This is a genomic window from Aquimarina sediminis (genome assembly GCF_002895435.1).
Lineage (GTDB): Bacteria > Bacteroidota > Bacteroidia > Flavobacteriales > Flavobacteriaceae > Aquimarina > Aquimarina sediminis.
Genome location: NZ_POYJ01000012.1, coordinates 115,343 through 173,013 on the forward strand (window position 1 = coordinate 115,343; position 57,671 = coordinate 173,013).

The 57,671-nt window shown below is 33.4% G+C and carries 45 protein-coding genes (2 of these 45 running past the window's edge); 26 read left to right on the forward strand and 19 right to left on the reverse strand.

From position 1 onward, the window contains the following. Together C1X07_RS20700 and C1X07_RS20705 are read left to right on the forward strand one after the other, a co-directional pair. On the forward strand, nucleotides 1–87 hold the 3' portion of the coding sequence (locus tag C1X07_RS20700) for an amidohydrolase family protein (protein ID WP_103071954.1). It extends 1,248 nt beyond the left edge of the window; the window shows 87 of its 1,335 coding nt (coding positions 1,249–1,335); the start codon falls outside the window, past its left edge; it ends in the stop codon at nucleotides 85–87. Nucleotides 88–244: 157 nt separating this feature from the next. Further along, on the forward strand, nucleotides 245–436 hold the full coding sequence (locus C1X07_RS20705) for a cold-shock protein (protein WP_034244160.1): 192 nt from the start codon (nucleotides 245–247) through the stop codon (nucleotides 434–436). A gap of 78 nt (nucleotides 437–514) precedes the next feature. On the opposite strand, the gene C1X07_RS20710 is transcribed toward C1X07_RS20705, so the two are convergent. Continuing rightward, on the reverse strand, nucleotides 515–1,897 hold the full coding sequence (locus C1X07_RS20710; protein WP_103071955.1) for a glycoside hydrolase family 71/99-like protein: 1,383 nt from the start codon (nucleotides 1,895–1,897) through the stop codon (nucleotides 515–517). 622 nt (nucleotides 1,898–2,519) lie between these two features. Between C1X07_RS20710 and yaaA the strand changes: the two genes are divergently transcribed. The 4 genes from yaaA (at nucleotide 2,520) to C1X07_RS20730 (ending at nucleotide 6,484) form a co-directional block, all read left to right on the forward strand. Beyond that, nucleotides 2,520–3,281, forward strand: coding sequence for a peroxide stress protein YaaA (yaaA, locus tag C1X07_RS20715; RefSeq protein ID WP_103071956.1), 762 nt, complete (start codon nucleotides 2,520–2,522; stop codon nucleotides 3,279–3,281). 134 nt (nucleotides 3,282–3,415) lie between these two features. After that, a complete protein-coding gene (locus C1X07_RS20720) occupies nucleotides 3,416–3,919 on the forward strand; it encodes a TRAP transporter small permease subunit (protein ID WP_103071957.1) in 504 nt (167 codons plus the stop codon). Beyond that, nucleotides 3,919–5,265: a TRAP transporter large permease gene (locus tag C1X07_RS20725; protein ID WP_103071958.1), complete on the forward strand. Its 1,347-nt coding sequence runs from the start codon at nucleotides 3,919–3,921 to the stop codon at nucleotides 5,263–5,265. The genes C1X07_RS20720 and C1X07_RS20725 overlap by 1 nt, the downstream gene beginning before the upstream one ends. Before the next feature lie 88 nt (nucleotides 5,266–5,353). Further along, nucleotides 5,354–6,484 (forward strand): TRAP transporter substrate-binding protein, encoded by a 1,131-nt coding sequence (locus C1X07_RS20730; RefSeq protein ID WP_241507299.1) that lies wholly within the window; start codon nucleotides 5,354–5,356, stop codon nucleotides 6,482–6,484. 96 nt (nucleotides 6,485–6,580) lie between these two features. Here C1X07_RS20730 and C1X07_RS20735 read toward each other — a convergent pair whose 3' ends face one another. Beyond that, nucleotides 6,581–7,420, reverse strand: a complete 840-nt coding sequence (locus tag C1X07_RS20735; RefSeq protein WP_103071959.1) for a hypothetical protein — start codon at nucleotides 7,418–7,420, stop codon at nucleotides 6,581–6,583. A 480-nt stretch (nucleotides 7,421–7,900) separates the two neighbouring features. Between C1X07_RS20735 and C1X07_RS20740 the strand changes: the two genes are divergently transcribed. The 7 genes from C1X07_RS20740 (at nucleotide 7,901) to C1X07_RS20775 (ending at nucleotide 19,112) form a co-directional block, all read left to right on the forward strand. After that, nucleotides 7,901–11,353 (forward strand): pyruvate carboxylase, encoded by a 3,453-nt coding sequence (locus C1X07_RS20740; RefSeq protein ID WP_103071960.1) that lies wholly within the window; start codon nucleotides 7,901–7,903, stop codon nucleotides 11,351–11,353. 107 nt (nucleotides 11,354–11,460) lie between these two features. Beyond that, nucleotides 11,461–12,180 (forward strand): tetratricopeptide repeat protein, encoded by a 720-nt coding sequence (locus C1X07_RS20745; protein ID WP_103071961.1) that lies wholly within the window; start codon nucleotides 11,461–11,463, stop codon nucleotides 12,178–12,180. 150 nt (nucleotides 12,181–12,330) lie between these two features. Next, nucleotides 12,331–13,839 carry an SGNH/GDSL hydrolase family protein gene (locus tag C1X07_RS20750; protein ID WP_128755344.1) on the forward strand — a complete coding sequence of 503 codons (1,509 nt, stop codon included), beginning with the start codon at nucleotides 12,331–12,333 and terminating at the stop codon, nucleotides 13,837–13,839. Continuing rightward, nucleotides 13,826–15,106: a GDSL-type esterase/lipase family protein gene (locus C1X07_RS20755; protein ID WP_103071963.1), complete on the forward strand. Its 1,281-nt coding sequence runs from the start codon at nucleotides 13,826–13,828 to the stop codon at nucleotides 15,104–15,106. The genes C1X07_RS20750 and C1X07_RS20755 overlap by 14 nt, the downstream gene beginning before the upstream one ends. Beyond that, nucleotides 15,099–16,757 carry an MBOAT family O-acyltransferase gene (locus C1X07_RS20760; RefSeq protein ID WP_103071964.1) on the forward strand — a complete coding sequence of 553 codons (1,659 nt, stop codon included), beginning with the start codon at nucleotides 15,099–15,101 and terminating at the stop codon, nucleotides 16,755–16,757. The genes C1X07_RS20755 and C1X07_RS20760 overlap by 8 nt, the downstream gene beginning before the upstream one ends. A 606-nt stretch (nucleotides 16,758–17,363) precedes the next feature. After that, nucleotides 17,364–18,017: a uracil-DNA glycosylase family protein gene (locus tag C1X07_RS20770; protein ID WP_103071966.1), complete on the forward strand. Its 654-nt coding sequence runs from the start codon at nucleotides 17,364–17,366 to the stop codon at nucleotides 18,015–18,017. 159 nt (nucleotides 18,018–18,176) lie between these two features. After that, entirely contained in the window at nucleotides 18,177–19,112 is a 936-nt protein-coding gene (locus C1X07_RS20775) for a zinc metalloprotease (RefSeq protein ID WP_103071967.1), read from the forward strand. 148 nt (nucleotides 19,113–19,260) lie between these two features. On the opposite strand, the gene trpA is transcribed toward C1X07_RS20775, so the two are convergent. From trpA to C1X07_RS20825, 10 genes are all read right to left on the reverse strand, one after another. Next, nucleotides 19,261–20,025: a tryptophan synthase subunit alpha gene (trpA, locus tag C1X07_RS20780; protein ID WP_103071968.1), complete on the reverse strand. Its 765-nt coding sequence runs from the start codon at nucleotides 20,023–20,025 to the stop codon at nucleotides 19,261–19,263. A gap of 43 nt (nucleotides 20,026–20,068) precedes the next feature. After that, entirely contained in the window at nucleotides 20,069–21,253 is a 1,185-nt protein-coding gene (gene trpB, locus C1X07_RS20785) for a tryptophan synthase subunit beta (protein ID WP_103071969.1), read from the reverse strand. Nucleotides 21,254–21,266: 13 nt separating this feature from the next. Beyond that, nucleotides 21,267–21,914 (reverse strand): phosphoribosylanthranilate isomerase, encoded by a 648-nt coding sequence (locus C1X07_RS20790; protein WP_241507300.1) that lies wholly within the window; start codon nucleotides 21,912–21,914, stop codon nucleotides 21,267–21,269. After that, nucleotides 21,911–22,699 carry an indole-3-glycerol phosphate synthase TrpC gene (gene trpC, locus C1X07_RS20795; protein ID WP_103071971.1) on the reverse strand — a complete coding sequence of 263 codons (789 nt, stop codon included), beginning with the start codon at nucleotides 22,697–22,699 and terminating at the stop codon, nucleotides 21,911–21,913. Before trpC ends, C1X07_RS20790 begins: the two co-directional genes overlap by 4 nt. Nucleotides 22,700–22,739: 40 nt before the next feature. Next, nucleotides 22,740–23,261: a hypothetical protein gene (locus C1X07_RS20800; RefSeq protein ID WP_103071972.1), complete on the reverse strand. Its 522-nt coding sequence runs from the start codon at nucleotides 23,259–23,261 to the stop codon at nucleotides 22,740–22,742. 18 nt (nucleotides 23,262–23,279) lie between these two features. Then, complete coding sequence (gene trpD, locus C1X07_RS20805; RefSeq protein WP_103071973.1) at nucleotides 23,280–24,275, reverse strand: anthranilate phosphoribosyltransferase; 996 nt, start codon at nucleotides 24,273–24,275, stop codon at nucleotides 23,280–23,282. A gap of 94 nt (nucleotides 24,276–24,369) precedes the next feature. Next, nucleotides 24,370–24,942: an anthranilate synthase component II gene (locus tag C1X07_RS20810; protein WP_103071974.1), complete on the reverse strand. Its 573-nt coding sequence runs from the start codon at nucleotides 24,940–24,942 to the stop codon at nucleotides 24,370–24,372. Between the two features lie 48 nt (nucleotides 24,943–24,990). Then, nucleotides 24,991–26,388, reverse strand: a complete 1,398-nt coding sequence (locus tag C1X07_RS20815; RefSeq protein WP_103071975.1) for an anthranilate synthase component I family protein — start codon at nucleotides 26,386–26,388, stop codon at nucleotides 24,991–24,993. A 224-nt stretch (nucleotides 26,389–26,612) separates the two neighbouring features. After that, nucleotides 26,613–27,179: a YceI family protein gene (locus C1X07_RS20820; protein WP_103071976.1), complete on the reverse strand. Its 567-nt coding sequence runs from the start codon at nucleotides 27,177–27,179 to the stop codon at nucleotides 26,613–26,615. Between the two features lie 28 nt (nucleotides 27,180–27,207). Continuing rightward, nucleotides 27,208–27,693, reverse strand: a complete 486-nt coding sequence (locus C1X07_RS20825) for a MarR family winged helix-turn-helix transcriptional regulator (RefSeq protein ID WP_241507301.1) — start codon at nucleotides 27,691–27,693, stop codon at nucleotides 27,208–27,210. 213 nt (nucleotides 27,694–27,906) lie between these two features. On the opposite strand from C1X07_RS20825, the gene C1X07_RS20830 reads away from it, so the two are divergent. The 4 genes from C1X07_RS20830 to C1X07_RS20845 all read left to right on the forward strand — a co-directional run bounded on the left by C1X07_RS20830 (nucleotide 27,907) and on the right by C1X07_RS20845 (nucleotide 29,932). Next, nucleotides 27,907–28,428 (forward strand): TlpA family protein disulfide reductase, encoded by a 522-nt coding sequence (locus tag C1X07_RS20830; RefSeq protein WP_103071977.1) that lies wholly within the window; start codon nucleotides 27,907–27,909, stop codon nucleotides 28,426–28,428. A 34-nt stretch (nucleotides 28,429–28,462) separates the two neighbouring features. Next, nucleotides 28,463–29,089 carry a thioredoxin family protein gene (locus C1X07_RS20835; RefSeq protein ID WP_103071978.1) on the forward strand — a complete coding sequence of 209 codons (627 nt, stop codon included), beginning with the start codon at nucleotides 28,463–28,465 and terminating at the stop codon, nucleotides 29,087–29,089. Between the two features lie 123 nt (nucleotides 29,090–29,212). After that, nucleotides 29,213–29,527 carry a rhodanese-like domain-containing protein gene (locus tag C1X07_RS20840; RefSeq protein WP_103071979.1) on the forward strand — a complete coding sequence of 105 codons (315 nt, stop codon included), beginning with the start codon at nucleotides 29,213–29,215 and terminating at the stop codon, nucleotides 29,525–29,527. 9 nt (nucleotides 29,528–29,536) lie between these two features. Then, nucleotides 29,537–29,932, forward strand: a complete 396-nt coding sequence (locus C1X07_RS20845; RefSeq protein WP_103071980.1) for a rhodanese-like domain-containing protein — start codon at nucleotides 29,537–29,539, stop codon at nucleotides 29,930–29,932. 85 nt (nucleotides 29,933–30,017) lie between these two features. On the opposite strand, the gene C1X07_RS20850 is transcribed toward C1X07_RS20845, so the two are convergent. The 5 genes from C1X07_RS20850 to C1X07_RS20870 form a co-directional block, all read right to left on the reverse strand. Continuing rightward, the gene (locus C1X07_RS20850) at nucleotides 30,018–30,929 is read right to left on the reverse strand and encodes an ROK family protein (RefSeq protein ID WP_103071981.1); all 912 of its coding nucleotides are present in this window, start codon (nucleotides 30,927–30,929) and stop codon (nucleotides 30,018–30,020) included. Between the two features lie 202 nt (nucleotides 30,930–31,131). Further along, on the reverse strand, nucleotides 31,132–32,037 hold the full coding sequence (locus tag C1X07_RS20855) for an ROK family protein (protein WP_103071982.1): 906 nt from the start codon (nucleotides 32,035–32,037) through the stop codon (nucleotides 31,132–31,134). 110 nt (nucleotides 32,038–32,147) lie between these two features. Beyond that, nucleotides 32,148–35,114, reverse strand: a complete 2,967-nt coding sequence (locus C1X07_RS20860) for a GH92 family glycosyl hydrolase (protein WP_103071983.1) — start codon at nucleotides 35,112–35,114, stop codon at nucleotides 32,148–32,150. A 176-nt stretch (nucleotides 35,115–35,290) separates the two neighbouring features. Beyond that, on the reverse strand, nucleotides 35,291–36,967 hold the full coding sequence (locus C1X07_RS20865) for a RagB/SusD family nutrient uptake outer membrane protein (RefSeq protein ID WP_103071984.1): 1,677 nt from the start codon (nucleotides 36,965–36,967) through the stop codon (nucleotides 35,291–35,293). 25 nt (nucleotides 36,968–36,992) lie between these two features. After that, the gene (locus C1X07_RS20870) at nucleotides 36,993–40,148 is read right to left on the reverse strand and encodes a SusC/RagA family TonB-linked outer membrane protein (protein ID WP_103071985.1); all 3,156 of its coding nucleotides are present in this window, start codon (nucleotides 40,146–40,148) and stop codon (nucleotides 36,993–36,995) included. Between the two features lie 467 nt (nucleotides 40,149–40,615). On the opposite strand from C1X07_RS20870, the gene C1X07_RS20875 reads away from it, so the two are divergent. Further along, the gene (locus C1X07_RS20875; protein WP_103071986.1) at nucleotides 40,616–41,077 is read left to right on the forward strand and encodes an Lrp/AsnC family transcriptional regulator; all 462 of its coding nucleotides are present in this window, start codon (nucleotides 40,616–40,618) and stop codon (nucleotides 41,075–41,077) included. Between the two features lie 144 nt (nucleotides 41,078–41,221). Here C1X07_RS20875 and C1X07_RS20880 read toward each other — a convergent pair whose 3' ends face one another. Continuing rightward, nucleotides 41,222–44,704 (reverse strand): basic secretory protein-like protein, encoded by a 3,483-nt coding sequence (locus tag C1X07_RS20880; RefSeq protein WP_103071987.1) that lies wholly within the window; start codon nucleotides 44,702–44,704, stop codon nucleotides 41,222–41,224. Nucleotides 44,705–45,215: 511 nt separating this feature from the next. Next, nucleotides 45,216–47,465, reverse strand: a complete 2,250-nt coding sequence (locus C1X07_RS20885; protein WP_103071988.1) for a S9 family peptidase — start codon at nucleotides 47,463–47,465, stop codon at nucleotides 45,216–45,218. Between the two features lie 812 nt (nucleotides 47,466–48,277). Here C1X07_RS20885 and C1X07_RS20890 point away from each other — a divergent pair. The 8 genes from C1X07_RS20890 to C1X07_RS20925 all read left to right on the forward strand — a co-directional run. Further along, nucleotides 48,278–48,787 carry a UpxY family transcription antiterminator gene (locus C1X07_RS20890; protein ID WP_103071989.1) on the forward strand — a complete coding sequence of 170 codons (510 nt, stop codon included), beginning with the start codon at nucleotides 48,278–48,280 and terminating at the stop codon, nucleotides 48,785–48,787. Between the two features lie 42 nt (nucleotides 48,788–48,829). After that, nucleotides 48,830–49,816 carry a 2,3-diaminopropionate biosynthesis protein SbnA gene (gene sbnA, locus C1X07_RS20895; RefSeq protein ID WP_103071990.1) on the forward strand — a complete coding sequence of 329 codons (987 nt, stop codon included), beginning with the start codon at nucleotides 48,830–48,832 and terminating at the stop codon, nucleotides 49,814–49,816. A 30-nt stretch (nucleotides 49,817–49,846) separates the two neighbouring features. Then, nucleotides 49,847–50,818, forward strand: coding sequence for a 2,3-diaminopropionate biosynthesis protein SbnB (sbnB, locus tag C1X07_RS20900; RefSeq protein WP_103071991.1), 972 nt, complete (start codon nucleotides 49,847–49,849; stop codon nucleotides 50,816–50,818). 180 nt (nucleotides 50,819–50,998) lie between these two features. Beyond that, nucleotides 50,999–51,991: a TauD/TfdA family dioxygenase gene (locus tag C1X07_RS20905; protein WP_103071992.1), complete on the forward strand. Its 993-nt coding sequence runs from the start codon at nucleotides 50,999–51,001 to the stop codon at nucleotides 51,989–51,991. Between the two features lie 81 nt (nucleotides 51,992–52,072). After that, nucleotides 52,073–52,906 carry a phytanoyl-CoA dioxygenase family protein gene (locus C1X07_RS20910; RefSeq protein ID WP_103071993.1) on the forward strand — a complete coding sequence of 278 codons (834 nt, stop codon included), beginning with the start codon at nucleotides 52,073–52,075 and terminating at the stop codon, nucleotides 52,904–52,906. Between the two features lie 39 nt (nucleotides 52,907–52,945). Next, nucleotides 52,946–54,874 carry a cyclic peptide export ABC transporter gene (locus C1X07_RS20915; RefSeq protein WP_128755345.1) on the forward strand — a complete coding sequence of 643 codons (1,929 nt, stop codon included), beginning with the start codon at nucleotides 52,946–52,948 and terminating at the stop codon, nucleotides 54,872–54,874. Nucleotides 54,875–54,928: 54 nt separating this feature from the next. After that, the gene (locus C1X07_RS20920; RefSeq protein ID WP_103071995.1) at nucleotides 54,929–57,313 is read left to right on the forward strand and encodes an ABC transporter permease; all 2,385 of its coding nucleotides are present in this window, start codon (nucleotides 54,929–54,931) and stop codon (nucleotides 57,311–57,313) included. A 120-nt stretch (nucleotides 57,314–57,433) separates the two neighbouring features. Next, nucleotides 57,434–57,671, forward strand: partial view of a type I polyketide synthase gene (locus C1X07_RS20925; RefSeq protein ID WP_103071996.1) — the 5' end (the start) only. The gene runs 6,116 nt beyond the window's last position; only the first 238 of its 6,354 coding nucleotides appear in the window; the start codon lies at nucleotides 57,434–57,436; its stop codon lies beyond the right edge, outside the window.

The window sequence follows — 57,671 nt, forward strand, 5'->3', positions numbered from 1 at the left end:
ATGATTAAGGGCAAATGGTTGCCAAGAAAAAAGTTAGATGATATGTTAAAAGATGTAGAAAATAATTGCAGCTCACAAAAAAAATAAATACCTAAATGTCAATAGAAACAGATGTTTAGTGTTTTTTTAAGGGCATTATGTCTGTGTATAGAGAACATTAAAAAAAGGTTACTAAGAACTTTATTTTGAAATAAATAGAAATTTATAACGAAATAATAGTACCTTCGCGTTTTAATATTTTATAATGAACAAAGGAACAGTAAAATTTTTCAATGACTCCAAAGGATTTGGATTCATTACAGAAGAAGGATCAAACAAAGATCATTTCGTACACATTTCAGGCTTAATTGATGAAGTTCGTGAAGGTGACGAAGTAGAGTTTGATCTTAAAGAAGGTAAAAAAGGAATGAACGCGGTAAACGTGAAAGTATTATAATATACATTTTGACTTTTTTAAAACACAAGCCTGTCTATTTTTAGACAGGCTTTTTTTGTTTTCACCCAAATTTATAATTTAGTAAAATCTATCAATGGCTTTTAAAACTTTATCTGCTCGTTGCATGTCAAGTTGTTTTATGTATTTATATGCTCTATCGATTATTGCTTGAGCTTCTTCGTTGTTTTTAAAATCTTTTCTCATATGATATAAGTCCAGTGCCACTTGCAAATCCTGGGTTGTATGTGGTACTCCGGTATACTCTTGCAGATACTCCAGATATGTAAAACCAAACTCTTGTGTTGGCTCTATCATAGTACCTTCTCCAAAATCATTCCATGTGATGATTTGTAGAAAATCTGAGAGCTCATGATGATTATAGTTAAGTGTTTCTATAAAGGTGTTTCCGTTGTTAAGGTTTATAGTCCAATCATTTATGCCATCAGACCACCCACCTTCTGTATAAAAGCTCTTGAATCCCGGATAAGATGAGCCTACAGTGATTTTATTGCTTGCCTGGTATGTGTTATAGTAATGCTCATGAGCAAGTAAGTGATCTTGATCAACCCATAAAAATTCTCCACTAGCGTTAGCACCAACATAATTACTAGCTCCCCATAAGGTTAAGAAATCAGGGCGATTAGTGGTTGGTAAAACATCAAACACCTGGTTCCATTCTGCCTCTGTATTTAAATATTGAGGACCAAATATAAAGAGCATGTTTTTGCCATTGTATTGCATGTATTCGGGGCTAGAAAAGTATTTTTGATTAATATATAAGAAATCTTCCTGAGCTGCTTCTATTACTGTTGCAGAAAGGGATTGCTCTTTTGCTTGTTGAGCCACTCTGTCTTCATACATAATTGAAAAATTCATTCCCAAATCTTCTAGGGTGTATATAAAGGTCTCTGTAGCTTGTTTGATTAATCCATAATCATATAGATCTTTACTTCCGTACCAATCAAAGATTACGCCATCTACCCCAGATAGTTTCATCATTAGGAAATGGTATTCGTGTAAATCAGGGTCAGAAGAAGAGTAGGGACCGATTAGCGGATAATAATAGGATGCAATTTGTGCGTTGCCATTAGCGTCTTTGATATCGGGATTTTGATTGGCCATCGTCCAGTGTTGACCCCAGTAACCATCAAAATCTTTACTTTGAAACCAGGGCATATAATGTACATATACTTTTTTTGGGTTTTCTTTTACGATTTCCATCCCAGAAGCCTCTACAATTTTCCCTTGCTTTTCAAGCTCTATATAATCTAGTTCCTCTTCTAATACCTTTAGTAATTCAGCATCGGTATAAGTAGAGTCCTGAACAACTTCTGGTTTAGATTGTTGTTCAACCTGTTGTTCTTCAATCGAAATGATATCATCCTTTTCGCAAGAAGAGAATAAAACAATAATAAAAAAAGTAACAATAGCAATAAATAAAGTAGTCGTAGATTTTAACATATTAGTAGGTATTTAAATTAAACGTCAAATAAATGTCTAAGGAGAGAGTTTTGTAAAAAAGAAAATTTGTGTGTAATAACGTAACGTATTCAAATACAGACAGGTAAGAGAATTTAAGTTTTTTGTAACGAAAGTAGGGGTAGACCGTCGAAGGGATGCGTTATTGAAGTTAAAAGTAATCAAAATCTTTCTTTTGTAAAAGAAAAATGTTGTTTTTTTTGATCGTTAAATGTTGATAATCAAATAATTACGTTTTTACCGTAATCGTTTTACGGTTGATTTTTGTAAGTCAATTTTTGACAAATATGAATTATAATTCAAATAAAAAATGATATAAATCATTGGACTTGGATAGTTTATTGTTTAAGAAAAGATTTGATAAACTGGTTTGCATTCTACAAATTTGAAAGCGTAAGAAATAAAAGAGCAGTATCAGAAAAACGCCAGAAATATGAAACAAATCTCTTTTGTAGTATTTTCCTTGTTTTAGGTTTTATGAGCGAATAGAAATTACTTTAAACCTAAATAGCTTTTGTAAATACCAATATAGAGAATTAATAGACCTACAGATTTTAATTCTCAATAGACAATTGTATTTTTGAAAAACAAAAACAGCATCTACATGAAAATTGTAATATCTCCAGCCAAATCATTGGATTTTGAAACCGAATTACCTACTCAGCAGTATACAACTCCTAACTTTCTTACAGAAATAGAAAAGTTAAATGGAGTGCTCAAGAAAAAATCACCAAAAAAACTTTCTGAGTTAATGAGTATCAGTGATAAACTGGCACAGCTCAATTGGCAGCGTAATCAAGAATTTAGTCTTCCGTTTACAAAAGAAAATGCAAGACCAGCTGTGTATTCATTCAATGGAGATGTATACGTAGGATTAGATGCGTATACTATACCCGAGGATAAATTGGATGCGTTACAAAACCAATTAAGGATACTTTCTGGATTATATGGGATTCTAAGACCTTTGGATTTGATGCAGCCATATCGTTTAGAAATGGGAACCAAGCTTAAAGTAGGTCGTAACAATAATTTGTATGAGTTTTGGAAAAAGACAATCACACAGCAACTAAATGATGAACTTCAGGATGATGAGTTGTTTATCAATCTGGCTAGTAATGAATATTTCAGCGCTATTGATAAAAAAGTACTAAAAGTTCCTGTGATTACTCCTCAATTTAAAGATTGGAAAGGAGATAAACTTAAAATGATTAGTTTCTTTGCCAAAAAAGCGAGAGGTATGATGGTAAGATATATTATTGATACCGATGCTAAAACAATAGAAGATTTGAAAGGGTTTAATTATGAAGGGTATGGGTTTAGTGAAGAATATACTACCAAACCAAATGAATTGGTTTTTATACGCTAAGTAAGCTAATATTAGATGTTTTCTTAAGCGGTAAATTCGAGAATTAGGTTCTGCTAACAATTGAGAACTTACATTTTCTAATGTTTCTAATTTTAGTATCTTCAATCCCTAATATTAGAAACATAACTCTATAAATGCAAAAAGCGATCAATTTCCTTGATTGGATTGGTGAAAAAACGGGTGTTATAGTTGGCTGGATAGCTGTGTTATTAGCAATAATAATAGGCATGGATGTCATTATCCGTTACATTTTTCAGTTTACATATGTATGGATGATCGAAATAGAAATCTACCTGTTTGGGATGCTTTTTTTATTAGCTTCTGGATATACGTTTAAGTATGAAAAACATGTACGGGTCGATGTATTCTATACCAAACTTTCTAAAAAAAGAAAAGCTTGGATAGATCTGTTAGGAGGAGTTTTTTTATTAATTCCATGGTGCTATGTTGCAATTGTTTCTTCTTGGTATTATGGAGCTTTTTCATTTATGATTGGTGAAAGCTCGCCTCAACCTGGAGGCTTACCCGCTTTATATATACTTAAATTTTGTATTACTCTTGGTTTTGTTTTTTTATTACTTCAAGGAGTATCACACATCTTAAAATCAATCCAAATTATTTTTAATAAAGAGGAGTAATGGAATATCTGGCAATACTATTATTTGTAATTATTTTTATTCTTATCCTAAGAGGATATCCGGTTGCTTTTACACTTGGTGGAATTTCGGTAGCCTTTGCTTTTGGGGTGTCAATTTTTGCTCCAGAGCAATTTCAAATGTCAACATTTTATTTGCTACCATCTAGAATTATGGGAGTGGTAAATAATTATGTCCTTATGGCTGTTCCTCTCTTTATTTTTATGGGAATCATGCTAGAAAAATCAGGACTGGCCCAAAGTTTATTAGAAACAATGGCAATGATGTTTGGTAGGGTTCGTGGTGGTTTAGCAATTTCGGTAGTGATAGTGGGTGCATTGTTAGCTGCTTCTACAGGTATTGTAGGAGCTACGGTAGTTACAATGGGATTAATAAGTTTACCAACAATGCTTAAACGTGGCTATAAAACAGAGCTTGCTACAGGTGTAATTGCTTCATCAGGTACATTAGGACAGATTATTCCACCATCAATAGTTTTGGTTTTATTAGCAGATACAATTAATAGCTCATCCAGAGGAGCTGCTTCAGTAGATGTAGGAGCTTTGTTTTCTGCAGCTTTATTACCTGGTTTGGTATTGGTTGGGCTATATATTGGTTACATTTTGATTAAATCTTTTATACATAAAGAAGATGCTCCAAGTATTCCTGCAGAAGAAATAAAAGAATTTAGAGGAGCTAATTTTACAGCAAAAATCCTTAAAGTCTTATTCCTGCCTATACTATTAATTGTACTTGTACTAGGATCTATTTTTACTGGTATAGCCTCGCCAACAGAAGCATCTGCAATTGGAGCGATTGGAGCAACAATACTAACCGTAATTCAAAAAAAGTTTTCGTTTAAGATTCTAAAAGAAGTGGGGCAAGAGACCATAAAACTAACGTCAATGGTGTTTTTTATTCTTTTAGGGGCAACAACGTTTACCTTGGTGTTTAGAACACTGGGAGGAGATATGTATTTACAAGAATTAATTATTTCTTCTAATCTAACACCTTTAATGTTCCTGTTGTTGGTGATGCTTGTCATCTTTGTAGCTGGTTTTTTTATCGATTTTATTGAAATTGTCTTTATTATAGTGCCTGTAGTTACACCTATTTTTAATGTTTTTGAGATGGATATGTTATGGGTAGGGATTTTGATAGCCTTAAATTTGCAAACATCTTTTTTGACACCTCCCTTTGGATTTGCATTATTTTATCTCAAAGGAGTGGCACCAGAAAACGTAAAAACAAGTCAGATTTATAAAGGGATTATTCCTTTTATAATCATACAATTGATCATTGTAGGGATTGTAGTATTTTTTCCCGAGATTATTTTTATGTCAAAATAAAAAATAGATTACACCTTTTCTTTGAAGTATGTAAAACAGTTTATTAGACTATATAGAGCAATATTGAATAACTTATATTTATGTATACATGAAGTTTTTTAAAAGTCAAAATCACAAAATAACCAGATTTGCTACTATGATAGCGGTTGTATTATTGTTTATTTCTTGTTTAGGAGATCCACCAGCAAGTATGAGTACTACTTCTTATGATGTAAGCAAACCTGACAAAATATTTTATTGGAAAATGACAACCACCTGGCCCCCTAATTTTCCAGTGGTGGGCGAAGTAGCAGAAAAATACTCAAAATGGGTAGATGAATTGTCTAATGGTCAAATTAAGATTAAGGTTTACGGCGGAGGAGAATTAGTACCCCCTCTTGAAGCTTTTGATGCTGTATCTCAAGGAACAATCGAGATGGGGTGTGGCGCAGCGTATTATTGGGCAGGAAAAACTCCTGCAGCACAATTCTTTGCAGCAGTACCTTTTGGGATGAATAGCCAGCAAATTACTTCGTGGTTAGAAACAGGAGGAGGTTATGAGTTATGGAAAAAAACATACGCCAAGTTTAATCTGGTTCCTTTTATGGGAGGAAATACAGGTGTGCAAATGGGAGGATGGTTTAATCGAGAGATTAATTCTGTCGAAGATTTTAAAGGATTAAAAATGAGACTTCCGGGGATAGGAGGCAAAGTAATAGAAAAAGCAGGTGGAGCTGCAGTTTTGGTTGCTGGTAGTGAGGTGTATACAAGTTTAGAGCGAGGAGTTATTGATGCCACCGAGTGGATAGGTCCATATCATGATTATAAGATGGGGTTTCATAAAATTGCAAAGTATTATTATACTCCTGGATGGCACGAAACAGGCTCGCAATTAGAGTTTTTTATTAATAAAAATTTGTATGATGGATTACCACCACATCTACAAGCTGTATTAGAAGCTGCCTCCAAAAGAGCGCAAGTATGGGTTTTAGCAGAGTTTGATAAGCAAAATGGAATTTATTTGGATAAACTGGTAAATGAAGAAGGAGTTGAGATTCGAGAATTTTCTAAAGAAACCCTAGAGACTTTAAGAGGATATACAGATGAAGCCATACAAGAGTTGATAGGTGATGACCCTTTGTCAAAAGAAGTATATGAAAGCTATTCTGGTTTTCAAAAAAGAATTTCGAGGTGGTCTGAAGTAACAGAGAAAGCTTACTATAACAAAATACAGAAATAAACATTGTTAGGAATAGAAAACCGTTTCAAAAGAGACTTCAGAAACGGTTTTACTATCAATTAGGACGCGTTTTTTGTAAAACGAAATGTCGTTTGTTTACAGAACAAAGTTTTCTTCTATACTTAGGTCTATTGTTGTTTCGTTTCCGTCAGCATCAGTAAGTATTGCGATATTATCACAAGTTCCATCACCATACTCCAAAGTAGAAGTTGACGAATCTTCGGTGGTAACGATAGTACCACTAACTACATATTCACAGCCACTTTCTAATCGTAAAGGAGTTGTAGTTTTAGAAGTAAATACACTACCATTGTTAAATTCTGAAGAGGTATCTAAGGTTACAAGCGTATAAAAATCAAAAGTATCCTGATTCATTACAATTTCTACGGCGGTTGTGTCTTTACTGGTAACTCTAAGACCATCACTCCATGCAAATAAGTAATCAGAGGTCGAAACAAATTTTTGACCTCCTTGCTCACTAATGGTAATAGTTGCTACAGAAGTTCCACTAACTGTTATACCGTCGAAAGAAAAGTTTTCTAATGTGTAATTCATCTGGACGATCGCCCCAGACATTTCTTCTTTTACAGTGAAAGTTACAATGATTTTACCAGAAATCGGTTTTCCGTCTGGTGATTGGCAGTCGGCGCCAAAATTTATAGTAATAGTACCTCCATTACCTGAACCTACAGCTCCTTCTACAGTAGTACAATCATTATTTTTGCTAATAAAATTACGACTAGTACGAGATGGATTATTAAAAGCCCCTTGTACCACCGAGTTAATTTCGCGATTAGCTGATTTTACATCCTTGTATCTTTCTGCAGAAACCACTCCTTCTGGAGCTGCAGGTGTGTTGTCGTCATCACTGCTACAACTTAATATTAAAGTTGTTAGCATAAGCGTGCTTGCAAAAGCAATAATTCTGTTTTTCATGTTTAATAATTAAATGGTTTTATATAAAATTTACTTGAGGTATTGACTGGCAAACTTAACTATTGGGAGTAACTGCAGATACTAACCCTTTGTTAAAGTTTCATGATTTTTTGACCTTTTTGTACGGTTGCAAAAAGCATTCCAAAGAAAATTTTTGGGACGTTTTGATCAATAAAAAAATCTGTTAGCAAAATCCTATTTCTCATCCTAAGTGGTTTTGACAAATACTAGTAAAATGTTCTAAATCTATTAAAAGAACGATAGATGATAGAAGAACGGTATAAGAGTTAAGTTAATTAATGTTAATTTTATGTTACCACAAGTTTGATTTATTGTTAAGCGTGTATTTGGTAATGTTAAGAATATCACAGATTTAAAATATGTATATGAATTTTAACATTTCTGTTGTACAGTATGGTTCTTATCAATATCTTCGTAGCGAATGTTCGCTAAATATGGTTTTAACTCACAAATTTTATCATGCAAATTAAAAAGGTTTTAGTCGCTAATCGAGGAGAAATTGCAATCCGAATTTTTAGGGCTTGTACAGAAATTGGATTACAAACAGTAGGAGTGTACACCTACGAAGATAGGTATTCATTACATAGATATAAAGCTGATGAAGCATATCAGATTGGGGAAGATAATGAGCCTTTAAAGCCATACCTAAATGTTGACGCAATTGTTAATGTAGCCAAAAAAAACAATGTAGATGCGATTCATCCTGGATATGGGTTTCTTTCTGAAAATGCAGATTTTGCACAAAAATGTATAGAAAATGACATTATTTTTATTGGACCAAAAGTTTCAGTATTACGTTCTTTGGGAGATAAAATTACAGCAAAAAAGGTAGCTATTGATAATGATATACCTATCATCCAAAGTAATCAGGAAGAACTTACAGATGTAAAAATAGCTTTAAAAGAAGCTCAACGTATTGGTTTCCCTGTGATGCTAAAAGCAGCTTCTGGCGGAGGAGGTCGAGGAATGCGTGTCATTAGAAACGAAGAAGAATTAGAAAAAGCATACCCAGAATCTCGTAGAGAGGCTCTTAATGCCTTTGGAGATGATACTGTGTTTCTTGAAAAATTCGTTGAAAACCCAAAACATATCGAAATACAAATTGTAGCCGATCACCATGGTAATATGGTACACCTTTTTGAACGGGATTGTTCGGTACAACGTCGTTATCAAAAAGTGATCGAATATGCACCTTCTTTTGGAGTATCAGAACAAATAAAACAAGACCTGTATAATTATGCCCTTAAGATTTGTAAAGCTGTAGATTATAATAATATTGGTACCGTAGAGTTTCTGGTAGATGATGATGGAAGTATTTATTTTATAGAGGTAAATCCAAGAGTGCAAGTTGAGCATACAGTTACCGAGATTGTAACAGGAATTGATTTAATTAAAGCACAAGTGTTTATTGCCGGAGGATATAAATTATCGGATAAACAAATCAAAATAGAAAGCCAAGAAAGTCTTAAAACTACCGGTTTTGCATTACAATGTAGAATAACAACAGAAGACCCCGAGAATGATTTTAAACCAGATTATGGAACTATTACAACATATCGTAGTGCTTCAGGGTTCGGAATAAGGTTGGATGCAGGAAGTGTGTATCAAGGAGTAACCATTTCTCCGTTTTTTGATTCGATGCTGGTTAAGATTTCTGCAAATAGTAGAACTCTGGATGGGGCATGCAGAAAGATGTTAAGAGCGTTATCCGAATTTAGAATACGAGGTGTAAAAACCAATATGCCTTTCTTAGCTAATATCCTTAACCACGAAACGTTTAGAAAAGGAGAAGTAACAGTTAATTTTATTCAGAATACCAAATCATTATTTGAGGTCAAAGAGTCTCGTAACCGTGCTACCAAATTAGCAACTTTTTTGGGCGATATTATCGTAAATGGTAATGTTGATGTTAAAAAGATTGACCCAACTAAGACTTTTGTGACACCTGTAGTTCCAAAATTTGATGAGAACGCCGGATATACAAAAGGGACTAAAAATATATTGACAGAGTTAGGACCCGAAAAGTTTTCAGAATGGTTAAAAAATGAAAAGAAAATTCATTTTACAGACACTACAATGCGTGATGCGCATCAGAGTTTACTGGCAACCAGAATGAGAACATATGATATGCAAAAAGTAGCAGAAGGTTTTGCAAAAAATCACCCCGAAATCTTTAGTATGGAAGTATGGGGTGGAGCTACTTTTGATGTTTGCCTTCGTTTTCTGAAAGAAAACCCTTGGGAAAGATTACGCTCTTTGCGAAAAGCAATGCCTAATCTATTGCTTCAAATGCTTATAAGAGGATCTAATGGCGTTGGATATACAGCTTATCCAGATAATTTGATAGGGAAATTTGTAGAACAATCCTGGGAAAATGGCGTAGATGTTTTTAGAATCTTTGATTCATTGAACTGGATGAAATCTATTGCTCCTTGTATAGAGCATGTACGAACAAAAACACAAGGGCTAGCGGAGGGGTCTCTGTGTTATACAGGAGATATTTTGGACCCCAAAAGAACCAAATACACGCTAGAGTATTATATTCAATTAGCCAAAGATATAGAGAATGCAGGAGCGCATATACTTGGTATCAAAGATATGGCAGGGCTATTAAAACCATATGCAGCCTATGAATTGGTCTCGGCATTAAAATCAGAGATCAACATACCTATCCACTTACACACGCATGATACTTCTTCGGTACAATCGGCAACATATCTTAAAGCCATTGAGGCAGGAGTAGATGTTGTAGATGTTGCTTTGGGGGGATTATCAGGTTTAACTGCGCAGCCTAATTTTAATGCAATCATAGAAATGATGAGGTTTCATGAACGAGAGAATGTAATGAATATTCCCAAATTAAATGAGTATTCTAATTATTGGGAGACCGTTAGAGATTATTACTATGTTTTTGAATCAGGACTTAAAGCCGGAACAGGAGAGGTATATCAACATGAAATCCCCGGAGGACAATATTCTAACCTCAAACCACAGGCACAAGGATTAGGGTTGGCAGATCGTTTTCATGAAATCACCAAAATGTATGGAGAAGTAAATGAACTGTTTGGAGATATTGTAAAGGTAACGCCAAGTTCTAAAGTTGTTGGAGATATGGCGCAATATCTGGTAAGTAATAATCTTACTATAGAAGATGTAAAGGAGAGAGGAGATACCATTTCATATCCGCAATCTGTAGTCAGCCTGTTCAAAGGAGAATTAGGACAACCGGTAGGCGAATTCCCTAAAGATCTTCAAAAATCAATATTAAAAGATCAAAAGCCATTTACAGACAGGCCAAATGCACATCTAGAACCTGTTGATTTTGAAACAGAGTTTACGGATTTTGTAAAAGTATTTAAAAAAGGTATGGGAAGAGAGCTTGATATTACAGATTTTCTTTCTTATAAACTATATCCTAAAGTGTTTACAGGTGCCTATAATCATCACTTAAAATACGGAAACGTGATGACCATACCAACCAAAAACTTTTTTTATGGAATGGAACCTGGAGAAGAAATCATTATAAAACTTGAAAAAGGAAAAATTTTACTTATAGAGCTGATATCTGTAGGAAAACCAAATTATGAAGGTAAAGTAACTGTTTTCTTTAAAGTAAATGGACAAACAAGAAATGTAGATATACAAGATAACTCTATAAAAATAAATAAAGTAATACATGTAAAAGCTGATAAAGGAGATGCAAAACAGATAGGAGCCCCTCTGCAAGGATCCCTCTCTTCTATCTTAGTGAAGACAGGTCAGGAGGTTAAGAAAAATGAACCTTTGTTCATTATTGAAGCTATGAAGATGGAGACCACTATCACAGCAAATGAAGATGCAACGGTAAAGAAAATATTGCTGAAAGCAGGAACAATGGTTAATGCAGATGATCTAGTTGTAGCTATGAAGTAATACAAGTTTATGGACCTACCTGAATCAACTTGAGTAGGTCTTTTATAAGATAGTATGTGTGATACTTATATCTTCAAACCTAAGATCGTTTTGCTTACTTTTGCACTATGCAGTACTTTTTAATTATCGCCTTACAAGGGTTTTGTGTATATCACGCAATTAAGAATAAAAATAATTATTATTGGTTTTTTGTAATTATGCTTTTACCAATCTTAGGAAGTATAATTTACCTTGTTACTCAAGTGTTTAGTAAAAAGGACTTGGATTTGGTTCAAAATGAGATTGTAAGTGTTATTAATCCCACCAAAAAGGTTCAGGATTTAAGAAAGCAATTGGATTTTGCAGATACCTTTCAGAATAGAGTATATCTTGCCGATGCTTTAGTAGAAATAAAAGACTATACAAATGCTATACAGGAGTATGAAATAGCCATTAATGGTAATTATACCGATATCGGTGTGGTTAAAAAACTGATTGGAGGGTACTATCAGCTCGAGGATTATGAAAAAGTAATTTTTTGTGCAGAAAAAATACAAGACAAACTTGATTTTAAAGGGTCAAGGAGTCAGTTTTTGCATGGATTGTCCCTCGAGAAGATAGGTGCCGTAGAAAAAGCAGAAGAACATCTAAGACAGATTGATCAAAGGTATTCTAATTATGAAGAGCGATATATACTTGCAAAATTTTTAATTGAAAAAGGGAAAATCGAAGATGCTAAAGAAATCTTATCAGAAATTCTGGCAAAATCTCAACACATGTCAAAACCCAACCGAAGTAAATATCGATCTGTCGTTAATGAAGCACAGAAATTAGTATCTTCTCTTTAATGCGTTTTTATGATAACTTCAATCACATTAAGAGAGTTGATTTTCTTTTATTATAAATTCAAAGTATACAAGTATAACAACTTGCCAAACTGCTTTGTAGTTTAGAAAATCTTTCTATTTTTACAATACATTAACATTTTCCGGGAAATATTGAGAATTAAACCTATCCAAATATCACTATTCATTCTATTCGTTTTAGGAGGTTTGTTTGGACTTATGTTTTTAAGTGAAAAAGGAGGAGTAGAAAAAGCTCAAACACAAGATGATGGGTTTTCTTATCAAGGAGCTTCTATAAAATATCCTACCTATACTACGTTTTTGGGATTAGAAAAAGATTCATCCTTAACTCGACAGGATGTTCTGGAGGTTACACAAATAGTCACACCTCTAGATATTGAAACTACAGAAAGTAAAAGTGATAGTACTACCACAGGAGATATTAAACAGTTGCCTGACTTTACTAAAATTGATACGACTCGACTTGTTAGGATAAAATACCCAGAGAGTAACCCGGATTTTGCAAATGAACTAAGAGAAAAACTATCCTCTAGATCCTGTAGGATTATACATTATGGAGATTCTCAGATCGAAGGAGATAGAATAACGGGCTATTTGCGTAATAGACTACAACTTATGTATGGAGGTAGTGGGCCAGGATTTATTCCTGTATTACCTGTATACAGGCAAATAAGTGCAGTAGTAGAACCAAGTGAAAATTGGCAGCGATATGCATTTTTTGACCCAACACAAAAGAAATTCTCGCATAAAAAATATGGAGCTTATCTATCAGTCTCTCGTTTTACAAACTATCAGAAAGAACTTCCCGATAGTCTTGCTATTGATACATTGCCGATCGTTAGGGCTTCTGTAGTAATAGGTAAATCGAAAAAATCCTATGCAAAATTTAGACGATTTACCAATATTGGGCTACATTATGGTAATTGTAATTTTCCTGTAAAAATATCAGTATTTAATAATGGGGCATTAATCCAGGAAGATAACCTTATTGCCGATGGCAAATACCATCAATATAAAATCAGAACGGCCGTAACTCCTACGAATTTAAAAATTGAAGTAGAAGGTAAAATTAGTGCAGACTTTTATGGATTAACATTAGATGGTAACTCAAAGGTGCAGATTGATAATGTTGCCATGCGTGGAGCATCTGGAACCATTTTTACCAATGCCAATGCTGCTATTTATAGTCAGATGATGAGGCAGTTAAGTTCCAAAATTGTTATTATGCAATATGGGGGAAATACAATGCCGTATCTCAAGGATTCGACAGATGTAGAAAATTATACTAAACGAATTGCTTATCAAATAAATTGGATTAAAAGACGAGCAAAAAATACTAATGTTATATTTATTGGTCCTACAGATATGTGCCTTCCGGTAAATGGTAAAATGGAAACCTACCCGTTATTGCCATATCTTAATTCTAAATTGTCCGAGACCTGTATGCAAAACAATACTGCCTATTGGAGTATGTATGACGCGATGGGAGGAAAAGGAGCAATGAAGTTATGGGTAGACGAAAAACTAACTGCCAAAGACTATATGCACTTTACCTGGAAAGGAACCAAGATTATTTCAGAATTATTTTTTACAGCCCTATACCTTGATCTTAAAGAACCTGAAACCGATGATGATACGTAGAAAATTGTTTTTTTGCTTATGGCTTTTGTCTTTGCCTTTAATAGCTCAGACATACGTTGTAGACTCCATACAAGATAAATACCCCTTTGTAAACTGGAAAGCCAATACTATTAAAATGGCAAAAACCTCTCCAGCTTTTAAGGCACTTTTTAAGAAACTAGATACTATTGCCAAAGGGGGAGAAGAGAAATTACATGTTTTTCATATAGGAGGGTCTCATATTCAAGCAGATATCTACTCAAATCGTTTGAGATCTTATCTGCAGACAATGAATCCTAATACAAAAGGGCAAAGAGGATTTATCTATCCTTTTAGTATGGCCAAAACAAACAATCCAGGTAATTATAAGGTAAAATATGATGGGCTATGGAAAGGATATCGATGTTCGGTAAGAAGAGATAGCGTAGCTTGGGGACTATCTGGAGTTACCGCCGTATTTAAGGATACTGTATCTAATGTAAAAATAACGGCTAATGGTAATAACTATCACGAAAAGATGTACGATTTTAATAAAATCAGAATCTTTTATGATAATTGGAGTACGGATTATGAAATATCGTTTAAGGACGATTCATTAATTTCTAATGTTGAAGAAAATAAACAAGCACATTTTATAGAGTTTACTTTTATTAAAACAGTAGAAGAAATAGAGTTCTGTATTCGTAAGGTAGAAAATACTCCTGATGCCGAATTTTTGATGATGGGTATTGAGTTAATGAATGATAATAATGGGATAGAATATACTTCTATTGGAGTCAATGGAGGTAGTTTTTCCTTTTATAACCGATGCCGTTATTTTGAAGAACAATTACTTCTCTATACTCCAGATCTATTTATAATCTCTATTGGAACAAATGATGCTTATCACCCAGATTTTAAACCAGAAAAGTATAAAAAATATTATACCGAGTTTATAAAATTAATACAAAAAGCAAATCCCAATTGTGCAGTATTGCTTACCGTACCTAATGATTCGTATTACAAAAAGAAATTTCCAAACCCAAGAACACGAATTGCCAGAAAGGTAATTTATGAGGTTGCCAAAGAGCAAAATATGGCTGTTTGGGATTTTTATGAAATCATGGGAGGTTTTAATTCTTCTCAAAGTTGGTATACTAATAAGTTAATGCCCAGAGATCGAATTCATTTTACGGTCAAGGGATATCGAATTAAAGCAGATCTTTTGTTACAAGCATTAGCGAATTCTTGGGAAAACGAATTAGAGCTAGAACCAAATTATATTTTGAATCAAATTATTAATGAATAGACTTATTGACATATTTTCTTTTTCAGAGGATTCACCATTAATATTTACACAAGCGAATTTTTGGATATTCTTTGCAGCCTTATATTTTATCTATTCGATAGTGTATCGCAAAAAGGGCTTGAGAAGTGCATATCTTTTTGCTGTAAGTCTATTGTTCTATTACAAAACTAGTGGACTTTTTATTGGGATTTTACTGTTTAGTACTGTCAATGACTTCTTTCTTGGTAAAGCTATTTATAATAGCCGGTCCGTACTAGTTAAAAAAACGTTGGTAGCAATAAGTGTGATTATCAATTTAGGAACACTTTGCTATTTTAAATATGCTTATTTCTTTACAGATTCATATAATTATCTTTTTCAGACGGATTATGAGGTTATTAATTACTTGGCGCAATGGGCTAATACATGGGGAGGAGTTGATTATTTTACTATAGACAAAATTATTCTTCCCGTAGGGATTTCTTTTTATACTTTCCAGACTATTAGTTACAGTGTAGATATTTATAGAAAACAGATTAAGCCCCTAAAATCAATTATAGATTTTGGTTTCTTTGTAAGTTTCTTCCCGCAATTGGTAGCAGGACCTATAGTGCGGGCAGCAGATTTTGTACCTCAGATAAGAAAAGAGATCAATATTACCAAAGAAGAATTTGGAAGAGCTTCTTTTATGATTCTAAAAGGATTGATAAAAAAGATGCTATTTGCTGATTATATCGCTGCTAATTTTATGGACCGTGTATTTGATGTACCCGAGATGTTTTCTGGATTTACCAATATTATGGCGATGTTTGGGTACTCCTTGCAGATTTATGGTGATTTTTCTGGCTATACAGATATTGCCATTGGGTTGGCATTACTAATGGGATATAAGCTCCCTGTTAACTTTAACTCGCCATACAAAGCAATCCATTGTGGTGATTTCTGGAGACGATGGCATATTTCGTTATCCAGCTGGCTTAAGGATTATCTATATATTCCTATAGGAGGGAACCGTAATGGGACTATTTTTTCATATGCTTTTATACTGATATTTACCTTTTTAGGAGTCTTTGCTGTGTATGATTATGCGATCGCTCTTTTGGCAGCTTCAGGAGTGGGAGGGATATTGATTATCACTTTGTTTTCGCCAAAACTGGCATGGCATTTTAATAGAAATGTAAACATTATGATTACTATGCTAATAGGAGGACTATGGCATGGAGCTTCATGGAAATTTGTCATCTGGGGAGGTCTTAATGGATTAGGTGTAGTAGCCTATAAATATTGGCGTAAAATAAGCCCATATGAGAACTCAAAAGCATGGTATGCATTACTATGGAGAATTGCATTAACCTTTGTGTTTATCACCTTTACCCGTATTTATTTTAGAGGAAATAGTATGGATCATATTGATCGCTTTTATCAACAAGTGGTTACCAATATGGACTGGCAAAATGCTTTGGCTGTACTTTGGGAGTATAGAATAGTTTTTATTGTTATGCTTTTGGGATATATCACACACTGGTTGCCATATAGTACCAAAGATTGGATAGAAAACCTATTTATCAAAAGTAATTTGGTGATAAAGGCGCTGGTGGTTATGGTAGTGGCAATTATTTGTTATCAAACCTATGCCGCCGATTTTCAACCTTTTATTTATTTCCAGTTCTAAAATACTCTTTTCTAAAAGTAAATAGAGCTTAGATAGGGATTTAAGTCACAAACTATTGGAAGCAGTGGGAGGTAAGTTGAATGTTAAAAACCAATTTAGTTTTGAATTTGAATTTTGATATATATATATATATATATATATATATAATTCTTTTAATACTTGGTATAGTGGGGGCTATTTATTTTTTTTCGATTATGAACAGAAGCTTTGATTATACTAATGAAAAATTTCTTCAAGGAATGTTTTCCAATAAAAAACTTAGTAGATTGAATCAAAATCAAAAAGAAAATGTTCAAAAATCCAGGAAGTTTTTAGTATTGTTTGTTGTCTTTTGTATTGTTTTTATTGTAGCATTGAATAGTTTAATATTGCATTCTGCGTAGAGAAAAGCGATCGCAGGTGTGTTGTTTTGTCAATTTTCCCAGTTGAATAGTCTGTCTCCCATGTAGGATAAATTGTCTTTCGTGTTGGATAGATGTTATGAATCCAAAGTATGATTATACCCTCAGATTAGTATAGCTGGTATAAAACTCCTTTTTGATTTTAATAAACTACATTTACTTTCGTCTTTAAAACATTAGTTTACTATAAGAATACAGATCTATTATGTTTCAACATATTCATCCCTATGAACCATTTTTTCCAAAAGGAGCTTCAAAACTTATTGTAGGTACGCTGCCACCACCGCGTTTTACAACAGGAGATTTAAATAAAAAAGATGTTAACTTTTGTTACGGTAGCAGTAATGGGTTATTGTGGCCGGTTTTGGATCGGATATTTGATCTGAATTTGGTTTTTGAAACTACAGAATATGCAATTAAACAACGAAAAGACTTCTTAATATCTCGAGGTATTGGAGTTTGTGATATCGTGCATAGCTGTGAACGCCAAAAGATTGATGCTTCTGATTTAGGAATGCAAAATAGTAAGTTAAGAGATATAATTGGGTATCTGCGACAATACCCCAAAATAGATACTTTGATATTTACCGGAGGGAATAGTAAAAATGGTCCCGAATATTTTTTTAGAAAACACCTTAAAGGATACGATATGAAACTAGAACTGGTGTCTAATGATATTCCTAGAATACATAAATTTAATTTAGAATCTAGAGTTGTCAAAACTGTATCCCTAACAGCTCCATCTGGAGCAGCAAACAGATCTATTGGTAGTTTACAAGAATATAAGTCGATGAAAATTAAAAATCCCCAATTTAATACCATGGATTTTAGAGTGATGCAGTATCAAGAGTTTTTTTAGGAGCTATAGAATATATTTCTACTTGTAATATTTAATAAAACTTTGGGATTTTTCGATACCCGATATAGTTATTTTTGCCTTACGCTGCGCTCTAAATTGAGATCTGGTTTATCGTAGTAAGGGATATAAAAATAAGTATTGGATTGTAAGGGATTAGGTATGATTAAACAGAGGTTTGTTGTTGTAGCAGTACTATTGGCTACATTTTTTTATTCATGTAGTGAAGATGACACTAATTTGGTCGAGGTACCAGAAGAAGTTCCAATTGTACCACCTGAAGAAATCATTAGAATCCCTGTAGTTATACATGTTATTAATCCTCCGTCTTTTCCATTTGTTATTAGTGACCAGAAAATACATTCTCAGATTGATGTACTTAATCAAGATTTTAGAAAGAAGAATCCTGATCATGTAAAGACACCAGATGAGTTTAAGGATTTGGTTGCTGATGTTGGTATTGAGTTTTATATCGCCACAAAAGATCCAAATGGTCAACCAACGACGGGTATTACTAGAACTGAATCTGATATTTCGGGTTTTTCTGGGGACGATATAACAGGAGAATTACCAATTGAGGAATATAAACTTTTCTTTACCAACAAAGGAGGTAAGGATATCTGGCCAAGTAATAAATATCTTAATATTTATATAGCAGACTTGTCTGATAGGTGGGGACGGCTTGGTTTGGCAGGGTATGCACATTTTCCGGATAAAGATCCCAGGGTTAATGCAGTAGTAATAGACCCTAGAGTATTTGGTACTTTACAACCTCTTGAATCAGAATATACTTTGGGTAGAACTGCAACTCATGAAATAGGACATTGGTTAAATTTAAAACATATTTATGGTAGGGATGGTAGTTGTGACGAAGGAGACGAGGTTGATGATACTCCCGATCAAAAGAGTCAAAATCTAGGCAAACCTGTATATCCCAAAAGCTCATGTGGAGGCAATGAAATGTTTATGAATTTTATGGACCGGGTAGATGATGATACTATGTATATGTTTACCAAAGGGCAGAAAGACCGAATGAGAGCATTGTTTAATGAGGGGGGAGCCAGAAGAGAACTATACCTGAATACTAAAGAAAAGTAAAACCAAACACTCTTTAATATAGGGTGTTTGGCTTTTTACTCGATAATCGAGATTAAATGCTCCCGAGGCTGGTCTCGAAATCAAAATTTGTTTCTAACCAATGCCTTGTGGACTTGCCCCAAAGTAATTTGTTATTTGATATCAGAAATTACCTGATTGTCTTTACAAATTGATCTACAGTATCTACTCCTTCATTGGTAAGATGCTTAATAAAAGCAGAACCAATGATAGCCCCTTTTGCGGTTTTTGTAGCTTGAGTAAAGGTTTCATTGTTACTGATCCCAAAACCAACTATTTGAGGGTTCTTTAGGTCTAAGGATTCGATACGCTCAAAGTATGCTTGCTGCATGTCTCCAAAAGTACTTTTGGCTCCTGTGGTACTTGCAGAACTAACCATATATATAAAACCATTAGATACACTATCGATAAATCGAATACGCTCATCAGAAGTTTGTGGAGTGATTAGAAAAATATTAATCAAATCGTACTTCTCAAAAGTGTTTTGATAGTGTTCATGATATTCTGCTACGGGCAGATCTGGTATAATTAACCCATCGATACCTATTTCCTGACATTTGGCACAAAAAGCTTCGAGACCATATTGCATCATAGGATTAAAATATCCCATAATGATTAGAGGGATGTTAACTGATTTGCGAATATCTGCAAGTTGTTCAAATAATAGAGCAGTGGTCATTCCATTATGAAGTGCTTTTGTTGAGCTTTCCTGTATTGTAGGACCATCTGCCAGTGGATCACTGAAGGGTAACCCTATTTCTATCATATCTACGCCATTTTCCTCGAGATCCTTAATTATTTTTACCGTATCATTTATAGATGGATAGCCAGCAGTAAAATATATCGACAATAGTTTTTTGTCTTGTGCCAGGGCTGTATTAATTCTATTTTCCATAAGTATTTATATTTCCGAAAAGACGGTAATCTTTTAATTGTTTTTATAATTTGAAATAATCGATATACGTGTCAAGATCCTTATCTCCACGACCAGAAAGGCTTATAACTACAATATCATCAGGTTTAAACTTTTTGTCATTAAAAATTGCCAGTGCATGCGATGATTCTATAGCAGGGATAATTCCTTCTAATTGTGATAGTTCTAATCCAGCTGCCATGGCATCGTCATCGGTTACAGAATAGAATTCGCCACGTCCTGTTTTGTACAAATGAGCATGCAATGGTCCTACACCGGGATAATCTAATCCCGCAGAAATAGAATAGGGTTCTGTGATTTGCCCATCGGGAGTTTGCATCAGTAAGGTTTTACAACCGTGTATAATACCTTCTTTACCCAGTTGAGAGGTTGCCGCACTCTCTCCGCTATGCACTCCTTTTCCGGCGGCCTCTACTGCAATAATACCTACATTTTGTTCATCTAAGAAATGATAATATGTGCCAGCAGCGTTACTACCGCCACCAATACATGCTACAACGTAGTCTGGTAGCTCCTTTCCTTCTTTTTCTTTGAGTTGCCATTTGATCTCTTCTGATATTATAGATTGAAACTGCGTTACCATATCCGGATAAGGATGTGGTCCTATGGCAGAACCAATAATATAGTGCGTGTCTACCGGGTTATTGATCCAATCTCGGATAGCTTCATTGGTAGCATCTTTGAGGGTTTTACTGCCTGATTTGGCTGGTCTTACTTCTGCACCAAGCATTTTCATACGAGCTACGTTGGGGGCTTGCCTTTTTATATCAACCTCACCCATGTATACAATGCATTGGATCCCCATAAGTGCACATACCGTAGCTGTGGCTACGCCATGTTGTCCTGCACCAGTTTCGGCAATAATTCGGTTTTTTCCTAATCGTTTGGCAACCAGAATCTGACCAATAGTATTATTTACTTTATGTGCTCCAGTATGATTTAGGTCTTCACGTTTTAGGTATACTTTTGTGTTATGCTTTTTTGATAGACGTTTGGCATAATACAAAGGAGAAGGGCGACCGACATAATCTTTCAGTAATTGATTAAACTCTTCTTTAAAAGAAGGCTCATTCATTATCTCCAGGTATTTGGTTCGTAGTTCTTCTACATTTGGATAAAGCATTTCAGGAATATATGCTCCTCCAAAATCTCCATAATATCCTTTTTCGTTAGCTTGATAATTGTTCATTTTTCAAATAACTTTAATGACCCGAGAGGTCAGATAAAAATTCTTTTAATTCTTTAGTGTTTTTTAATCCGGGTTTGCTTTCGAATTTACTGTTTAGATCAACCGCATATAAATATTTGAATACGGGTGTTTTCATAAACGATAAAATAGAATCTATTTGATCAGATCCAATACCACCACTCAAAACAAATGGAGTAGTAGACGGATAGTTTTTTAATACACTCCAGTCAAAAGTGTAGCCATTGCCTCCTTTTTCTTTTCCTTTGGTATCAAATAGGAAGTAATCTACAATTTCTTCATACGGTGATAATCTATCAAAATCAAATTCATCTTTAATAGAGAATACCTTCCAGATTTCGATTTGATTAAATCTTTTTATAGTAGTGAGAGCATCTTTTAATTCTTGACAAAATTTGGAAGATTCATTACCATGTAATTGAATAGCTCTAAAATTGTATTGTTTTACTTTTTTGATGATAAAATCTACAGAAGCATCAACAAAGACTCCTGTTTTTTTTATGGTAATGGGTAGTGCTGGGATGTCTCCTTCAAAATTTCTGGGGGATTTTTCATAGAAAATAAACCCCATATAGTCTGGTTGTAAAGAAGCTACTGCTTCTATATTTTCTTGAAACTTCATTCCGCAAACCTTAAATTTCATTTTTTTAGGTTTTTTATGAATTCTATTGCGCTGGTCCCAGGGTTTTCTGTTTTCATAAAGTTTTCTCCGATAAGAAACCCTTTGTACCCATATTGCTTTAGATCTTTTATCGCTTCAATAGTACTGATCCCACTTTCAGAAACTTTTACAAAGTCGTCGGGGATTTGCGTGCTTAAAGTTTTACTGATGTCAGTGCTGACCTCAAATGTTTTAAGATTTCGATTATTTACTCCTAGCATATCTAGAGACGGCATAATTGATTTCTCTAGTTCTTCCTGGTTATGAATCTCTAATAAGACATCTAGTGACAGACTTTTTGCAAATTGAGATAAAGATGTAATAGTCTCACGTGATAAAATAGCAGCTATTAATAGAATAGCATCTGCCCCGTGGGCTTTGGCTTCTAATAGTTGATATTCATCAATAATAAACTCTTTACGCAATAAAGGTGTTTTTACAGAAGCTCTTGCCAAAATAAGATCATCGAGTGAGCCTCCAAAATATTTTCCATCGGTTAAGACCGACATGCCACATACCCCTGCGGTTTGATACCCAAGTGCTACATCTTGTACACTTACCTTTTGATTAATTACTGCTTTTGAAGGTGATCTACGCTTATGTTCGGCAATAATACCAGCTTGATCATTTCTTAAGGCACTTGCCAGTGAGTTTGTTTTGCGATCAAACAATACAGAGTTTTCTAATTGTTTAACGGGGATCAAATTCTTTTTTAGTGCTACTTCTTTTTGCTTGTCAGCAACTATTTTATCTAATATATTTTCCATTTCTGCTATCTCTTTTCTTAAAGAGATTGTTTTATAATTACTATACTTTACTTAGTTTGGAATCCTTTTTTAGCTCATCATTCATTAAGAGTCTCATAGATTCGAAATAATCAGATTCGAATGTGATTGCAACGACATCATCGGTTAAAAAATCATAATGATACTCTTTTTCAATACTACCATCGGATGCTACCAGATCAATGTTAAAAATATCATCTGCAGCTTTGTTTAGCTTTCCATAAAATATTTCAGCTTCATTATCCTGAAATTCGAATAGTCCATATTTTTGCTCACTCCATATAAGGAGTTCGAGTGTGTTTTTAAAAGTAAAAGAGTCAGGAAGATCTGTTTTGATATTTTTTAGTTGTAAAACTCTGGAGATTCTTTCTTCTTTTGCTTTTGATTTTCTCTTTTTTATGGCAGTTTTTCTGTATAGTTTGAATCCGTCAATTGCATAATCTACGGGGATGTGTTTGACTAAAACCCAGTCTTTGTTTTCATCAATAAGTACCCCGGTTTCTTTTTCTTTCCATCCAGTGATTTTGTATGTTTCGACTTTCATTTAGATAGTTTGTGATGATTAATTTTTGCTTAGTTCTTGTACTTTTTTCAGTGCAATCAACCCTTTTCCCGAGAGTAAAGATTCTTTTGCTTTTTCGAATCCTTGTTTGGGCTCTAGTCCTTCTACTGTGGCAATTGCCATTCCTGCATTGGCACAGACAACATTGTTTTGGGCCTCGGTACCATTTCCGTTTAGGATATTCATAAAAATAGTAGCAGATTCTTCTATTGAGTTACCTCCATGGATATCTTCTTGTTTTAAAGCAGGAACTCCAAAATCTATAGGAGATAGCATTCCTTCGGTTGTATTAGAGATGGTTTTCGTGTTTCCTGTTAAAGAAATCTCATCATATCCGTCTAAAGCATGAATAATGGTAAAGTTTTTATCTGTATTTTGATATAGATACCCATACATTCTTGCTAATTCGAGATTGAAAACTCCTACAATTTGATTTTTTGGAAATGCTGGATTTACCATAGGTCCTAACATATTGAAGAAGGTTTTTACACCTAATTCTCGACGTATCGGAGCGACATTCTTCATGGCGGGATGAAATAGGGGAGCATGTAATACACAAATACCTGCTTCATCTATGCTACGTTTTAAAAAGTCTTTGTCATTACTGAATTTAATTCCCAGATGTTCCATTACATTAGAGCTTCCGCATGTGGATGAAACGCCATAGTTACCATGTTTGGTTACTTTAATTCCGGCTCCAGCAGATACAAATGAGGAGAGTGTAGATATATTAAAGGTGTCTTTTCCGTCTCCTCCTGTACCACAAAGGTCTACAGGGTTATATTCTTTAAGGTCAATAGCAACACAAAGTTCTAGTAGTGCATCTCTAAAACCTTCTAACTCTTCTATGGTGATGCTACGCATCATAAAAACAGTAAGAAATGAAGCAATCTGACTTTGATTGTATTCTCCTTTGGAGATGTTAACCAAAACACTTTTGGCTTCTTCCTTGGAGATAGTTTCGTGATTGATTAATCGGTTGAGTAAGTTTTTCATAAATCTATGGCTCTAAACTCTTTTCTGTTGTAGAGAGTGAGTTTGTATGAGTTTACTTTTTAGGTTACTATTTATTATCATGTGTATTTAGAGATCAATTGTTGACCCAATTTTCTAGTATTTTTTTTCCATCGGGTGTTAACACAGATTCTGGATGAAATTGCACGCCGCGTACATCTAATTCTTTATGACGTAATGACATTATTTGTCCGTTTTCATCATAGGATGTTACCTGTAGGCAATCTGGTAAATCTTTGTCTTCTACTACCCACGAGTGGTATCTGCCAACATCAAAAGAGGAATCAAGTCCATTAAAAAGAGGTTCGTCTGTTACTGATAATGTTACATTGGTCGCTACTCCATGATAAACATTGTCCAAATTGACTAGGTTTCCTCCAAATACTTCTCCAATAGCCTGTTGACCCAGACAGACGCCGAATATACTTTTGGTATTGGCATAGGATGTTATGATATCTTTTAATAGTCCTGCTTCATCGGGTATTCCTGGTCCGGGAGAGAGTAGAACTTTTTGAAAAGGTTCAACATCCTCTAATTGCAACTGGTCATTACGTTTTACAGTAACTTCACAACCAAGATCTTCTAGGTAATGAACTAGATTGTATACAAATGAATCGTAATTGTCTATGACTAATATTTTCTTACTCATTTTTTAATGTTTTATTAGGGTTGAGTTTGATTTTGAGTGTGTTGAGGTTTATATTTCTTCTGCAATTTTCAATGCTTTTGTAAGAGCACCCAGCTTGTTGTATACTTCCTGAAGCTCACTTTCTTCATTAGATTCGTTGACTAATCCTGCTCCTGCCTGCCAATGCAACTGATGGTTTTTACTTAAAAATGTTCTAATCATGATGGCGTGATTAAAATTTCCTGAAAAATCCATAAAACCAATAGCTCCGCCGTAGAAATCACGATTTACGGTTTCGTACTTTTCAATAAGCTGCATGGCCATGTGTTTTGGAGCGCCGCTTAGTGTTCCTGCCGGAAATGTATCGGCAACGATTCTCATCGTGGTAGTGTCTTTGTGTTTTTTTCCAGTCACTTTACTTACCAGGTGAATCACATGAGAATAAAATTGTACTTCTCTGTAGGTTTCTACAGTAACATCGCTTCCGTTTCTACTAAGGTCATTTCTGGCAAGGTCTACCAGCATGACATGTTCTGCATTTTCTTTTTCATCGACAGCCAATTTTTTGGCTAGCTCGGCGTCCTGTTCATCATTTCCGGTACGTTTAAAAGTCCCTGCAATAGGGTGGATCTCGGCAAGTTCTTCTTTAACAACTAACTGTGCTTCAGGAGAGCTACCAAATATTTTGAAATCACCATAATCAAAGTAAAATAAATAGGGCGAAGGGTTGACACTTCTTAGCGCTCGATACACGTTAAATTCGTCTCCTTTAAACTTCTGAGAAAAACGTTTGGATAGTACTAATTGGAAGACATCACCACGATGACAATGTTTTTTGGCTAGGGTTACGTGTTCTTTGTACTGTTCATCATTAAGGTTTGAAGTGGTTTCACCCACTGTTGTAAAATTGTAGGAAGCAAAATTTTTAACCTTTAGTAGAGATTCAATTTCAGGAATATTACTCTCAGATTCATAGGAGTGCGCAAATATATAAGCTTCGTTGGTGAAATTACTTATTGCTATAATGTTTTGATATACGGTGTATTGCATATCGGGGATATCTAATGCTCCTTCTTTCTTAGAAATGGAGATATCTTCAAAATAACGAACGGCATCATATGAGATATATCCGAAGAGTCCATTATTTATGAATTTGAAATCGCTTTTGGTTGTTTCAAATAATTTACCGAACTGTTCAATAACCATGGGGATGTCTGTAGCGTCTGTAATGGGGGTTTCTTTTACACTTTTATCAGGTAAAGATTGATAAATCGTTTCGTTTTCTATTTTAATATTGGCAATTGGATTACAACAGATATATGAGAAGCTATTTTCACTACCTCTATAGTCATTGTTTTCTAATAGTAAGCTATTAGGAAAACGATCTCTAATTTTGAGATAAACACTTACTGGAGTAAATGTATCCGCCAGGACTTGCTTGAAATGTGTGGTTAATTTATAGCTCATTTTATAGTTTAATAATTTTAGTTAGACCTTTGAGTTTTGGCAACAAAAAAAAGGCTTGTCGTGATTTGACAAGCCTTTGATATGTTTACTTAACACAATAACAGGAGCTATCTCACGACGTTTTCGTTCGAGATAACCACCACCAATTATTTGTTAAAATTGTTTTCATTATTTATTTAATGCGTCAAATATATAAATTAATTATAAATCAAGGCAATAAAAAATTACATTTTTAAATCAACTGCTAATTCAAATTCATCGTTGATTGTTTTATCTCCTAGATTATCAAAGAAACTACCTGATCCATATTTGATATCATATGCAGTTCTATCTACTTTAAGTGTAGTCGAAGCGGTATTACCTTTTACGGTAAGTATAAACTTAATAGGGTTTGTTTTTCCTTTAATAGTTAAATCTCCAGCGACGGTATATCCACTACTCGTTTTTTTGGCTTTTGTAATTACCAATTTTGAACTTTTGTAATTTGAACTTCCAAAAAAGTCATCAGAATTTAAGTGTCCTTCAAGTTTTTCTTTTCCTTGTCCAGATTTGAGATCTGTAACGGCAAGGGTAGTCATATCGACAACAAACTCACCTCCTGTAATATTATCACCATCAAATACGAGGAAACCCTCTGCCAAGTTTAATGTTCCAGAATGAGATCCGGTAACTTTTTTGCCTGTCCAGTTGATTGTGCTTTCTGAAGCCTTAATTTTTTTCTTTTGTGCAAAAGTTGATGTAGTAGCAATAACTGTAATGGCTATGATTAATAATGTGAGTCTAGTTTTCATGATTCTAAAAATATTTAATAGTTAATGATTAATTCGAATTTCTTAGTTTATTTAATAATATGTTTAAAAGAGTTAAATCTTCTTTTGTCAGGTTAGCAGTAATTTTGTTTTCGAATTCCGCCATTACTGGGTTTACTTTGTTTAAAAAAGCTTTGCCTTGTTGTGTAATTGTAATCTCAACTTTTCTTCGATTGGATTCGCAAACAATACGTTTTACGCATCCTTTAGCAATTAGTTTGTCTACCAACCGGGTGGTATTACTCATTTTGGTAACCATTCTTTCTTGTATAGTAGAAAGGTTAGCGGGTTTTCCTTTTTGACCTTTTAAGATTCTCAAAACATTAAATTGTTGAACAGAAATATCAAATACTTTTAATTCAATATTGATTTTGTCCATCATCCAATTCTCAGTGTATATAAGATTTATTATGGTCTTTTTAGGTAGAGGAAGCTCGACTTCAGTTTTTATAATTTTCTCTATTTTAAATTGTTTATACAATATTTGTATGTACAAATATATGCTAGATTTTGTTTTCAAAATTGTAAATTGATATTAATTCTTTGTTAAAATTGGATTTTGAATTTATGTTAAATAGTATTATTGTGATTTAGAATTGAATCATTGGGATGTTATAGATGTGTGAAAAATTCTGAAAATATTTAGATAAAATATATAAAGCTTGTTAATTTTCTTTTACAGAATTATGGGTTTTGATACTTTAGTAGTATGCCGAAATGGATTATATATAGCGCACTGATAATACTTTTTACAACTTGTAAAGGAGAGAAGACTGTGGCTCTTGATGCTACTAATGTTTTTGAAAGTAAAGGGATTGAAATACCTGTTTATGATTTTGAAAGTTTCAAGCCTTTATTAACTATTAATGATGGAAAAACAAGGGTTGTTAACTTTTGGGCTACATGGTGTAAACCTTGTGTTGCCGAATTACCGTACTTCGAGCTGATTAATAGTAGATATCCAGATGATAAAGTAGAGGTGATTTTGGTAAGTCTAGATGTTCCAAGTCAGGTCGAATCTAAACTGATTCCTTTTGTTGTAAAACAAAAAATAGAAAGTAAAGTTATTTTATTAGATGATCCAGATGCAAACAGCTGGATTCCCAAAGTAAGCAAGAATTGGTCTGGTTCTATCCCCGCTACAATAATTTATAAAAATGGCACTATCAATTTTTATGAAAGATCTTTTACCTATAATGAATTAGAAAAAGAGCTTAAAAAAATGTTATAAGATAGATCTTAGGTTCAATATAAAATTTAAACAGATGAAAACTTTAAAGATTTTAGTAGGGGTAGCTTTTATAATTGCAATAAGTGCTTTTGCTTTAAATAAAGTATCTGGTACAAAAATTAAAGGAGGATATTCTATTGGAGATATAGCTACCGATTTTAAGTTAAAAAATGTTGATGATTCTTCGGTTTCTTTATCAGATTATGATGATGCAAAAGGGTTTATTGTCATTTTTACTTGTAATCATTGCCCATATTCTGTTGCATATGAAGATAGGATTATAGCATTGGATTTGTTATATAAAGAAAAAGGATATCCGGTAATTGCCATAAACCCTAATAACCCTAAGGCTTATCCTGATGATAGTTTTGATAACATGAAAATAAGAGCTAAAGAAAAAGGATTTACTTTTCCTTATCTGACTGATGATACTCAAGTTATATACCCTATGTATGGAGCTACCAAAACTCCTCATGTTTATGTTTTAGAAAAAACAACTACAGGTAATATCGTTAGGTACATTGGGGCTATTGATAATAATTATAAAGATGCATCGGCAGCAACCAAAAAGTATGTAGAAGATGCTGTAAATGCGCTTTTGAAAGGAAAAAAAGTACCTGTCGAAGTAACAAAGGCAATTGGTTGTAGTATCAAGGCATAGGTGAAAAGCGACCTTTTTTGATAAATGAATTCATAGTTTTATATACATTTCAGGAATGACTCTTTATATTTGTAAAGAGTTTAAATAATAAAAGTCCAATTTTTAGTAGAATAGATTTTAATAATGGCAGAAGATATCACACAAGAAGAGTGGCAAGAGCAAATTGTTACAGACAGTAATGCATTAATTTTAGATGTAAGAACCGAAGAAGAAGTAGAAGATGGGTATATTCCTAATATGCTTAATCTTGATATTCGTCAAGGACAAGGATTTCTTGATGAGTTAGCAAAGCTAGATAAAACCAAGAATTACTATGTATATTGTCGTTCAGGAGCTCGAAGTGCACAGGCTTGCACCTTGATGAATCAAATGGGATTTGGGACAGTTTATAATTTGATAGGTGGTTTTATGAATTGGGAAGGAGAAACTGTAGAATAATAATTATTTATGAAGATTAAATCATTTTTAATAGTGGTTTGTACGACGCTATTGTTGTGCAATTGTAAAAAAGCTGAAGACAATAATACTGTAGAGGTAATTACAGTAGAGGAGATGGATACACTGCTAAAAATGAGAGAAGTTCACCTTATAGATGTGAGAACTCCTGAGGAGTTTGCAGAAGAACATATTAAAGGAGCAACTAATATTGATTTTAGAGCTGAGAATTTTGAAGAGCTTATCAATAAAGTTGATAAGACAAAGCCTATAGCTGTATACTGTCGTAGTGGAGGAAGAAGTGGGAAATGCTCTTCATATATGAAAAAAGCAGGGTTTACCAAAGTCTATGACCTGGGAGGAGGAATTATCGAATGGAAGTTTAAAGGGAAAGATGTCGTAAAATAGCCATATGGTATAACCTCTTTTTTTAAGACAGAAAAAATATAAAAAGGCAGAATTTACGTATATGTGAATTCTGCCTTTTTAGTTGTTAAAATGCCAGACCTTTATAAAAGGTATCATTAACTAATCTAGCACTACCCAATAGTATTGCTTTTTCTTGTAATTCACTTTTAAATATCTTAACAAAGCAATTATGAGAATTAAGCTTCTTCTCTAAATTAGAAGCAAAAAACGGCCATGCTTTTGCAATACTACCTCCAATAACTATAGCTTCTGCATCATAAGATTTTAACCAGGGGCTTAAGAAATCTGCAAGATTTTGCGAAAACTCATCAAATACTTGTTCAACAGCAACATCGTTTTCTAATGAAGCCTCTGTAAGTTCTTTGACATTGTTGATCGATGCATCGGTTATTTCTTTATATCGTTTTACAAACCAGCGTGTAGAAAAGTAATCATCCGCAATTCCATCTTTATATGTGATGTGATATAACTCTCCGTCTTTAGGGATCCCATCTCCAGAGAGTAATGGAAGTCCATGAAATAAAAATGTAGCTCCAAAACCAGCACCAAGTGTAATGCCTAAGCCTCTTTTAATAGATTTAAGTTTTCCTCTCCATACTTCTCCAATACCAAAGCATGCAGCATCATTATAAAATCGTATAGGAATATCATCAGAGAGTTGTAACTTTTTCTTTAGTATTTCTTTGATATTCAGACAAAATAATGAGGCATATTTTTGCTCCATTTTGAAAGCAAAAATACCATTGTGATAGTCAAATGGTCCTGGGATTGCTATACCAATTCCTTCTAGAGGTTCATTATTGAGTGTGTCAATAACTTTTCGCAATGCAAACAACCATCGATCTAATATTTCATTTGCTTCTGCCTTACTATCAACAGAAATAGACACAAAACTAGTTTCTAGTATTTTATTCGTTTTTGTGTCTATACCTGCCACAGTAATATAATTTCCCCCTATATCTACTCCTAATATCATTTTTAATACAATCTATTTTAGTAATCATTACCAAAAAACTTTTGGTAATCGCTAAAATTACAACTTATAATAGTTTTGCCTTTGATATTTGCTAATTATTATTCTCTACGGCGGTTATATTTAGCTTCTTGTATTATCCTTTATTTATGATTTTTTAATTTTTATCCATAGGGTTATTTTTTAATTTCCAGTTATGATAAGTTTACACACTTAGGCTATTGTAAAAAGCATCATTTGCTAATCGAGCACCTCCGAGCAATATTGCTTTTTCTTTTAAATCACTTTGATATATTTTGGTATAGCATCTGTGTCTGTCTAGTTCATTTCTAAGGTCTTCTGCAAAAAAATCCCAGGCTTTAGCTATATTGCCACCAATTACTATAGCATCTGCGTTATATTCTTTTAACCAAGGAGAAAGGAAACATCCTAAATTTTTAGAAAAATGACTAAATACTTGAGCTACGAATTTATTATCTCTGGTTTGGGTTAAATCCTTTACTCCTGTTATAGTTAGATCTGTTAAATCTTTATATTTTTTGATAAACCAACGAGTAGAGAAATATTCATCTGCTATTCCATTTTTAAAAGGAATATGGTACAACTCACCATTTTGAGGAACTCCATTTCCTGACAACATTGGAACTCCATTGTTTAAAAAAGTAGCTCCAAACCCGGTACCCAATGTTATTGCCAGTGCTTTTTTTGAGAATTTGAGTTTCCCTTTCCAAGATTCTCCAATACCAAAACATGCCGCGTCATTATAAAATCGTAAGGGAATGGATTTGGGAAGCATTAATTGCCGAATGATGATTTCTTTAATGTTCAAACCAAATAGTGAAGCAAATTTATGCTCCATTTTATAAGCAAAAATCCCATTTGGATAATTAAAGGGACCTGGTATAGCAATACAGATACCTTCGAGAGGTTTTTGATTAAGAGAATCTATACTTTTTTGCAAAGCAGAGATCCATACATTAATAATTTCATTGGCTGAGGCAGTACTATCTACATATGTAGATAGCAGATTAGCTTCGGGTATGTCGTGATTTTTTGTATCAATAGTGGCTACAGTAATATGGCTACCACCAATGTCTACTCCTAATATCATTTGTTATAGTATAGTTAGTTTTTAATAGATAGATTAATGGGTGTGCAAGAAACAAATTTTAAAAATTTATGATTCATTTAATTTTCTAATGGTTTTACTTCTATTCTTTGTTAGAGATGAAACAAGTTAGAATTATTAATTTCTTTTTTCTTAAAACCAGGACCACTCCAATAAACTTTTAGTCCGATATTATCAGAACATTGAAAATATTTTACAGTAAGTTTATGCAGTCCTTTTGATAAAATAATATCATTTTTTTGAGTAAAACTAAATGATTTTCTTCCATCACTTTCAAATAACTCTTCACCGTCTATCATTAATTGTGCTCCGTCATTAGCAGAGATTTCAAAATTATACAACCCACTTTCCGGGATATTAATAAAACCACTAAAATCAAAACCGATCCACTCATCTCTTAATCTGGATTCTATGTTTATAGTTTTGGTTTCTCCTTCTTGTATTGGTACTTCATCAGAGAAATCATAAACAGACCTGAAAATACCTTCGTAATATCTATATGAAAGCCCTTCTTTTAGCTTGTCTTTGAACTGTTTAGGATCAATGCTTTCTAATTTTTTTAGAGGTATTGTTGTTGTATAGCTAGAAATAAGGTCTTCTCTAAAAGATTTTACTTTTAACGTTGTTGATTTCTCTATCTCGAAAGGAGTCTTATATAGCATACTTTCTTTTGTAGGTTCACTGCCATCCAGAGTATAATAGATTGTTGCATTTTTGGTGTCACAACCCAAAGAAATTGTTTTGGTATCTAAAAATGTAGTGTGATCTGATTTAAGATATGGTATGCTAACTGTCTTTTGTGTGTCAGACATTGGTCTGTTATTGGAGTGAACCCCCCATTTTTTATTAGGGATATTAGTCATTTCAAAAACTAGCTCACCTCCTTTTAGAATATCTTCGTGTCTTAAATATGTATGAGGATACTCTTTACCGTTTAGTTTTAAAGAAGAGAAATGAATGTTCTCTTTACTTGCATTGTTAGCTTTTATAGTAAATGTGTTTCCGTTATCCAGGTGAATTGTAGATTTTTCAAAAGTTGGGCTTCCAATTACATATTCGGGTGCGCCAGGGGTAACAGAATAAAACCCAAGACTACTTAATACATACCATGCAGACATTTGACCGCAATCATCATTACCTATTAATCCGTCTGGCTCAGAAGTGTACATCTCGTTTAATATCTTGTGGATTGTTTTTTGAGATTTCCATGGTTTTCCGGCATAATTATATAAGTATGCGAGATGATGACTGGGCTCGTTTCCATGAGAGTATTGTCCTAATAATCCAGATACATCAGAGTTTTTACTGATTTCTTCATTAGAATTTTTAGAAAAAAGATTATCAAGCCATTTATTAAAATTTTCATCTCCCCCTACCAGGTCTATTACACTGGCTATATCATGAGGTACGAATAGGCTGTATTGATACGAATTTCCTTCTGTGAAATTAAAATTATAGGTTTTCTCTACAGAGGTAGGGTTAAAATTTTCGTACCATTTTCGGTTAGAGTATCTAGGTCTCATAAAGCCTGTTTGTTGATCATATAGATTAACAAAAAACCGCGCTCTTCGAGAGTATTCATTATAAACATCTGTTTTGTTTAATGCCTTAGCCATTTGTGCAATACACCAATCATCATATGCATATTCTAATGTTTTGGATACAGACTGGCTACTTTTATTTGAAGGAACATAACCTAGTTCTGTATAATAGTTAATGCCTCTTTTTTTTACATTAGAACTTTCTATCATGGCATTTAATACTTTTTCGGCATCTACATCGATAATTCCCTTTAGGTAAGCATCTGTCATTACTGAAACGCCATGATATCCAATCATGCATCTGGTATCATTTGCTGCTAATTCCCACATTGGTATTTCGCCAAATTGTTCATGCTTTTTCTGTAGGGTGACTACAATATCGCGGGTTACATCTGGTTCTATGATGGTTAATAATGGATGTAGTCCTCTAAATGTATCCCATAATGAGAATACTGTATAATTACTAAAACCTTCTGCAGTATGTATTTTGTCATCCATTCCCCGGTACTTCCCGTCGACATCATTATATAGATTTGGAGTTAAGAGACTGTGATATAGTGAGGTGTAAAAAATCTCTTTTTTATCTTCATTATCGTCTGTTATTTCTATCTTGTTTAGTGATTTGTTCCATATTTTTTTTGCTTCACTTTTTACTTTGTCAAAATCCCAGTGAGTGAGTTCTTTTTCCAGGTTTTTTCTTGCACCTTCTATGCTTACTGCTGATAAGGCTACTTTTGATATAATTTCACCTCCTGAACTATCAAAATTAAGCGCTGCAATTATTTTTTTGTTGCTAAAATTGCTCCCGGTAGTATCAACTTTATCACCATTAAGGATTTGGTAGGATTGTATAGGTTTAGAGAATCGGGCAACAAAATATTGTCGCTGATTTCCTGCCCAAGCTTTAGATCTGCGATAGCCTGCAACTTCTGTCTCACTTATGATTTTAAAAGTAGCTTCTATAACCGGGTCACGGTGCTCCAGATCAATAATAATATTTGTTCTTTTTGACTTAGGATAGGTGTATTTATGGACACCTACTCGTTTTGTGGTGGTTAACTCAGCTTTTATATTGTAGTCGTCAAGAATAACAGAATAATACCCCGGTTCGGCGTATTCTTGTTGATGGGTATATCTAGATCGGTATCCTAAATCAGGATTTTCTACTGTGCCCGCCTGGTATTTTACATCTCCTGTTGTGGGCATAAATAGAATGTCTCCCAGATCGGGTACTCCTGTTCCCGAGAGGTGGGTATGTGTAAATCCAATAATAGAAGTGTCAGTATAATCATATCCTGCACAAGCCGGCCAGCTGGTATGGTCATTTCTTGTATCTGGACTTAATTGTACCATTCCGAAAGGAAGCATAGGACCAGGAAAAGTATGCCCCGGGGATTTTGTTCCGATAAATACATCTACATAGTCTACTGGTGTTTTTGTTTTTTTATCGGTACAACTTATTGCTAATCCTCCTAATAGAAGCAGTAGGAGTAGTTTTATTGGTATGTAATGTTTCATAGGTTTTTTTACTCTTATTAGTTATATCAGTATTTTTTAATATGGCGATTATATATTGCTATGTGTATTATGGTCACTTCATAAAAGTATGAATTAATTAACATGAAAGACAGAATCTAAAAACGATTCTGTCTTCATTAGTTAAAAGAGTAGTAAGTAAACAAAAAAACAATCTATTAGTATCCTGAGTTTTGTTGCAAAGCTCCTTCAGAACTGTTAATAGCATCTAATGGGATAGGGTAATATTCGTTCTTGTTTTGAGTGAAACTTGCACCTGTAAGGTATACTCGTTTTGAAGATTCTTCGTCGATATATTTGTTTAGTACTTGTGAGGCTATTCCCCAACGTACCAAATCAAAAAATCGATGTCCTTCTGAAGCTAATTCTAATCTTCTCTCAAAACGAACAGCTTTAATTGCATATTCTATATTAGGAAATGACGTGTATTCATTAATAACATAGTTTGCGGCCGGTGTGCCATCTTCATTTTTTACAAAACCATCTGGATTTGCTGCTCTGGCCCTTATTCTGTTTACTAGATTCATAGCTTCTGTTAGTTGCCCATCTTGAGCATAGATTTCTGCTCTCCACAGCAATACATCAGAGTATCTGATTAGAGGGGTGTTTATAGCATTATATTGTGGAGCTCCAGCTGCAGAAATGGTACCTTCTTGGGATTTTAGTACTTCATGTTTTTTCCCAACATATGGTCCTCCGTTGGATTGATCTCGTATCCATCTGGATCCAGGCATTTCTCCCCATCCAAGATATTCTATACCTCTTCTGCCAACTGTCCAATCCAATCTCGGATCGACATTACCGGCATATGGAGTAAAAGGGTTGTCAGAAGTTATTCCTTGATCACTAGTAAGATCAGAATCATTAAAAGTATCTAATAATGGTAGTCCGTTACTATCAGTTTTAAATGCATTTACCAAATTTTGGCTAGGTTGAAAAAAACCACAGCATCCTCCTCCGGGTGCATCAGAAGCGTATGGGTGATTTAGTCTATTACCTCTGTTGCCATTGATAAAACCATCGCCTCCATCATTTACAGAGTTTTGAACAGCAAATACAGACTCTGAATTGTTATCCTTTTCTCCATTAAAATTGTCATGGTATACGGTTACTAGTTGAAAGGGACCATCATTAATAATATTGTCTAAAACAGGTCGTGCGTCTATATGATTGTTTTGAAACATATAAGCTTTTGCAAGATATGCTTTTGCTACCCACGAGGTTGCTCTTCCTGCTTCTTCTTGTGTTTTAGGAAGATTTTTTGTAGCGTAGATAAGGTCTTCAACTATTTGCGGCCAAACATCAGAGTCATTAGGGGGAGTAGCTGCCAGTCCTTCATTAACAAAAGGGATGTTGTTCCATATTTTTTTAGCATCCATATGATAATGAGCTCTTAAAAAACGTGCTTCGGCGCCTAATACTACTAAGTCTTCTTCTGGAGTTCCATTTTCTACGGCTATTGCAATAGATTCAATAGTTTGATTTGTTCTGGATATACCTTCGAATAGAGATTCCCATTTTCTGGACAAATAAATATTTGTTGTCCCCGAAGAAAATCGTTCTACATCATTTAGTTGTGGTTGGTCATCTATGGATGATCCTTTGTGGAAGTCATCTGAAGCTACATCTCCCAGAGCCCAATTTGATGCTGGAGCCCAGAAATACCCTGGGTTACCATCTAAAATGGCATATGCGCTAATGAGTTGTTGGTTTACCCATTCTTCATTAAATTCTATAACACCTTCTACAAGGGAACCTTGTGGTTCAATATCAAGTTCTTTCTCACAAGAGATCGTGGTTAGAACTACGAATACAAATAAGATTATATTTTTCATCTGTTTTATATTTGATTGTTTTGAGTTATAGGGAAAGGTTAACTCCCATTATAAATGTTCTTGCTACAGGATAAGCACCTCTGTCGATTCCGATATCCAAATTGACTGTATCACCACCGTATTCTTGTAGGTTAATTTCTGGATCTAAGCCCGAATATTTGGTCCAGGTATACAGGTTTTTTGCCTGAATAAAGAATCGAAGTTTACTTATGTTTAATTTAGAAGTTACTAATTGCGGAAGTGTAAATCCTAGTTGAATATTTTTTAACCTCAGGTATGATCCATCTTCTACATAATAACTACTGGCACTAGAATAGTGCTCGGCAGGATTATTGGATAGTTTTGGTAATGCCGATCCTGTGTTAGTTGGGCTCCATGAATTTAGATAATCTCTACTTTTTGCTCCAGGAAAACTGTTAAAATCAGTAAAAAACTTAGTGAAATTGTAAATGTCGTTTCCTTGACTTCCTTGAAAGAATAGGGTAAAATCAAAGTTTTTGTAGTCTACACCCATATTAAGGCTATATGTAAAATCAGGATGTGGATTTCCTATAAAAGTTCTATCATCATCGTTAATAACGCCATCATTGTTTAGATCTCTATATTTAAATGTTCCTATATCTTTTCCGAGATAGTTACCGGTAGCATTAAGCTCTGCATCATTCTGGATGATCCCGTCTATAACAAATCCATGAAATGATGCAATAGACTGCCCTGCCTGAGTTCTCGATGGTCTAGTTTCTCTTGCCAAATTACCTTCTAAGAAATAATCAGAGTTGTCAGATAGCTCTTTTACGGTGTTTTTATACGTTGAGACATTAATGGTAGCATGGTATTTTAGGTTTTTATTAATTTGATCATTATATCCTAAAGTAAAATCAAATCCTTTGTTTTCTACAGATCCAGCATTGATGAATTTTGCTTGTGCGTTTCCGATAAGAGTAACATCTGGTTGATCTTGGACTAATAAGTTTTCGGTTAATGCGTTATAGTACTCTAGACCAAAGGCTAATTTGTTATCAAATAAGATCCCATCAATTCCTATGTTTTTGGTTGAGGTGGTTTCCCATTCAAGATCTGGGTTTCCAAGAATAAAAAGACTATATCCTGCTGATACGCTTGAGTTACTACCTCCGATGTCATAATTACTATCATCATTGTTAATGTATTGACTGGATATTCTCCCTTGAGGGATACTTTCGTTTCCTAATTCTCCATAACCGGCTTTTATCTTAAGATCATTGATAAAAGTTAAGTTTTGCATGAATTTTTCATTAGATATTCTCCATGCTGCACTATAAGATGTAAAGAGATCTGATCGGTTGTTTTTGGAAAATTTTGAAGTAGCATCTTGTCGTAAAGAAAAAGAAAGTAAATACCTGTCATCGAAGTTGTAATCTATTTTTCCAAAAGTTGAAAAGTATGCACTTTTGATTCCGCGACCATTATTGTCTCGGGTTCCTGTTCCTCTATCCAGGTATCTATAATCTAAGTTGTCTGTAAAAAAATCTGTTCTTGAAGCACTTAGGAATTTGCTCTGTGTTTTATGAGATTCAGTACCCAGAATTCCATCAAAAGTATGATTTCCAAATGTTCGGGAGTAGCTTAGTGTATTGTACCAAGTAGAAGAAATGGCGTAATTATTGCTTTCGATCAACCTGTTTACCGAGTTTGGTTCTGCTACTTCTGGATTTAAGAAAATATAGAAAGAGCTATTGCTGTTCTCGTAATCTACTCCAATATTGGTTTTAAGTGTAAAATCTTTTAGGATATCTAATTCTGCATATACATTACCAATGTTTCTAAACCTTCTTGTTAAGTTGTTTTTATTTCTGGTAGCACTAGCCACTGGATTGATTCCGTTTCCTAAACCTGGGCTTTGAGGACCTGCATAATTGCCAGCAATATCATATACCGGAATAATGGGTTGTGCTCTGTAAAGAAATGAAATATCTCCTCCAGTCGATTGATTTCCTACAGATCCTACCTTATCTGAATATGAAATATTAAATGATTCTCCAACTCTTAAATTGTCAAGGATTTTAAATTCTGAATTGACTCTTAGTACATATCTGTTATAAAATGTGTGTAACGCAACTCCTTCTTGCTTTAATGCTCCCATTCCTACATGAAATTTTGCATTTTCAGATCCTCCTGATAATCCAAGGTTGTAATTCTGTACAAAAGCACTATCAAAATATTCATCAAACCAATCTGTTCCTTCTTTATTAGCTCTTGTTATTTTATTTGTAAGAGGGTCATAGGTGGTTTCATCTGCTGTACTGGCTCCTGCCGGGGTTAAATAATTTGGTAATACGGGAGTAGCTCCATTGCCATATTGTGGGTGAGATGGTGCGAAACCATCATTGTTAAAACGAGTCCAAATTGCATTTGCAGTTTCTTGAGGAGATAGTAAATCAGGAAAGGCTGACTGAGGTATATTGTCGATACCAAAATTAGAATTAAAAGTCAATGTAGTTTTACTATTGTATTTACCTCCTTTGGTGGTAATAAGTATTACACCATTTGCAGCTCTAAATCCATAAATTGCTGATGAAGAAGCATCTTTTAGTATTTGCATCGATTCGATGTCTGCAGGATTTAATTGATTGATCCCTGTTGTGGTGGGTGTTCCATCAATTACATAAAGGGGATCATTGTTGTTTATAGTACCAAATCCTCGTATCCTTACCATTGCAGCTCCACCAGGTCCTCCTTCAGAGCCAATAGTTACTCCGGGAGCCAAACCTTGTAAAGATTGTTGAATATCTACCGGAGAAGTAGCTGCTAGATCTTCGGCTTTTACAACGGTAACAGACCCTGTGATATTTCTAACCGATTGTTTTGAGTATCCAGTTACTACAATTTCTTCTAATTCATTAGAACTGTCTTGCAATATGATGTTATATGTTTTTGAATCTGAAACAATAACTCTTTGAGTTTCCATTCCTACATAACTAAATAATAATACTTCTCCGGGAGAAGCCATTATGGAGTAGTATCCATCAAAATCAGTTTGCGTTCCTTTGGTGGTGTTTTCTATGATAATATTTACGCCAGGTAACAACATTCCGTTGCTGTCCTCAACTTTACCAGTTATAGTAATTTCTTGAGCTGTTATCACATTGGTAAAGGATGTGATCATAAACACAAAAAATATGTACCCTAATTTATTTTTCATATTAAAATTGATTTAGTTATTAATTCGACTGCTGATTTTAATACATCTCTTCTTATATTAATTATACTAGTACTAGTTAATAGAGTGATTTTGTATAAGAGATATTTGTTTTCAAATTTATGATATGAAGATTATTTTTAATATTTAACCATAAAAATCAGTGTTTTTTATGGTTAAATATATTTTTTTAAGTTTTTATATCTTTTCAGAATGTAGAAAATGAATGTTTTCAGTATTTTTATTTGTTAAAAAAGAAGAAAAATGCTTGATAAAACCTTTTTAAAAGAGTTTTGTGAACTGAAAATGTTAATTTTATGTATAATTTGCCTGTAAAATTATGTTTTAGGACTTGGTAATTGATTTTATGTTAAAAATGGTAAATTATAATTATTGCAATTAAATTAATTGATTTAATGATAAAATAAAGTATTTTTAGCTGTAAAATGTCAGAGTAACTATTTGAAAATATGGAAAACTTAGATAATACGGATAAAACTATTTTACGAATTCTTCAAAGGGATTGTAAAAAAACAGCAAAAGAGATCGCTAATCTTTTAAACCTAACTGTATCTCCTATATATGAGCGTATAAAGCGTTTGGAAAACAAAGGGTACATTGAAAAATATGTGGCAATTGTAAACAAAAATTTGATTGATTTGCCCATAACAGCATTTTGCCAAGTATCACTTAAATCCCATGGAGAATTGTTTATTGATAAATTCGAAAATCAAATCAAAAACCTGAAAGAAGTTCAAGAGTGTTTTCATATGGCTGGACAAGTAGATTTTTTACTAAAAATTAATATGCACAGCTTAGAAGAATATCATGAGTTTATGCGATCTAAGTTATCCAAAATTGATAATATCGGAGTTTTGAACACTACTTTTTCACTTAAAGTAATCAAGCATACTTCAGAATATTATTTGTAGGTATACTAGTTATAAAATCAAATTTATATAATATTGTTTTCTTCCTTCTTACTATAGAGTAGGGTATTGAGGGGATTTTTTTTTGATATATAAAAACTGCCTGAAAAATATATTCCAGACAGTTTTTGCTTAACTAACTATGTTTTACTCTTTTATAAATCGCTTCGTATAGCTGTTTTTACCATCTTTAATTCTTAGTACGTAAATACCTTTTTCTAAGTTATTTGTATTGATATTATTTTTAACTTGACCATTTAGAACTGTCTTGCCTAATAAATCAATTATTCTATAAGTAGCATCATCCAGTGGAGTGCTAAATTGAAGATTAAGAATGTCGTTAACCGGGTTTGGATAAATTTGAATTTGGTTTTCAATAGTTGGGGCTTTAGTGTTAAGTTTTACACCTCCACAGGCGCCTAAGTTAACCCATCCTGAGGTAGTTAGTTCAAATAAATACCCTTGATAAACAACCTTATCTCCATTTTGATAAGTTTGAGAGCCATTATAGGAAGGGATTCCTTCACAAGGATCTCCATTGCCGCCATTACCGTCGCCACAGTCAAGGCTCCAGGGATAGTCTCCATCATAATCCAGATTGTTTCCGGCATTAATAAAGCTCACATACTCGTCCCAGAGACTCTGAACTCCTTTGTTAAGTATTGAGTTAAATGCGTTGTCAAAAGACCATGAAGTTCCTAAGTCTTTGGCAGCTTTATTGAATTTGTAGATAAAGTTTTTATCATGTTTTTGTGATACATAATGTAAAAAGAAACCTGTTGTGGTATATCCTGAAAGCCATTTTCTTGAGTCGTTTACATTTGGGTTTCTTGTTTGATGAAAGCCGGCATGTATTCGTACTGCATCTGCAATTCCTTCGGTATATGCCCAAAAAGGAGAGGATCCATCATAAGTACCACCTACTATTGGAGAGATGTTGTACCCATGGGTTACTTCATGAAATAAGATTCCATCGATTTCATCTTTTACGACTTGTGGGTTATTTCCAGAGTCTCTATAGATTTTCCCCAAATGTTGTGTGCTTACTTCTATTGTCATTTGATCTCCACTACCAAATTTATGGGCTACGAAATCTTCATTTTTCAAGTTGAATTTTAATAATCTAAATCTTGGAGCATTTGCAGAGTTACGATATAAGACTTTAGCCACATCGAGGCAGCGTTGTTTCATATAACTTTCTGCATTAGGTATTACCTGATTAAATGCTGTAGAACCAATAGTCGTCCCGTCGTAATCAGTAAATTCTACACTTGGAGTAAGAAAATTATTACCCCAATCGCAATTACCACCACCTCCAGTAGAAGAGACGGTAATATATCCAGATTTAGTTTCGGTATTTGATCCATTATTGTTTGTGGCAGTTAATGACACGGCATATGTTCCTGGCTGATTATAAGTTACAACAGGATTTGTTTGTGTACTGGTAGAGGGACTACCTCCATTAAAAGTCCAGCTATATGAAGTTGCATCTGTAGAGGTATTAGTGAATGATACAGATTGTCCTTCTTGTATGGATGTTGTGCTGGCACTAAAATTAGGGGTTGGGAGTTCGTTCCCGCCAGAGTTTCCTTCAGTTCCTAAAAGTTCTAGTTCTGCTATTTGTAGGATAGAACCACTATTATTATCCATGCTTAGTCTAAAATATTGGTACGCCGTTGTAGATTGTACAGAGAACGTTCTTTTTTGGTGCCTGTTAGGGAAATCCTGATTAGATTTTTGATCAATATTTTGCCAAGAGTTTCCGTTGTTGGATCCTTGTAAAGTCCAGTTTTTGGGATCCCTGTTAGGTGCATCATTTGCAGAAGTTATAGTATAAGAAGACAGGGTGTAAGCTTTTGTTGCTCTATATTGTATCCATGCAGAGGCATTAAAGGTTAAAAACTTCGAATTAGGATTGTCATCAACTAGTTTAGAGATGTTTTCACCAGACGGAGAATCATTATATTGGTCAGAGATAGTTCCTCCATCATTTGTAACATCTACAATTGCACCTCCTCCTGTAGAAGATACAGTAATATATCCAGATTTAGTTTCGGTCTTTGATCCGTTACTGTTTGTAGCGGTTAATGATACCGTATAGTTTCCAGGTTGATTGTAAGTTATTACCGGGTTTGTTTGCGTACTGGTAGAGGGACTACCTCCAGTAAATGTCCAGCTATATGAAGTTGCATCTGTAGAGGTATTAGTGAATGATACAGATTGTCCTTCTTGTATAGATGTTGTGCTGGTACTAAAATTAGGGGTTGGGAGTTGGTTCCCGCCAGAGTTTCCTTCTGTTCCCATAAGTTCTAGTTCTGCCATCTGTAGAATTGATCCACTGTTGTTATCTATGGTAAGTCTAAAGTACTGGTATGCTGTTGTGGATTGTACAGAAAACGTTCTTTTTTGATGCCTGTTAGGGAAATCCTGATTAGATTTTTGATCAATGTTTTGCCATGAATTCCCGTTGTTAGACCCTTGTAGTGTCCAGTTTTTTGGATCTCTATTAGGTGCATCATTAGCAGAAGTTATGGTGTATGAAGACAAGGTGTAGGCTTTTGTGGCTTGATATTGTACCCATGCAGAAGCATTGAAAGTTAAAAACTTCGAATTAGGATTATCATCAACTAGCTTAGAGATATTTTCACCAGATGGAGAGTCATTGTATTGATCAGAGATCGCTCCTCCGTCATTTGTAATATCTACAGTTCCACCACCGCCATTACCGTCACCGCAGTCAAGACTCCAAGGGTAGTCTCCATCATAATCGAGTTTGTTTCCTCCATTAATATAGCTTACATATTCATTCCATACACTCTCAACTCCTTTATTAAGTATTGCGTTAAATGCGTTGTCAAAAGACCATGAGCTTCCTAAGTCTTTGGCTGCTTTATTGAATTTGTAGATAAAGTTTTTATCATGTTTTTGTGAAACATAATGTAAAAAGAAGCCCGTTGTGGTATATCCCGAAAGCCATTTTCTCGAGTCATTTACATTTGGGTTTCTTGTTTGGTGAAATCCGGAATGTATTCGTACTGCATCTGCAATTCCTTCGGTATACGCCCAAAAAGGAGAGGACCCATCATAAGTACCACCTGCTATTGGAGAAATATTGTACCCATGAGTCACTTCATGAAATAAAATACCATCGATTTCATCTTTGATGACTTGAGAGTTATTCCCAGAGTCTTGATATATTTTGGTAAGATGTTCAGAACTCACAGCAATCCCTATGGCATCCCCGTTACCATATTTATAGGCAACAAAGCTATTCCCTGAAGGGTCTTTGGCTCTGATTTCGAATTTTAACTCTCTAAACCTAGGCGCATCAGAGGATCTTCTATATAATATTTTGGCTACATCCAGACAACGTTGTTGCATATGACTTTCTGGATTTGTAATTACTTGATTAAATATTTGAGATCCTACAGAGGATTGGTCTGTGTTGGTGAAAATTATGGTTGGTGTAAGAAAACTGTTACCCCAGGAACAATCTTGATTGATCTCGGTAATAGGAAAGAAGGATTCACTGTGTGTGTTAAAGGTCGTTTTTCTAGCACTTATGTTAAGTGTGCATACAATAGTTGTTACCATGCTTATCCAAAGCATGAGTTTTTGATGTTTCTTCATTGTTAAGTTTGTGTTTTTATCGGCAAATATTTTGATCAAAACGCCGATGTATTAGTTGGAATAAAATTACGTTATCAAGATATATTTTCATTTTTTTTACTTGATTTTAGTGAATTTTATGTTTTTTGATAAAGTTTATAGTCTTTTTTACTTTTTGAAGAATCTGTATTAGTTTGACAAAGTGTTTTTTATGCTGAAATTTTAACAGTTTAATAATATTTTGTTGATGTTCTATTGAAGCAGTACCGTGATTATAGAAAAATAAGGAGTTGGTGCTAGTATTATAATAGAGTTTTGCACCTAATAGAGTTATTGTTGTGACTTACGATCGTGTATTGCTGCACATTCTAAGCGTAAATGGGATATGTCTATATAAGGAAGAAAAGGTGTGGGTTACGACTGAAAAAAGTATTACTTGCTTATTTTCTCAAACAAGATACTTTATATCTTATAAAAATAAGATGAAAGTATATATGTAATGATTTAGGAACGCTAATATTAGTACAATACTTTATTTGCGATTGGTAGGTAAATTTGTTTTAAGGTACTTGGTTAATGTTTCTCTTAAGTGCCTAGATGTGTTTTCTTCTTCATATATTCCATGAGATCGGTTTGGGTAGGATACCATAGAAAATATTTTGTTATGACGAATAAGCTCGTTAATTAGCACTTCTATACTTTGGTAATGAACATTATCATCTCCCGTACCATGTATTAACAATAAATCACCCTTAAGGTTTTTGGCAAAATTAACAGGAGATCCTTTTGCATAGCTTTCAGGCATTAATTGAGGTATCCCTGAGTAGCGTTCTTGGTAGATATTGTCATATAACCTTTGATCTGATACTGGTGCAACGGCCATTCCCATTTTATAAATTTCAGGATATCTAAATAAAGCGTTAAGTGTCATAGAACCTCCACCACTCCATCCCCAGATACCAATACGATTAGCATCTATAAAATCAAACATTTTTAATATTTCTTTTACGCCTTTAGCTTGATCAGAAGAAGAAAGAACGCCAATTTGCCCATATACGCATTTTCTCCACTTTCTTCCTTTAGGGGCAGGTGTACCTCGATTATCAATACTCATTATTATATATCCTTGTTGAGATAACATAGTATGCCATAAATAGTTATTGCCGCCCCAGGAATCCAAAACCGTTTGAGACCATGGTTCACCGTAAACATGAAATAAAACAGGGTATTTTTTTGTGGAATCAAACCCAGGAGGTTTTATCATATACGCGTCTAATGAAGTACCGTCATCTAGCGTTATCTGAAAAAACTCTTGTGGGTTGCTATCGATAGTTTCTATTTGTTTTTTTAATTTTTCGTTAGAAACTAAAGTTTTAATTACTTTATGATCTGGTAATGTAATAATATCTGTAATAGGAGGAAGACCTGATCTCGAATAGGTGTGTTGTGCATACTTTCCATTCGGTGCTATATCATAGGTATGTGTTCCGGGCTGATTTTTTGGTGATAACCTTTCTGCTATTCCTTTGATGTTAAGCTTTGTTCTGTATAAGTATCTTTGTGTGGCGTTTTCTGGGCTTGATATATAATATAACCACCCATTTTTTTCATCGGTTAAAACAACATTAATCATATCTGAATTGGTAGGTGTTATTTGTGTTTCTTTGCCATTTTTGATATGGTAGACAGCCCTCCAACCACTTTTTTCACTTACCCATGTAAATGTATTTTGATCATCAAGATATTGAAAATCATCAACTACGTCTAGCCATGCGGTTTCTTTATCTTCATGGATAACTCTAGTACTACCGTCTGCAACATTGCAGAGCGTTACTTTATTATGATTTTGAGCTCTGTTAAGATGTTGTATCAGCAATGATTTAGAATCTGGCTTCCAGATTGCTCTAGGAATATATTGATTGTTGGCATCTCCTGATAGTTTCATCCATGTAGTATTTCCTCCTAAGGAGTTGACTACTCCAATTTTTGCTTCAGAAGGTTTTTCTCCTGCTTTAGGATACTGTACCGGTATAGTGTAAGAATATATGGAGTCTGTATTATTAATCATAAGAAAATTCTTTATGAAACTAGCATCTATTCTCCAATATGCTATCTTACTGCCGTCAGGAGACCATTTGAATCCATCTCTGCATGAAAACTCTTCTTCATATGCCCAATCAAAAGTTCCATTAATAATTTTACTTGTTCCATCAGTTGTTAACGGTGTTATTTTGTTGTCAACAAGAGATTCTATATAGATATTATGTTCTCTTACATATCCTACTTTATTTCCGTTTGGAGAAAACTTTGCAAACATTAAGGACGAAGGTTTTGCTTTTGCACCACCTAGCTTACTTAGCTTTTTGGTTTTTAGATTTAGCACCCAATAATCCCCTTTAGTATTATATCGCCAAACCCTTGATGAGTTTGTAAACAACAAAACTTTAGTTTTGTCATTAGACCAACTATAATCTTCTATTTGCAAAGGAGCATCTTTTCCTTTAGGAATCATCCATGTGGCAGGTATTAGGATACTTTGCGTATCTGTTTTTATATCAGTTCTGAGAATGTCATAATACCCTTCGTTTTCAAAAGAAGGTATCAAGGTAGTGTAAGAATTACCATCTTCAAACCATTTTAGTGTTTTTGACCGTTCTAATGAAAATGTGTTTTTACTGAAGATTTGTGCTAACGTAAGATTTGATTGTTGTGCAGATAGAGGATTTAGGAATAGCACAATCAAAATTATAAAATATACTTTTTCGATAGTATTTTTTAGCATGAATAAGAATTTTAATTTATAACTTACTATTAAGAACATAACTATTCATTAACTTTCAGATTAAACTCGGGAAAGGGAGTCAATTATGTTTTTAGAAAACAATGCTTGAGTAAAAATAGCAACCCAATTAAATAGTAATGAATTAAAGAGGGTGTTGATCTAAAGAAATGTTTCTCTAAGTGATTTCCCAAAGATATCGCACGTTAGTACTTCTTTTTTGTAAGAATTTAGCTAAATCTAATACTATATTACCTTGTTTCTAATGATTTACTTTATAAGCGGGAAAAAATATTGCTATATCTTCTTAAGGTTATATTAAATTCTTGGAGAGTAGCAGTAGATGTTTTTACAAGGTTATTGATTTTCATTGTTCTACATGAGGCTAGACAATTTTTTGTTTGATACATAGATTATTCAGAGAATATTTATTTTATGAGATAAGGTTACTTTATGCAAGAATAGAAGGTTCGCTATGCTTTAAGTATAAAAATTTAATTAAAAACCTAATTAGAATTCATAAATAAAATAAAAAACCTTTTGTGTAAACATCTTGTTTTTAAGGTGTTATGTTTGGTTTTTTTAAATAAGTAATAAAATTGTGGTTTTTCCGTATTTGACTTAAGTAAAAATATAGTTAGATTTGGTTTAATAATATCTTACCCCCCCCAACAAACAATCTGTTAATATTGTTTGATTATGCATTTTGTTTTTCTTTTAATCGTAGAACTTTTGTGACAAGAGGTAGCGAAGCTATGTTCAAAGCTTATCAAGAGACTAATTTTTAGATTTATTTTTTACTTCAATAATTACCTATGCTAAAAACTCTTAAAACCGGTTGGCATGTACTTTATGTAAGATCTCGTCATGAAAAAAAAGTCCATAGTCTTTTAGAAGAAAACCAACTCGAGTCTTTTTTGCCAATGATAAGGACTATTAGCCAATGGACAGACAGACAGAAAATTATCTTAAAACCTTTATTCCCTTCTTACGTTTTTGTTAAAATTAACTCTATTAAAGATTTTAATAAAGCTTTAACGATAAATGGAGTTTGCTCTTATGTTCGTTGTGGAGGAGAATATGCAAAATTGAAGGATGAAGAAATAAATAATATAAGACTTGTAGTTGATGTAGAAGATATTACTGATCTGGAGATGAATACTCAAAATTATGAAGCAGGGGAGGTTAAAAAAATATTTTGTGGACCGCTAATTGGTTTAGAATGCGAAATTCTAAAATATAAAAACCGACATAAAATATTAGTACGGATTGATTCTATCCCTCAGAATATTACTGCAACTATACCCTCACATTACCTTCAGTAAGCACTTAAGCCTATCTATTAAATTAGTATACAAACATTACTTATGATAAATAATATCCTAAATAAAGTAGGAAATACTCCATTGATATCTCTTAAAATGGGAAATGAACCTAATTTGAATGTCTTTTCAAAGTTAGAATTCTATAACCCCACTGGTAGTGTTAAAGATAGAGCTGCTTGTTATATCCTTAACCGCCTGTTAAATGAGAAAATAATCGATAGTGATACTACTATTATAGAGTCATCTTCGGGTAATTTTGGAGTAGCATTATCTGCGTATGCAAAACTAAAAGGGTTAAAATTCATTTGTGTTATTGATAAAACCACTTTGCCAGTAAACGAGATGTTAATACGACAACAGGGAGCCAAAGTAATTTGCATAACAGAACCTGATCAATATGGAGGATATCTGATGAATAGGTTAAAAAAAGTAAATGAAATTGTAAATAGTACCGAAAATATTTACTGGATAAATCAGTATGGAAACCCATTAAATGCCCAGGCTTACTATAACTCATTAGGGAAAGAAATTTGTTTAGAAATACCTAGACAAAAATTAGATTATTTATTTATGGGGGTGAGCTCTGGTGGAACCATTACCGGAGTATCACAAAAAGTAAAAGAGAAACATCCTAATGCCAAAATTATAGCAGTTGATGTAGAAGGATCTGTAATATTTGGCGGCAAACCCCGCAAACGATTTATTCCTGGTATAGGTTCGAGCTTAAGACCTTCAATTCTGGAAAGCGCATCTATAGATAACACAGTAGTAGTAACCGAACAAGAGACTATAAACTCTTGTAGAGAATTGCTCGAAAAACACAACTTATATGCAGGAGGATCATCTGGATCTGTTCACGCAGCAGTAAAAAAATATTTTAACAACAGCAAGTTAGAGAAACCCACGAATGTAATGTGTGTTTTTGCAGATAGAGGTGAAAGGTATATAACTACGATATACAATGATGACTGGTGTAAGATGATAAAAAATTATAGCGCCGGAGTTATGCCTACGACGGTACCAGTATAAAGCACAATTAATAAAACATAATAATAAAAAATGATCTATTTAAACGATAAGGATATAAAAAAGCTGAATATAGATTGGAATCGCAATATTCAGGTAATTGATCAAGCTACCCGATGTATCGAATCTAATGATATGGCTCAACCCATAAAACCATACTTGCGTTATGGAAATTCTAAAAATAGAATTATTGCCATGCCTGCATTTGTTGGGGGAGACATAAATATGTCTGGTATCAAATGGATAGCAAGTTTTCCTAACAATATTCAAAAAGGAATACCCCGAGCACATAGCGTTATCATATTGAATGAAGCAGAAACAGGTATGCCCATTGGTATTGTGAATAGCGGTTCAATTTCTGCAATTCGAACAGCTTCGGTTAGTGGGCTAATGATCAAAAAATTTATGGAGGAACGAAAACTCAAAAAAATTAAGCTTGGTATTGTTGGTTTTGGTCCAATCGGGCAATGCCATTTGGATATGTGTACCGAATTACTAGGTGATGCTATCGAAAATGTTATGCTATATGATTTGAATGAAGTTAATACCGAACTAATAAATAATCAAATTAAAGAGAAAATAACCATCGTAAAAGATTGGGATCAGGCCTATGCAGATGCGGATATATTTATAACCTGCACAGTTTCAAAAGATCGATACATTGATAAGAAACCAAAAGCAGGATCCTTACATTTAAATGTTTCATTACGTGATTATAAAACAGATATATTTCCGTGGTTTTCAAAATCAATTATAGTAGACGACTGGGAGGAAGTGTGTAGAGAAAACACAGATATAGAGATGTTTCATAAAACTAACGGATTACAAAAGAAAGATGTTACCCTAATTCAGGATGTTCTAACCAAAGATTACTTATCCACTCTGACCGAAGATCAACCAGTAATGTTTAATCCAATGGGAATGGCTGTTTTTGATATTGCAATGGCTACTCATTATTTTCAGTTAGCTAAAGAAGAAAATGAAGGCGTTTTACTTGATCAATAAAGTAAATACTCCAGAATTTATTTACCTAAACCAAAGCGTATATTCAAGAAATTCAAGAGTACACCAAGTAATAGAGATCTTGATCTCTATAAAAATAAAATCAATATCAATAGCTTAGACCCGCTTTTTACTATTTAGTCTCTTTTATAAAGATTTTAATATTACAAAAATACTTAACTCATGGAAACTTCTATCAAATCAAAACCTAATGACATATTTCAATTTGGCAAGAGTATTGTAACTAAACTTCCCTCAAAAGCATTTCCTTTTACAATAACCCCTGAAAAGGAAATCGATGTGTTACAATGGGCAGAAAAATATAAAGATCAACTCAATAATATACTTCTTGAACATGGAGCCATTTTATTAAGAGGCTTCAAAATTGAAGGACCACAAAAATTTAACGAATTATTTTCGGTTATTTCTGGTGAAGCAATAGAATATAGTAACAGAACTTCTCCAAGAGAACAGGTGTATAATAATGTATATACATCTACAAGTCATCCCAGTGATCAGACAATTTATATGCATACTGAGAATTCATATTCTAATGTTTTTAATAGAGTGATAGCTTTTTATTGTCTGGTTCCTCCATTAGAAGGAGGTGAAACACCTATTGCTGATGAAAGAAGGTTACTAGCAAGTTTAACAGAAGAAACTGTTGCCAAGTTTAAGGAAAAAGGTATCCAATATGTTCGAAATACAATTCCAGGAATAGGGTTAGACTGGAGGACAATTTACCAAACTAATGATAGAAGTAAAGTAAATGAAATTCTCGACGCCAATGGACATGATTATACCTGGATTGATGAGGATCATTTGAGGATTAAATGGAGTTTGCCTGCTTTTCAAACACATCCTGTGACAGGAGAAAAAGTATGGTTTAATCACATGTATTTTGGACATAAAAGTCTTTATAACCCGTCAATCCTAGAATATTTTGAAGAAGAAGATTTACCATTTGTAACCTATTATGGAGATGGTCAAGAAATAGAGCAAAACGTAATCGATGAGTTTAAAACGTTCTATGACAAGAATTCTATAGTATTTAAATGGGAAAAGGATGACTTCTTGTTACTTGACAATATGTTTTTTTCTCATGGAAGACGTCCATTTGAAGGGGATAGAACTATTTTAACCACAATGAGCCAACCGTATCAAATGAAAGTTTGATTACAAGAATATACTGAATGATTCACCAACTTCACTTTTTTTAATCACCTGTAAAGTTCAATAAAAACTAAAAAAACTATTATGATAACACAACAGCAACAACAACAGCAAATTGATCAATATCACGATCAGGGATTTTTATTGATAGAAGATATTTTTACCAAAGAAGAAATCCATTTAATGAACAAAGAACTTCCTTCGATATTAGAAGATGATAGCCCTAGAAAAGTAAAAGAATCCAATGGTGAGATAAGATCATACTATGGTGCTCATCAAGTTAATGATATCTATAAAAGGCTATCAAGTAAGAAAAAACTTATTGATCCAGTTATGCAAATTCTGGAAAGTAAGGTATACATTCATCAGACTAAAATAAATTTTAAAAAAGCCTTGAGAGGAGAATGGTGGGAGTGGCATCAGGATTATCCATATTGGAAAATTGAAGATGGCATGACTTCCCCAAGGGTTATTTCAGTGATGATATACCTCGATGATGTTACAGAGTTTAATGGTCCGTTAATGGTTATTCCTGGGTCACATAAGTCAGGCATAGCTTCTTTCGATGATAAACAAAAATTTACATCAAACGTAGAAAAAGCAACATGGACTGGAGCAAATTTAAAATATACTATTGATAGGTCAATCCTAAAAAAGGGGTTCGAAGAAGATAATGTAATAAGTGTGCCTGGCAAAGCCGGATCAGCACTATTCTTTCATGGTAATATTTTTCATGCGTCAAATTGTAATATTTCTCCTTTCGATAGAAAAACCTATATCGTTACTTATAATAGTGTAAATAATGTTCTTGACAGAGTAGAAAAAGAACGACCAGAATACCTTTCTGAGCGAGATGTTACCCCAATCATACCTTTGGATGATACTACTTTTTATACTCAATTGGAAAATTCTATATAATAATCACTAGAGTTATTTAAATCTTCATTATACAACAAATTGGAAAATATAGTTAATTACGCATATTTAATTGGTGGAGTCTTTAGTTTGATAGGGATATCTTATCTGGTACTTGTGTCCATTCAATTTTTTAGAAACGAAAGAAAAATACAGTTCTCTGTACGTAGTTTTTTCACATACCTCATGGGATTTTTGGTGTTATTGCCAATTTTTGCTTGTCTATATATTCTTCCTATTACGTTTTATGATCAGGATTTTTGGTCTATAAAATCACAGGAATACATAATTATACAACAAACCATAATACTCCTAGCAATAATAATAGCTGGTTTTTATGCTTTGACCAAAGCCACAATTTTCTTTCCCCACAATAACAAATATTACAATGTTATTCCATCATTGCTTCTTTTGAGCTTGTTTCCTGGAGTTGCAAATTCTACAATTGTTATGATCATTACTAATTTTATTAATAGTGATACAGAAGCAAAATACCTTTTGTTTTTGTTTGCAATAAGCACCTATACCTATATAATGAGTACAAGGTTAAGCAAAAGAAAAGCTGCCTATTTGGGAGTTTTAGTAGCCGATGATTTGAATATGAGGATATTAGAAGATGTGTTTAAGTTCTCTTACATGAAATTTGAAAAAATTAAAAGTAGTAAGATATATACAATTCTAAATGATGATATAGGAATCATAATCAATTTTTCCAGAGATATAATTAGAATTTACACAGCGTTAGTTATGGTAATTGTTGTGATGGTATACTTATTTACTTTAAACCTAAAAAGTTCCTTGTTACTTTTAGGGATTACAATACTCATACTTGGTTTTCACTTTTTGGTATCCAGTAGATATAAAAAAGCTTTACATAATGCCAGAGGAGAACGAGAGAATTATATGAATTTAGTGATGGGATTGGCTAATGGTTTTAAGGAACTGGTTTTACATTGGGTTATACGCAAAGAATATAGAATGGACTTGCAAAAAGGAAGTTCTGATTACTACAATGCGGATCTCAAAGCAACACATATTAACATTAATAAAATACTCTTTTCAGACCTTTCTTTTATTATTGCCATAGGTACAACATGTTTGCTGTTTCCTCTGGTTTTTAACTTCGAAAAAGAACTGATAACATCTTATGTAATTGCTACCTTGTTTTTATGGTCTCCTTTTAACTCTATTATAAATGCGGTGCCACAAATATCTCAGGTACAGGTATCATGGAAAAGGATAAAGGAATTTCTTAACAATATATCCGACGGTAGTATTAGATATGACAATGATATTAAAGATTCTAAGATTGAAGTAGTTGAAGAACTAGTCGTTAAAAATATAGGTTTCGATTATAAAGGAAATAGTGAAGAAGAAACCACATATGGTATTGGTCCAATAAATTTTCAAGCTAATAGAGGTGATATTATTTTTATAATTGGAGGAAATGGTAGTGGTAAAACTACCTTTTTAAAAATTTTAATTGGTCTTTATAAATCTGATATTGGACAGATATTAATTAACGGAAAAGAGATAAACTCGAACATATTGGGAGAATATTTCTCTGTTATTTACAGTGATTTTTACTTGTTTAAGAAAATTTATGGTATAAAGAATAACAGGTTAGATCAGGTGTACGAATGGTTAAATACTCTTGGGTTGTCAAACAAAGTTAAAATAGAAGAAGGAGCATTTAGTACCTTAGAACTATCAAAAGGGCAGCGTAAACGTTTAGCTATTTTAAAATCCTACTTAGAAGATCGACCTATCTATTTCTTTGATGAGTGTGCTGCAGATTTGGATCCAGAGTTTAAAGATTTTTTCTACAACGAATTATTAATAAAAATGAGAGAAGAAGGCAAAATATTAATAATCATAACGCATGACGAAAAATATTTTGGTCTGGCAGACAAGACGTATAAAATGGAAATGGGAAAAATGTTGCAAATGGATCATGCATCTCTTGTATAATATTGCATTCCAAATAAATATATTTAGTAAATTTGATTTAAACCTAACAATGATATGTTAAAACGTAATTTTGTATTTGCAATACGTCGGCTTCTTAAAAATAAATGGTATTCGGCTATTAATATCTTTGGTCTTGCTATTGGATTATCCTCTGTCATATTAATGCTTTTTTATATTAATTATGAAAAAAGTTATGATGCATTTAATACAAATTATGATAGGTTATTTAGAGTAGAAAGAACCTCGATAAGTAAAATTCAAAAGGAAACATGGGATTCTGCTCCATATTCATTATCAAAAGAATTAATAAGTAATATTCCTGAGATAACGGATGCAGTAAACATCACACCAACATCTAATTATATAACCTTTAATGATGAAATGTATCATGAAAAGAAAGGACTGTATGCTGATGATACATTTTTGAAGCTATTTACTGTCAATTTGATTCAAGGAGATAAGTACAAATCATTAGAAAGTCCAATGAGTATATTACTTTCTCAATCATTGGTAAATAAAATTTCTTCTAATGGAAACATAATCGGAAAAACTGTTCGAATTGATAAGAAATATGATTGTATTGTTACTGGTGTTTTTGAAGATCACCCTGTTAATTCTCACTTAGAGATGGATTATATAATCTCGTATAATTCTCATAAGGCAATTACAGGCTATAAACCAGATGCAGGATTAAATATATTTAACTCTACTATTTATGTTTTGTTAGATAATCAAGCTAATACTGATGCTGTATCAAAAAAAGTAAAGAATTTTTTAACATCTCGTATTACTTTGAATGATGGAGTTCAGCAATTATTGAGTTTAAGACCTCTTAAGGATATATATATAAAAACCTCAAAAGTAAGAGGTGGAGGAGGAAAAAGAAGTGATGTTACGATTTTGTATCTTTTTCTGGCGGTAGTAATTTTTACAGCTTTGATTACAGCCTTAAACTATATAAATTCTACTACAGCTCAGGTTATGGATAGAGAGTTGGAGATAGGTATAAAAAAAGTACTTGGTATCCCTCAGGATCATCTGAGATATCAATTTATTATAGAATCATTAGTTACTGTGTTTATTGCATTTATTATTTCAATATTGTTAGTACTAGTAATACTTCCCTTCTTTAACTTGGTAGTTGATAAAGATTTATCGATTGTATTGAGCAGAGATTGGTTGTTTTTTGTAAATACTGCATTTGCAGTACTCTTATTGGGTGCTTTAGCAGGTCTGTATCCTGTTTTTTTTCTATCTTCTTTAAAGATCTCATCCTTTCTTCAAGGAAATGCATCTATTAAAAGGCGTGCAGTTTTAAGAAAATTTCTTGTAGCATTTCAATTAGCCGTTGTTATGCCTTTGATATTTATCTCAATTCTTATTATAGAACAAATAAGTTATATAGAGAAGAAGGATATTGGGTTTGTAAAAGAAGATTTATTAGTATCTCGGATTGAAACTTCTGATAATCAAGAGATGGAATATCTTAAAGTACTAAAAGATAGATTACTTCAAGATCCAAATGTGTTGGATTGTACTATTTCAGATTCCGCACCTTTTAATGGAAGTACCGGGCAAAAAAATGTTAACTGGGAAGGTGGTGATACTAATGATAAAGTCTTATTAAGAGCTCATGCTATCGATTATGATTTTTTGAATACTTATAAAATGTCATTGATAGAAGGAAGAAACTTTTCTAAAGAATATGCCACTGATATACAAAATTCATGTATTATTAATGAAACAACCCTAAGATTGTTCGGTTGGAAAAGTGCAGTAGGAAAAACTATTGACGATGGTAAATTAAAAGTAATAGGAGTCGTTAAAGATTTTAATGATTATACATTGTTTAAAAAAATTCCTCCAATGATATTGGTCATGGATAAAGGAGAGCATAGAAGCGCCTATGTAACCGTAAAGGTAGCATCAAATAATAGAGAAGAAACCAAGGTAATGGTAAATAATCTCTTTAATACAAACTTTCCTGAAACACCTTTGGAGTTTAGATTTTTAGAATCCGAATTTGACAGAAGTTTTCTCAATGCTCTTCGAGGAGTAACCAAAATTTTTATTTTCTTCTCTATTTTGGCAATCTTATTAGCGATTTTAGGATTATACAACCTAGTATCTTTTTCATTGAAAACTCAGAAAAAGATGATCGCAATACGAAAAGTGCTAGGAGCAAATATCAAAAGTCTTTTTCTACTATTATTAAAAGAATATTTGGTGCTTTTTGCAATATCTGTAATCATAGGGCTTTTGACTGTGTATTTAGTAGCCGGAAAAGCGATGAATGTATTTGCATATCATCAAGATGTTAAATTTATTTATTTAATAATTGCAGCTTTAATGGCATTATTTGTTGTTCTTATTTCAGTAAGTGGTAAAATATTATCAGCTTCAAAAGAGAACCCAATAGATTCAATTGCTTCAGAATAGCAGATTCAAACTTAGATTACATTTTACATATTATACAATTACAGGAACAAGCCATTACTTTGGCTAATAGATAGTTCTGGTATCTCTATTTCTTTTTTTTAATACGATAAAACTTACATTATGAATAATAAAAAACCTATTGCCATTGTTGGTATTGGATGTCGATTTCCTGGATTAAGCTCATCTCCCGAAAAATTTTGGGAAATGCTGGTAAAAGAAACAGATACTATTGTGAATGTACCTTCAGAGAGATGGGATAACAGGCGTTTTTATGATGATGATGATGCAAAACCTGGTAAAATAAGAGCAAAACAAGGAGGATTTCTGAAAGAAAGAGTAGAAGAGTTTGATCCACTTT

Bases quoted from the DNA above. Each gene is read 5' to 3' on its own strand.
- C1X07_RS20705 (WP_034244160.1), top strand. From the start codon at position 245: ATGAACAAAGGAACAGTAAAATTTTTCAATGACTCCAAAGGATTTGGA.
- C1X07_RS20710 (WP_103071955.1), bottom strand. From the start codon at position 1,897: ATGTTAAAATCTACGACTACTTTATTTATTGCTATTGTTACTTTTTTT.
- yaaA (WP_103071956.1), top strand. From the start codon at position 2,520: ATGAAAATTGTAATATCTCCAGCCAAATCATTGGATTTTGAAACCGAA.
- C1X07_RS20720 (WP_103071957.1), top strand. From the start codon at position 3,416: ATGCAAAAAGCGATCAATTTCCTTGATTGGATTGGTGAAAAAACGGGT.
- C1X07_RS20725 (WP_103071958.1), top strand. From the start codon at position 3,919: ATGGAATATCTGGCAATACTATTATTTGTAATTATTTTTATTCTTATC.
- C1X07_RS20730 (WP_241507299.1), top strand. From the start codon at position 5,354: ATGAAGTTTTTTAAAAGTCAAAATCACAAAATAACCAGATTTGCTACT.
- C1X07_RS20735 (WP_103071959.1), bottom strand. From the start codon at position 7,420: ATGAAAAACAGAATTATTGCTTTTGCAAGCACGCTTATGCTAACAACT.
- C1X07_RS20740 (WP_103071960.1), top strand. From the start codon at position 7,901: ATGCAAATTAAAAAGGTTTTAGTCGCTAATCGAGGAGAAATTGCAATC.
- C1X07_RS20745 (WP_103071961.1), top strand. From the start codon at position 11,461: ATGCAGTACTTTTTAATTATCGCCTTACAAGGGTTTTGTGTATATCAC.
- C1X07_RS20755 (WP_103071963.1), top strand. From the start codon at position 13,826: ATGATGATACGTAGAAAATTGTTTTTTTGCTTATGGCTTTTGTCTTTG.
- C1X07_RS20760 (WP_103071964.1), top strand. From the start codon at position 15,099: ATGAATAGACTTATTGACATATTTTCTTTTTCAGAGGATTCACCATTA.
- C1X07_RS20770 (WP_103071966.1), top strand. From the start codon at position 17,364: ATGTTTCAACATATTCATCCCTATGAACCATTTTTTCCAAAAGGAGCT.
- C1X07_RS20775 (WP_103071967.1), top strand. From the start codon at position 18,177: ATGATTAAACAGAGGTTTGTTGTTGTAGCAGTACTATTGGCTACATTT.
- trpA (WP_103071968.1), bottom strand. From the start codon at position 20,025: ATGGAAAATAGAATTAATACAGCCCTGGCACAAGACAAAAAACTATTG.
- trpB (WP_103071969.1), bottom strand. From the start codon at position 21,253: ATGAACAATTATCAAGCTAACGAAAAAGGATATTATGGAGATTTTGGA.
- C1X07_RS20790 (WP_241507300.1), bottom strand. From the start codon at position 21,914: ATGAAATTTAAGGTTTGCGGAATGAAGTTTCAAGAAAATATAGAAGCA.
- trpC (WP_103071971.1), bottom strand. From the start codon at position 22,699: ATGGAAAATATATTAGATAAAATAGTTGCTGACAAGCAAAAAGAAGTA.
- C1X07_RS20800 (WP_103071972.1), bottom strand. From the start codon at position 23,261: ATGAAAGTCGAAACATACAAAATCACTGGATGGAAAGAAAAAGAAACC.
- trpD (WP_103071973.1), bottom strand. From the start codon at position 24,275: ATGAAAAACTTACTCAACCGATTAATCAATCACGAAACTATCTCCAAG.
- C1X07_RS20810 (WP_103071974.1), bottom strand. From the start codon at position 24,942: ATGAGTAAGAAAATATTAGTCATAGACAATTACGATTCATTTGTATAC.
- C1X07_RS20815 (WP_103071975.1), bottom strand. From the start codon at position 26,388: ATGAGCTATAAATTAACCACACATTTCAAGCAAGTCCTGGCGGATACA.
- C1X07_RS20820 (WP_103071976.1), bottom strand. From the start codon at position 27,179: ATGAAAACTAGACTCACATTATTAATCATAGCCATTACAGTTATTGCT.
- C1X07_RS20830 (WP_103071977.1), top strand. From the start codon at position 27,907: ATGCCGAAATGGATTATATATAGCGCACTGATAATACTTTTTACAACT.
- C1X07_RS20835 (WP_103071978.1), top strand. From the start codon at position 28,463: ATGAAAACTTTAAAGATTTTAGTAGGGGTAGCTTTTATAATTGCAATA.
- C1X07_RS20840 (WP_103071979.1), top strand. From the start codon at position 29,213: ATGGCAGAAGATATCACACAAGAAGAGTGGCAAGAGCAAATTGTTACA.
- C1X07_RS20845 (WP_103071980.1), top strand. From the start codon at position 29,537: ATGAAGATTAAATCATTTTTAATAGTGGTTTGTACGACGCTATTGTTG.
- C1X07_RS20850 (WP_103071981.1), bottom strand. From the start codon at position 30,929: ATGATATTAGGAGTAGATATAGGGGGAAATTATATTACTGTGGCAGGT.
- C1X07_RS20855 (WP_103071982.1), bottom strand. From the start codon at position 32,037: ATGATATTAGGAGTAGACATTGGTGGTAGCCATATTACTGTAGCCACT.
- C1X07_RS20860 (WP_103071983.1), bottom strand. From the start codon at position 35,114: ATGAAACATTACATACCAATAAAACTACTCCTACTGCTTCTATTAGGA.
- C1X07_RS20865 (WP_103071984.1), bottom strand. From the start codon at position 36,967: ATGAAAAATATAATCTTATTTGTATTCGTAGTTCTAACCACGATCTCT.
- C1X07_RS20870 (WP_103071985.1), bottom strand. From the start codon at position 40,148: ATGAAAAATAAATTAGGGTACATATTTTTTGTGTTTATGATCACATCC.
- C1X07_RS20875 (WP_103071986.1), top strand. From the start codon at position 40,616: ATGGAAAACTTAGATAATACGGATAAAACTATTTTACGAATTCTTCAA.
- C1X07_RS20880 (WP_103071987.1), bottom strand. From the start codon at position 44,704: ATGAAGAAACATCAAAAACTCATGCTTTGGATAAGCATGGTAACAACT.
- C1X07_RS20885 (WP_103071988.1), bottom strand. From the start codon at position 47,465: ATGCTAAAAAATACTATCGAAAAAGTATATTTTATAATTTTGATTGTG.
- C1X07_RS20890 (WP_103071989.1), top strand. From the start codon at position 48,278: ATGCTAAAAACTCTTAAAACCGGTTGGCATGTACTTTATGTAAGATCT.
- sbnA (WP_103071990.1), top strand. From the start codon at position 48,830: ATGATAAATAATATCCTAAATAAAGTAGGAAATACTCCATTGATATCT.
- sbnB (WP_103071991.1), top strand. From the start codon at position 49,847: ATGATCTATTTAAACGATAAGGATATAAAAAAGCTGAATATAGATTGG.
- C1X07_RS20905 (WP_103071992.1), top strand. From the start codon at position 50,999: ATGGAAACTTCTATCAAATCAAAACCTAATGACATATTTCAATTTGGC.
- C1X07_RS20910 (WP_103071993.1), top strand. From the start codon at position 52,073: ATGATAACACAACAGCAACAACAACAGCAAATTGATCAATATCACGAT.
- C1X07_RS20920 (WP_103071995.1), top strand. From the start codon at position 54,929: ATGTTAAAACGTAATTTTGTATTTGCAATACGTCGGCTTCTTAAAAAT.